Here is a 54,544-nt window from a genome sequence, read left to right on the forward strand (position 1 = left end):
GATGCGGGGAATGACAATGTTCAAGGGGGTGCCGGCGATGATATCATCCTTCTTGGCGCTGGGGATGACACCGGGCTTGGTCAGATCGGAGATGATACAATCTATGGCGACGCCGGAAACGACACGATCAACGGCGGGGCCGGAAAAGACACGCTTTTGGGCGGCTACGGCGATGATACGCTCGAAGGGGGCCAGGATGATGACGAACTGACCGGAGGCTTTGGTGCAGATCACTTTGTCTTCAATACCAGCACGGCCCTGGGGGACGATACGATCACCGATTTTTCCGACGGTCAGGACCTTCTGATGTTCCAGGGCGTCACATACAGTGATCTGACTATCCAAACCCATGGTCACGACACCATAGTTTCGTGGGCAGGCGGTTCAGTGACTCTGGTAGATATTTTGCCAGCCGACATTACGGTGGATGATTTCGTGTTTATTTGATCCAAGCTGACAGGTGTGCCGAACCGCACGACGGTTCGGCCATGCACTCCTGCCAATCGAAAAGGCGACTTGTTGTGTTCGCATCTAATGTGATCCGAAGCAGACGATTGCGATCCCGCCGCAAGTATTCTGATCTCATTCGCAATTAATGTGAGTTTGAAACCCCAGATAGTCGCAATTAATTCGAGCGAGAATCCGGGACGTTTGCAATCCGAGCACCGGATAAATGCAATCCGGTACAGCTATCACACGAGCCATGAAGGCTTTCCCCACTTCCTTTATGATGGTTGGCCGCAATTGAACCATCTGCCAACAAGCCCGCAGATCCGCTTGCGTTTCGAAGTGGCACGGCCCGCCCGGCTGCGCGGTCAAGGTGTTAGCCTACCTGAACCGAACTATCTTGAGGTGTATCAAAACCTGCTGGGTGATCCTTGGCAATGCAGCCTTCATCCGGAAGGGCCTGAACTGGTGTTTGTCAACTCAAGCCCAGATTGGCGGGTGCTGAAATCTCGTATCCCGGCCTGGATGACTATAGGCGGATGGTCGGAAACCAGTAGAGATTTGAGACGGCTGGTAAGTCAACTTCGACAATCCGAGAATGAAAATCGAAAAATCAGACCGGCGCTGGTTTGATATGAAAAAGGGCCACCCGAAGGTGGCCTTTTTTTGATGGAGATTCGATGCCGTCAGTTCTTGCCAGAAGCTCGACGCATCCGACGGATGCACCGATTCATGATTGTGGTGCGTTCGGCTCGTAGCTCCTTCAGAGCTTGCTCTTTCCGCTCGATCCGGACGTGCAGTTTCGCAAGACGGACGATTTCCCTCTTTTCTGCGAACCGGAGCCACGCAGCCCGAAGCCCGAAAACACTGTCGGGCGGCGGCTTGATGACCTTCTCAGGCGGCGGGTTATTGTGCCCCATCATCGGCGCAACCTGTGCAGTTGAATGCACTGCACAATGGTTTTGGTTTGTCGCCAACATCATTCGCCTCCGTGGTTAAAGACTATGACCATCATCTTCATGGACGTGGGCGTCCTGTTCGCGGGTATGGGCAATCTCTTGCACCACGGCGGCGATCTTGCTGGATGAAACCTGGTGCAGCTCACCGACAACGGCCTCGGCGCGCTCGTAGCTGTCCGGAACGCCTTGGCTGTTGAAATGGGCAGCAGCGGTGGAAATGTCCGCGTCTTTCCAGGTCGCCGTTGTGCCGACTGAAACGCTGTCATGATCGTTGTATCGGGCCAGGAACTTGTTTCCATCGAGTCCGAAGCTGTTGGCGGTTGCAACAATGTCGTCACGAACTGCCAGCCACTTTTCGGCCTCGGACGGGTCCAGGTTGTCCAACTCGGCCGCACTCATGGATGTGGTGTAACTGTCGTCGGCAACAGAGTACGCCTGCAGGTCGGTGTCGTATGGGCGTAGTTCGGCAACATCGCCCTTCAACTCTCCGATCTGCACGTCCATTGCGGCGCGCAAGTGCGGGTCTTCGACCTCGCGGGCAAGAGCCTCCATGTTCTCGATGGAGTTTACGATGTCCTTGGTCTGTTGCTCGTATTTCTCAAAACCGGCCTGCCCCAAAGCTGATTGCATGTATTGCACATAGCGATCACCGGGCGACTGGTAGTCGTCGGAATCCTGAAAACCTTTGTCGTCGGTCAGATCTGCAAGAGACGAATAGTAGGGGTGATACAGATCGTATTCCTGAGCATCGTGCATGTGCTGAGAAACCAATGCCCGCATATCGTTCAGATCTACCGGCTCCCCTGACCTCTCCGCAGCCTCCAACTCGATTTTCAGCTCTTCGACCAGATCTTGTTGCGCCGTATGTTCGTCAACACGGCGGTTGGCCTGGTCCTCGATGTCGAAGCTCTTTGAAGCGATGGCTGCACGATCATAGCCCATCGCCTGCTGCTCTTTCATGATGATGTCGATCTGCTCTGAAACGCGATCTTCACGCGGGGCGGATTGATCAAATTTGGAATAGGGTGCGAAGTGTTCGACTTCGTTCAAAAGATAGTCTGTACGGGAAACCATAGTTTTTCCTTTGCGAGTTGATGGATAACTCTGTGATGGATCTGTCTGTGGCGTTGGCGCGCGCATCAGGCAGACCGGGTGTAGTCCTTATAAGCTGTGTCCGTCATCGTCCTCCAAGCTGTGCCCGGTATCTTCACCGCGCCCTTGCAAGAGCGGATGCGTTGCATGGGCGTGAACCTCTGAGAGTTCTTCTGAGATTGCGATGATCTTGGTAGACGCAAGCTGGTGCAGCTCGTCAACAACGGCCTCAGCGCGCTCAAAGCTGTCCGACAACCCCTGTGCCTGGAAATGGGCCGCTGCGGTCGCAATATCGTCGCTGCGCCATCCCATTGTAGTGCCCAAAGTGACGTTCTCATGATCCCCAAACCGGGCAAGGAATTTCTCGCCATCGAGGCCATAGCTCTCGGCGGCGTCAGAAACCTCCTTACGGATCGCGGCCCACTTGTCGGCTTCTGGATAGTCCAGGACATCCATTTCAGCGGTGCCCATCCCCATCATCGTTGAATAGCGACGGTCCTCCATGATGAAGGCTTGCAGGTCGGGATCGTTGGGCCGCATATTGGCTACGTCGCCCTTCAGCTCACCTATCTGAATATCCATTGAGACGCGCAGGTGTGGATCTTCGACCTCGCGCGCCAGCCCTTCCATTTTTTCGATGGACTGCAGGATGTCAGCAGACTTCTTTGTCCAATCGTCACTGGCATCCTCGCCCAGAGTATCGCGCATGTAGGCGTCATAGCGTACTGCTGGCGGCGCGTAGTTTTCGGACGCTTGGTAGTCTTTGTGATCAACAATATCAGCCATGGCCGAGAGGGTTCCGCCGCCCTGCTCGATGTGCTGATGCGCATCAATATGCTGGATTACACGGGCTTTTAGATCAGGGCTGATTGTTTCCTCATCACCACCTAATTCAATATGCTGACGCAGCTCGCGCATCAGCTCAGGCGACTTGTATTCGGGGTCTCCCGGCTCTCCGTAATCATCAAAATGATGGGCTTGGTCTAGTAGATGTTCCATTCTCGATACCATAGGTTCCTCTCCTTCAACGAGTTGGATGGCAAACTCTTCGATCCGGTCTTTGACAGCGTTGGCGCGCTCATCAAACAGATCCGACATTCTTGCGATGGAGAGGGTCATCACATCGGCGGCCATGTCGCGGGCCGTAACTTCGACTTCCGGAGTGCTTTCAACAACCGACATTCCGGCCTGAACTTTCCACGTATCGGTCTCGACTTCCTGTCGCAATCCGCGCTCAAGGCGGGTCGTGGCGGTCAGCTCAATTCCGTATTCCTCAGCAACCTCGACCTGGATAGAGCGCTGAACGTCGATGTTCATTTCGCTGCTCATACCCATAGCCAACCACTGCCTATGTTCGACGCCTCGGTTGTTCACAACGATGTGGACATGGGGGTTGTCAGTGTCGTTATGGAACACTGTCAGGTAGTCCCAAGTATCGCCAAAATCACCGCTGCCAAATAGCCGATCTGCGAACTCTAAACCGGCCTCATGAGCGGCATCCGGATAGGTGCCTTCGGGAAAAGAAACGATCATGTGACGGGTGTAACCGTAGTTGGTTTTCCCGTTGAAATCCTCCGCCCAGGTCTCGATCAGATCACTGACCTGATCCTTATCGAGCGGGGTCACGCCATTGTCTCGGATGTCCAACACACCCTCTGCTCGGACGGTCAGATAGTTGATCTGGCGGCGCAGCTCATGCGCGTTTTTCACCCCACCTTTGCGGACGTGTTTCACAACTGCCTCGGGCTTTCCGACCACGGCACCAAGCCGCGCCTTGATGGATGACGCCCGCGAGATCAAGAACTTCATGCGCTTGGCGGTCTGCAGCTGCTGAGTGATCTTCTTGGTACGATCGACACCTTTCTGAGCCTCGCGGAACGCAAGCTCCAGCAAGTCTCCTGCTGTCAGATCACGGGCAGCTGCGTTCATCCTTCTGGTGTCCAATCGTCGTCGCGCAAGATCCGGCGAATGGCGGATTCAGGCTCACGGTTTCGGCGCGCGGCAGTGATCATCGCTTTCAAGTCTTGCCGGTGCTGGATGATCGCGCGATGTAGATTTTCGACGTCGCGCCGGTCGTCATCCGTCCAGATCACCGAGCCGCGCTTGGCAGATTTCGCAAGCTGGTTGAGGTTGGTGTACCCACCCTGAACCTGCCGCAAGTGCTTCTGCCAGAGATCCACAACAGCGAGGTCAGGATCGAGATAACCGATCAGGCGATAGATCAGTCGTTGGATGATCTGGTTGCGGCTTTTGGCTCCCAGCACCGTCACAGCCGCCTCAAGACGCTCCAGCGCATCCACTGGCAAACGTACGGAAAAGACGGTGGTGTCAGAAGTTTTACTCTCGGCCAAATCGCAATCAATCTTTAGTTGTATTTGTGATTTGTAACACAACTACCTTATCCTGTCATACACTCCAAGTGAAAACCGGGGGTGATTTTAGAAATCCGTATTTCCTCAAATTGCCCTCGGAACAGTTTTGCACTTGGAGGCAATTTCCACGCCGGGAAAAGGGTTCCGCCCCTTTTCCAGCCAGCAGGCGTGGGTGCCGGTGGACTGGCGCAGGGCAATCATGCACCGCATGGGCTGCCCGAACGGCGCCCGCCACATGCCGGCACGTTCAAGTTCAGTATGGCATTTTCCGCGCGCCTCAGCGCGCTCATTTTCCCGCCGACTACGCGGCGGGTGTGGCAGGGCTGAAGGATGCCGCGTTGCGGTGGGACGGTGTCCCTGCCCGGTATTCAGACCCCGCGCCACGCGTGGCGCATATGTGGTCCGGGTTTTGGCCGGAGTAGAAGAAAGGGCGGCTTTCGCCGCCCTGCCCTCTCGTCATTCGGTGACGGGATCGTCATCGTTCCGCTTTGGGAAGGCCACCATCTCAACGCCGGGGAACATGTTGTGCTTGACCTGGATCGAGATGATATTGCCGGTCTCATCGGTGTTGACGAAGAGAACCCCGCAGCGATCCCAGAAAGTCTTGCCTTCTTTTTCACCGGTCTTGACGTTCAGTTTCAGAGTTTGAGTTGCCATTGTTTGATCCTCGCTATGGCGTGTTTCGATGAACATGGGAAAAGCGGGCATCAAGGGGATGTCAGCAGGGAATTTGATCCGCGCGGAATGCGCCGCAGGCGCAGCGGAAATTCCTTGTTGAAGCGCGGCGCCCCGTCGGGCACCGCGCGTCTTCCCCGAATGCCCGCTTATGTTCATCCCTTCAGAAACACCGCAGCCGAGGATCATCTCCGGCAACGAGGTTGAAACTGTCAGACCAAGTGAACAGGCAAGGCTTTCTGGGATCGTTGCGCGCGGACCATCTGTACATTGCGATGCGGCATGTGACGGCAACATCATTTCGCTCCATCACAGGCGCTGTGCACTTTTCCGAGTGCGGTTGGCCTTTCCGGATCGGTATGACCTCCATGGCAAAGAATGAAGGATCGCTGGCGGCGCAAGTCGCCATTTTCAAATGGCGGAGGCCAAAGACCGGACGGTCCGGCCCTGGTCCGCGCATGTGCGGAGCAGGTGATCAGCCGGACTCAATTTAAAATGGCGGAATCTGACCAAATAACCGCCGCTGAATCTCTAAGTTGAATGTTACTGCCCGAGCCATACCACTGGTCGGCAAATTGGACGCAATGGTTGTTCACTCAACCAAGCTCACAATCCGTCCGAATTTCGAACCCCCGCTCCAATCAGAACAGGCATGACCTGCTCATCAGATTTGAACTCGAATATCCGTTCGACCCGAATTGAACCAAGCGGTGCAGCCTCCAGCGCGGCCTTCATTTGCTTCAGCGTCAATCCGAAACCGTCATCGCCTGACGCTTGCCAATCCCATTGCACGAAATGCCCTCCCTTGTTGAGCAAACCCGCCAGCACTGCCACTGCGCCACTGTAATCTGGAAGAAAGGCGCAAACGGAAGACGCGCAGATCAAATCGAAACCTGAAAACCCGTTCTCCAACTCCGGAACATCTCCAGCCAGAATATCTCCGTGAACCGCCCTAACATTGCTCAGATTCTTTTTCTGCAGGACCGCAACCATATTCTCCGAGGTATCGACGGCGACAACTTCCTCCACATACGGCGCAATTTTCTCCGCCAGCAATCCGGTGCCGCATCCAAAATCGAGCACGCGCTTTGATCGCCAATTCTTCCCGCAAATATCCAGGTGCTCGTCCAGCGTGGTGAAAGCGCGACTCGCATAGTGTCTGACGTCGTCATTGTCGTCCCAACCATCGGCATAGTCGTTCCAATCATCAGTCATGTTGCTTGCGTTTCCTTGTGGGTATGCATCGACCCTAACACATCTGCGCTGAGGCAGACGCATCGATACGGACGCGCGACATTGGCGAGGTTGGCAACAACAGTCAACAAGGGTTTGGAACGGCATATGGAGGGAATAGAGGCGACCTCGGCAAGCCTCTGCCGACGTCTAGCACACAAGAAAGAGGCCCACCGAATCGGGCCACATTTTAACCTTGGGGAAATTCTGGAGGAATTGAACACACGCTAACGCTTGCGCGCGCGATCGACAACACCATCGGCTGTGATCGTGGCAATGCGATCCTCTGTGCGGCGGGTCATTTCCACCCCGTCCCCCGTCATATGCGCCTCGGCAAATTCGGTGAACTTGAAGATGCTGCCATCTGCTTCCACATGGGTTTCATCTTCCGCCGAGCGCCGCTTCACCGAGCCGTCATGGCGGATTTCGATGATCGTGTTGTCGGCCATTCGGACTGTCACGGAATGCTCATCCACGGCGACACCCTGCCACCACATATCTGCATCGCGGCGCACAACAATCCGGTTTGGATGCAGCTTGATCTGCACGTCCTGTGCCGTCTCCGGATCAGCAGCCTTCACGACAACAATCGCTTCCTGTGCGCTGGGATCACCATGGATTGACGCGCTCCCGTTCTTTGGCGGCCAGAGCTTAGGCTGTTCGCGCGGCTTGCCTTTCTGATCCGTGTGAAACCCGACAAACATCTGCGCGGATTTCCAGACGCGGCGGGCGGCTTTCTCGAGCTTGTTTGATGAGGTGTCCATGGGTCTACCTAAATCCAGTTTTGCGAAGTGGTTGCTTTCAAAAATAAGCCGGGTGACCGGCCTCTGACAGCTATGCGCGACGGGGTGTTTGCGCAATGTCACTTTGAGTTTTCATCATTGAGGCTGACACAGCCAGAGATTGATAGGCAGGGCACTATGCGCCCTGCCCTGTTAGGTTCAGAAGCAATCCGGCACCCAAGCGTCGATCTTCGCTTTCTGAGCCTCGTTCACACCCAGTGCCGCCTGATGTTCTGCATCGTTGAACAGCTTGTGCATCGCCTCGTTCTTCGCGCCTTTCTTGGATTTCGCGAAGGCTTTGAACGTGTCGGTGTCATCCTGCAGGTCCAGCAGGTGTTTGTAGAGATCATCCAGCTGCCAGCCTTTCAACCGCTTGAAGCAGTTTTCAGCCGACGGGGTCCAGATCGCGCGCATGTCAGCGCCAATCTCAGCCTCGATCTCCGCCATGAACTCCGGGCGTTGAGTCAGGAACCGCCGGGCCAGAAAGCTCGTGATCTCACCGTTGCGGGTCTTCTTGCCCAGCTCGCGAAACGCTTTGAACGCCTCCACGCTGCCTTGTGCGGCCATCTCCTGGAATTGGTCATAAGTCGCTTCTGCCGCGGCATCCCGCTCCCCGCCAAGGCGCGGGTCAAGGATGAACTGGTCATTTATCTCCGGCGTGTTTCGCTCAGCACCACCATAGCCAAACCCAAACAGTTTGCAGGTCAGACCGGAGGCCGGGGTGGCGTAGAAGGCAAACAGGCTTAGCACATAATCGGGCTTGTCCAGCAGAGCCGTTTGAACTGCTGCCAGCCGGATCGCCACCATGTCGTCGATGAACTTCTGTGAATAGGCCGGTTTTGGTGTCTCATTAATCTCGGGCTCTTTGACCGGAGCCAGAACACCGGCCTCAATAGCGGCCTGCACATGTTCCGCCGCGACATAGGCCGACGATGTTTTGATTTCGCCACTGTTGCCGACATAGACAAACACACCGGACAGCTTACGCTGATCGTCGGAATAATACGGCGCGGCATAGTCCTCGAGCGCGGCCAGCTCCTTTTCGCCATCCGCGTCCAGAGCTTCACCCTCATAGAGCTCGGCAAGTGCGTCATACCGCTCGGCCTGTTCTTCGGTGAACTCCCGGCTCACCATGTCCAGACGGTGCATGCCTTCACTTCCCGAAAACCCGTAGGGAATGTAGCTTTCATCATGTGTGTCCACCCAGTCCCAGCCTTCCGTATCGCGTAGCTTTGCTGCTTCTGCCGCCAGTTTCTCGGCAAAAAGACGATCCAGCAGCGCGCCTTCATTGAACAGGGTTTCATCTGCAAAGAGATCAGCGGTGACAGTACCACCGGCTTCAACATACGTTTCCTGCCCCACAAACACAGCCTTGCGGTTGGTGCTGCTGACAGCTTCCGACGTCAGGGCCTGTTTGACATCATGCTCACTGAACCACCGGCACTCCTTGGCCTGTTCCAGTACCTCCAGAATTTTCTCTTCCTCGGTGCTGACGGTCATGGCCTTGGCCAGCCCCATGCTGATTTCACCCGCCTTGAGCGCATCCAGAACGGCGGCAGGCAGACCGGCCAGTACGAGGCGGCGGCGCACATGCGCCTCGGTCACACCAAAGGCATTGCTGATCTTGGCAACAGACAGGGATTTCTCCGCCATCTTGCCATAGGCGCGGACTTCGTCCACTGGGTCCAGTTCCTCGCGGGCTGTGTTTTCCGCATTGGCCCATTGTTCGGCCACAAACGGGTTATCCGTGACCTTCACGGGGACCTGTGCCAGATCGGCGCGTTCGGTCACGGCGATGTTCAAAGCCCGCAGGCGACGACCACCGGCGACGATGGCGACCTTTCCATCTGCATCGCGCAGACCGCTGAGGTTTTGGATCAGGCCGCACATGACCAGACTGTCGGCCAGAAGGGCGATGCCCTCCTCGGCAACGTCCTGTCGTGGGTTCAGATCGGACAGGTAAAGATCGGAGAGCGAGATGGTTTCGATGGCTTCCGGTGCGGTGAATGTTTCGACTTTGCTCATGGGGCAAATCCTTGTTTGAGTGTTTCGCTTCGTGTTAAGGGTGCCCTACCCTTTCCGGGGTAGAGCGGGGCCGCTTACGCGGCTGCGTGTTGTTTCAAGAAGGCGAGGCCGATCTTGGCGGAGAGACCTCCCTTCTTGACCAGCTCAACGGCTTCGCGCCGTCGTTGCTGCAAGGTTTCCTGACTTATTTTCATCACCCCCTTTCCGATGTTCGCGGGCATGAATTCACCCAACGCCCGGCAGGGCATGCTCGCATGTCCCGAGAGGGATCTTTCCTGCGTGGGTTGCGCATGCAGACCCTGCCCTTTGGGACAGAGCTGGTCTCAGTATTCGCTGGGGCACATGATGGTCAGCACACGGCGCGTCGCTGCGGGATCAAACGGGCGGTCGGACCCGTATGTGTAATCCGCGTCATATAGGTCGATCTTCCAGAACAGCTTTTGGCCGCTGATTGTCACCGTCCCGAACGTGTGATCGCCATAGGGGTCATTGCCCTCATCGAACTGGTCATCCGACGCCACTGCAGCCAAAGCAGCGGTTTGGAACTCCACCCCTTCGCCGGACACGCCCGGCGTCACGAACACCTGCCCCCGAATACCCGTGGAGTGCATCTCAATCGCTGCAGTCGGATCGATCAGGGCTTTCCGAAACAGGTCATTCTGAATTGCAATCTCTGCCGCCTGCAGGCTGGTGTCAGTCTCGATGTCTTTTGTCGTCTCAAGATTCAAAACCATCTCTCCTTTGTGGTGCGACCTCTGGGGTTGATCCCCTTTTGGTGCTGGTTTTGAGCCGAGCCCTGAAAGGGCGTCGTCTCTAAAACCTGCCCCGTGGCGAACGCGGAGAGGGGCGAGACAGGACAAATCGACAAGAGTGGTGCGGCCCGCAGCGCAACGCGCGAGGACACGGTCTTGTCTATTTGTCTTGTCCGAGGGGGGAGGCCGCGCCTTCCCCCTGACGTCGGGGGGCGTTTGGTTTGTCCAAATCCCGCCTGACCAACAAATGAGGCCAAAGGATCTTCGATTCTGCGGGAGCGCAAAAGGGATCGAAACCCGATCGGGCAGATCACCACGGCATGGACCGACCATGACCCAAAGCTCCTGCCCCGGCTCGCAAGAGACGGTTCAGGGGCTATTGCGTCAGGGAGATCATGCTGGGGTGTTCTGGGTGCAAGCCGATACGTCGGCTGGAACCTAGGGCCCGGTCACGTGCCGACAGGCTCGGGATTTGCTACGAAAACAGATTGCAACCCGAATTCACTCACCGACCGGGACATACCCTCGGCGGCGCTTTTGCTTTTCGAGTTTTTGGAGTGCATCAGTGGCCTGGGCTTCGCCTTCGTAAGTCACCATCATGGCTTGCCCATTTGTGCCTATACGTCCCCAGGTACGAAGAACAGAAACTTCGCCAAACAACGTCGGCTGCAACTCTATTCCATAGAACCGCGCCATGTTAACGTCGGGGTCCACCTGGATCAGGTGGACAGGTGTGGTTGCCGTCAGTTCCATGACGCGATTGTCGGCAAACTCAGCCCGTCTGCCCAATGACTTTGCAAGATCCATTCGTCGGAATGGATTCTGATCCTCAATGGGACGGACCTACATTTACTGAGTGGACATCCGCACAGTTTTCTCTCTTTAATGACCGTACTCACGCAGAAGAGAATTTTTCACGGCCGGAAACTGCCGCATTTAGTCAGATGATGAAACTCCGCGTGAGATAGCCAGAAGTAATGTGGAAATGTTGCCGCCTCAGATTAGGGCGCATACGATGTTCACTACTCTTCCCAGTGGACATAGAGGGATGAACGAACATGGCGCAATCATTGGAAGGTGGGTGCTTTTGTGGTGAAGTGCGCTACCGGATCACCGGTGAAACGGTACTGCAACTCATGTGTTTTTGCAGAGATTGCCTATCGATGACCGGTACAGATGGCTACGCCGGGTACATGATAAAGTCAGAAAATCTACAGCTACTGAAAGGCAAACCACGGACCTTTGAGAAGACCTCAAAGGAAGGCCGACCTGTTATCAAGCATTTCTGCGGTACCTGCGGGTCAGGCTTGTGGGGTGTGACAGCCTTCGGATTGACGAGCATTGCAGCTGGGACACTGGATGAACCAAACAACTTCAGCCCATCGAAAAAGGTTTTTGCGAAAGATGCCCCCAACTGGGCCAGAGTTCCCCACCACTTGGAAGATATGTAGGGGTTTAGGCTTTGGTATCACGTACATTTCTTTCTGGGAGTTGTTCCTTCTGGTGACCCGAATTGCTACGATTGTAGTTGAGGCAACAAGCAGGACATCAAGATGCGCAATGCAATCTTCTCACCCTTAGCGGCTTTGTTCCTAGGGGTCGTCATGGGCGTTGAGCCGGCTGCGGCGGCGTCACTGGGATCATATGAGGTTTTTGGAGTCGAAGACGGTGACATGCTAAAAATGCGCAGCGGACCTGGAACAGGGTTCAATGTGATCGTTGGTCTTCCAAATGGAACCGCACTACGAGTTCACAGCTGCGAGCAGACCGGTGGCACACGTTGGTGCCGCGTTTCATTGGAGCGTGCTCGTAGACTAAAGGGGTATGTCTCTTGGGCATACTTGCGGAAAATCTAATACGACGATGATCAGCGATGCCATCTTACTGCTATAATAGAATGCTGGCAGAAAAGGCCGCAGTGAAGCTTTCTTGTTGCCGGTGATGGGATCAAGCGGGAAACCACGATCGTGTTTCCGGCCCAATGCCGACATTCGGTATCTCTCAGAGTTCACCTATCGGCTTCCCGAAAGCTGCCGTTCGTTCAAAACGCAGAAATTTCAATGAGCGGATGGCCGTGAGACGAACAAACCTGCCATCGTTTAGAAGCGCTGTTAAGCAAACTTGATTGCTTTCAGAGACCCAACTAACGTTTCTGTAACCATATTTTTCGTGATTTTTAGGACATGTAGATATAGATGACACCTGATGTGCAAACCGCCCACCGCATAGCTCAAGACCATTGCGCTGCTTGGACAAACCGGGCACCTGGCGATGTCGCCGGAAGATATGCTGAACATACAATCATGATAATGAACGGTGGCGACCCAATGGAGAGCCAGGCGGAGATTGGCGACATGGCGGCGGGATTTATGGCTGACTTCCCTGACCTCGTTCTTAGCCTCGACGCGGTCCTCGTCGCCGATCACCATATGGTCTATGCGTGGACTTTCGAAGGCCATCATAAAGAGACTGGCAACCATGTTCGTTTCTCGGGCTGGGAAGAATGGGACTTAGACGACAACCTGAACGTCACCAAATCGCTCGGTTGGTATGATGGTGTGGATTATGAACGCCAAGTTGCGGGAACATGACCATATCCGGCGCCAGTTCGCGCACTGTACGCACAGTCATATACGGCAAGTCAGACCCAATTTGACGCTAGTCGGTTCTCTTTACTGCCTACAGCAAGTGAGAGGGCGTCCATCGGAAAAGGCTTTTCTCATATTCGGTAATTGATTTCGAGAGCCACTGCATGAACAGATTTGCCGCTGGTCGAACCGGGCCCGGCAAAGTGACAAGGTAGTAGCCGATCTGAGGTATTGGATCGTCGAACAGCGCCACGAGTTGTCCCGACTTCAGCTCGTCAGAAACAAAAGCCGGTACCGTCGCCCCGATACCATCACCGCGACGGATGCCATCCAGCAGCATATTGCCCGGTACGCGGACAACTCTCCGGTCCGCGTCGGTCGGAACTCCGACCTTTTCCAACCACAGATCAAACTCGACTGACGCTTGTTCCTGAAGAAGCGTGAAATCAAGCAATTCTGTAGGATTCGTGAGCACCCGGTTTCCGACTAGTTCGCGGGACGCGACGACCGTCAGACAGCCTGGCAGCAGCATCTGCGAGACAAGCCCTTGCCAGTGACCCGTTCCGTATCGGATGGCCATATCGATTCCGCCCGGCTTGAGGTCGACAGCCTGGATCGTTGAATCGATCCTCAGTTCGATATTGGGGAATTCGTCAATAAACGTCGACAGACGCGGCATGAGGAACGCGCTTGAAAACATCGGAGTCGCGCTAACCACCAACGGTCGAACCGCCTCTGCACTCGATACGCTCTCGGTCACGGAGGCCATTTCAGCGAAGGCTTCAAGCAGGCCAGCTGACAGGAATTCGCCTTGCGATGTCAGAGAAATGCCATGTCGGGTACGAGTGATAAGCCGAGTGTCGAGATGTTGTTCGAGCCCGCGGATTTGCTGACTGACTGCGGAATGGGTCACGTTCAGTGCCTCTGCTGCCCGGGTCAGATTTCGAAACTCGGCAGCGGCGGCGAAGGCTCTGAGAGATGTCAATGAGGGAAGCGTGCGCCAATCCATAAGTAAGATCATCTAACAATATAGAAAAATTTACAACTATGTGATCCCCCGAAGTCGGCGCATGCTGGTGCAGTAATTCATCGGCGACCACCGGAGGCAAACATCATGAAAATTGCGGTTTTGGGACTGGGCAATATGGGCTCAGCGCTGGCGCATTGCTTGCTCAAGGCAGGCCACGAAGTCAGCGTTTGGAACCGCACGTCGGAAAAGGCAGAGGTTTTTGCTGGGGCTGGAGCCACGATCTGCTCTTCACCGAATGATGCCATTGCGACGTCTGACTTTGTCATCATCTGTATCAAGAGCCACAGGGAAACTATTGAACTGGTCAACGGGCTGAGCGTCTCGCTAAAGGGTAAGACCATCTGTGACATGAGCACGGGCGATACCTCGGATGCTGATAGACTGGTCGCCATCCTTGAGGGACAGGGGGCTGGCTACATGCTGGGCATGATCAATGCCTACCCTTCCGGCATTGGTGGTGACGAAACCACAATCCTCACGGTGGGCAGTGCCGGAACCTGGGACCGCTATGGCAGTATCATCAGAGAATTGGGTGGAAAGTCCGCCCATGTTGGAGAGAAACCAACGGCACTTGCCGCGCTCTTTGCCGGCCTCTTCACGGTTCGGCAGGGGTTCATGTTCGGAATGGTCTACGGTGCACTTGTCTGCCAGAAAGCGGGCATCCCGATGCAGGTATTTGCCGACCAACTCCCTGCCACGATCAAATTGGTCAATGACTATTATGATCTTTTTGCCAGAACTGTTCCGTTTGAGGATTACGACAGCGCGGAAGCCTCCCTGAAGGTTTACGCGATGGCGCAAGAGGATGCGTTGAAGACCTATCTCTCACTTAATGCGCCCGCTGATTTCATCCAGTTGATGCATGACCGCACCAAAGCGGCTTGGGACGATGGCCACGGCGACAGACAGCTGACCTCGCTGGTTCAGCATATGACGGATGCCTGATGCAAAAAAGGCTCCGGCCCTTTCCGGCCCTTGGTTCCTTCATCGCGATGCCGCGTTGCGGCCCGTCATTCCGGATGGGGTTGATGGCTCCTGCTCCACCGGCGTCGCAATGCGCCATAATGCAGTTGTCTATCACTGCTATGCAGGAGACATCCACACAAGACATTCGCCGGCGGCGCAAAGCCAAGGACTCGTCGAACTCATAGATTGCGCAATTAAGTTTGAGTTCACTACTGGTTCAGTACCGATTTGAACGATTGAATGAAAACCATCGGAGGGGCCTGTCTGCAAGACCAGATTCACAGCTGCGACGATCGGGATGGCCTTCGTCGAAACGCGGTTCGGGTTTGCGAATATCTTTTCTTGGCCAGAACCAGGGAAACAGAAGTTCTGTTGCACCTGGAAGTGAGGAGATACGTCGAGACATTGGCAGGGTTCCATTTGTAATTGAGATGGATCGACCCTGCTCACTTCATCTCTAGCCAACCACCGACATGATCCGGACTACCCGTAAGTCATCCGTAAGTCCCTTGGCACAATAGACTTCAACAGGCATGCTACATCACGATGTCCTCTTACTCTTGTGGGTCTGTATGCCAGTTCACCCTTCTCTGTTTGCTGAAAAGCTGCGCCGCTGGCGTTTCGACAACGGCACCCACGGTCGCGTCACGCAAGAGGCATTGGCAGTGTTGTTAGATGTAAGTGTAGACGCAATCGGCAAATACGAACGCTCGCTGTCGTTCATTCGAGGCGACTTGGAGAGCAGATTGTCGGAAAGGCTGGGGTGGAGCATCGACGAAGTACTAGCTTGTCGGCTGGATTGGGAAGAACGACAGGGTAACTTTGTCGATTCAAAGTACCAATTGCTGGACGATGCACTGGTGGCCAGGCATTTTGATGGCTCTTACCGGAAGGCGATCTGCCACATGATCTCGACCGCAGACACGGAATTGGGTCGATTACCCGATGAGTTGGCCGCTGATAAGAGAGTTTTCCTGCCGATCTATCAAACCTACGGCGATCATTGGCAAATGGTTATCAGGGATGGTCGGATGGTCGCAAAATGGGCTCTGTTATTGCTTTTCCCAGAAGATGAAGCCGAATTTCGCGCGTGTAGGCTGCGTGAATCAAATCTATCCGTCGAACGTGTACGACAACCTATCCTGCCGGGTAAATACTTCGGCTATTGCCCAGCCTTGATTGTTAGCCGCGGCCACGAAAGTGCAGCGCCTTTGTTGTTGTCGTCCTTTGTAACATACCTAGAGCAATTGGCTCGTCGCGATATTGTTCTGCATGGGCTGGGCTCAATTAGTTGTTCGCCAGGCGGGGCTCAGGTGTGTCAGGACCTGGGAATGACCCGTCTTGGCGACTACTGGCTTGGACCGGATTATGGAGTATGGGAATTACCTGGCTCGGCGGTGTCTGCTTCGCTTTTCGGCCGGCGCAGTCCAATGCTGCGCCAAGCCTACACCCAAGCTTTTCCAAGTTAAATGCGGATCAGAGCCGCAAATACATCGTCAAACATAGCAACGCTATCTCGGTGGTTCCCCGAGTTTGCGAAATCGTCGAACGGCCCATTGCTGACATCCGCCACGGGGTCACGCGCCGCGGCGCAGCTTCACCAGACCGACCATTCGCCGCGTAAACAAAATTCAGCAGACGGATGAAGGATCGACACGCGGACAAAACTGCCTATCAGGGCGACTATCGGAATGTCCGATCAGCCCTCTGACAGGCATGTGCATCGACGGATGGAAAAGCTAGACCACGATCCCGGTGCAAGCTAGCGTATCCTGAACAAAAACTTGATCGGGAATGCCCATATGTCGAACGATGAGCGACTGTCTCTGACTGAGGACGACCGCGAAGCGATGTTGACCGCGGCGCATGAGGCGGTGGAATATCGGGCCGTCCTTGGCACATCTGCGGTCAAGCCAACCCTGCGGCCTTCAGACTTGGCGTTGCAATTTGACGGAACACTTCCCACCCGAGGGGACACTGCTTCATCCGTGATCGACGACTTAATTGCCTTTGTTGGTAAGGGAATCCACGGCCACGCGTCTCCTCGGTTTTTTGGGTATGTTTGTGGTGGGTCAATGCCAGTCGGTGCTGCCGCTGATTTCCTTGTGACTTCATGGGGGCAGAATTCGGCGTCTTCATGGGAAAGCCCGTCTGTTGCGCTGATCGAACAAACTGTTTGCCAGTGGTGCCTTGAGCTTTTGGCATTGCCCATAGACAGCGGTGTCGGGATCGTGACGGGTGCGACTGTTGCAAACACCCAAGGTATCATCGCGGCGCGTGACTCACTGTTGGCTCGACAAGGGTGGGACTTCAATGAGAAAGGGCTGTTTGGTGCGCCTAACATTCCGGTGTTGATTGGCGATGCTGCGCATTCTGCCCCGATGGCAGGGATCCGCTATGCAGGTCTGGGGCTTGGTAACGCAATACATCTTAAAACGGACGATCAAGGCCGCATTCTCGTTAGTGCGCTTCGGGAGGCTCTCGCTGACTGCAAGCAACCTCCGCTTGTTATTCTTCAGGCGGGTCAAATCAACACGGGTGGATTTGATCCCTTTGCCGAAGTAATTCCGTTGGTCCACGCCGCAGGGGGCTGGGTGCATGTGGACGGGGCTTTCGGTCTTTGGGCTCATGCCGTGCCTGAATTGCGCGAGCGGCTCGCAGGCGTGGATGGCGCTGACAGTTGGGCTGTCGATTTACACAAATGGCTCAATGCGCCTTACGATGCTGGCCTTTGCATCGTGCGTGACCGCGCGGCACTGGTATCCGCAATGAGCGCACGAGGAGCGTATCTTCCAGAACTTGGCGAAACATGGGAGCCCAGCGATTCAACTCTAGAGCTGAGCCGCCGCGCGCGTGGTATACCGAGTTATGCGATCATCAAGCATTTGGGATCACAGGGCGTGAGAAAGATGATCGCGCGCCATTGTGCCTTGGCGATATATCTCGCGGAGCGATTGGCCACTGAGCCGGGCATCACGATCATGAATGACGTTGTTCTGAATCAGGTTGCCATTGCCTGTGAGACTGATGATCTAACAACGAGGGTCCTTGCACGCATTCAAGAGAGGGCTCGGGTTTACCCCAGCCATGGCGTTTGGCGGAACCGGCAGATCATTCGCGTCTCAATAATCAACCATGCAACCACTAACGCTGATATTGACCTTCTCATAGGCGAAATTGTGGACGCGCACAGAGCTGAAAGATGATCGCTCAGGCCCGCTGTGTAGTCTTCCTACAGCGCGATACCATACCAATTTTTCAAACACTTCTGGTAGTGATCAGCTGATACGAAACCTCCGAGAGCAGACCTTGAGCATTGCAGTCAATTTCTGTGTCTGCGCCCGCATTTTGGGCCCGAAACGGATAATCGAAAGTTCAAAATAGGGAGCCGGTTGATGCAAGTAGATATAGACAAAAAGGTGCATGAAGCCTCGGCTTTCTTGAAGGCGATCTCCCATGAGGGCGCTCGCTCATTCTCTGCTATCTGACCACTGGCAAGAAATCCGTAAGTGACAGTCAGGAAATGTTATCTGTTCGACAGGCAGCAGTTTCACAGCAACTCACTCATTTGCGTTTATATGAGCATTGACCCAGATTTGCGGATCGATCTCTTTGGCCCTGCAGCGGGCGTCGGATCAGGCTTTCACTTCGACAGCAAGGACGGCACAGGCAGTCAGACCGTTTCTAACGTGACCGCGGAACAAGTAACCTACGCCGTCGATCTCGGCCCTTTGGGCCAACCCACGCAATCGATCAGCGCCGTGCCCGCTGACGATGGAACCAAGGTGGTCTGGCGCGTCGATGCAGATATGGGCTTTAACCCCGTGTTTCGCATCATGGGCCTCTTCATGGACGGCATGATGGGTCCAACCTTCGAGCTTGGCCTTGAAAACCTGCGCCAAGCTGTCGCTTAATCTCAACTATCAATCTAATGGAACCAACCCAATGCGTTATACTTTTTTGCTTTACTCCAACCCGGTTGACTTTGCCGACATGACACCCGAAGACTGGGCCAAGGAAAAGGAAGTCTACGGCGCTTATATCGGCACACTGCAAGAGGCTGGCGTGTTCGTCGACACCGATTGGCTGCATCCGGCTGACACCGCAACAACCATCACGCTGAAAGATGGTGAAAAGCGCGTGCAAGACGGGCCGTTTGCAGAGACGAAGGAAACGCTTGGCGGGTTCTTCGCAATTGATGTGCCTGACCTTGATGCGGCACTGGCCTGGGCTGAGAAATGCCCGGCGGCCAAGCATGGCAAGATTGAAATTCGCTCATCGGCCATGGGCGACTATTGACTTATCACGATGCAAAGGCGCGGGCCGAGGATGTCGCCCGCGCCGCCTATGGCAAATTGATCGCGATGCTGGTCAGTCGGTCTGGTGACATCATCGCCGCAGAAGATGCCTTGTCGGATGCCTTTGTGGCCGCTCTCAAGACCTGGCCAGTACGTGGCATCCCCGAACGGCCCGAAGCTTGGCTGCTGACAGTGGCCAAAAACAGACGCACCGATCAGGCGCGTAAAGATGCTCGTCTGGTCATCACGGATGAGGTTCCCGAGATGGAAGACGCACCAGCAATCGAAAATGACAACAATCTGGACGAACGGCTGAAGCTGCTTTTTGTGTGTGCTCATCCGGCCATTGATGCAGGCATCCGTACACCGCTGATGCGGTTCTGTCGCAAACTTATTAGATGGCAAAGCATCAGTGGATTTGGTGAGCAGTTTATTCTGCCAGTTGGATGAACTGCTGAAACGGACGGAGTCCGGGCGTGAATTGACCTTTCCGGATCATGTTGACCAGTTCTATGCCTGCCAGGGCAGATGCGGCTGAAGCGAAAGATTTGAATCCCAGCATGGGTCTGATCCTTCGCTTGATGAAACGGTGATCCTGCTCAATGATGTTATTGAGGTATTTCCGTCTGACCATGTCGATCGGGATCGGGCAGCCAAAGCCCTTCAGCATCTTGTTGATGGCTTTGATGCCGGCTGTGTTGGCACCACTTTTGTCTATGACGATCTTGCGTGGCAATCCGTTTACCTTTAGAGCGCGGGCGAAGAACCTCGTCGCAGCGGCCTTGTTTCGGCGCTCGGACAACATGAAATCAAGGGTCTTGCCGTGTTTGTCGATCGCTCGGTAAAGGTAAACCAATTCGCCCTTCACTTTCACATAGGTTTCATCCATGCGCCACGAACGGTCTGTGGGACGCTTTCTATACCGCGCTGCTTCAGAAATGAGGCCTGCATATCGACTGACCCAGCGGTTCAGCGTTGCGTGATCCAGATCAACACCACGTTCTGCCATGATTTCTTCCAAATCCCGGTAGGAGACACCGTACCGCAGGTAGAAGAAAACCGCGTGCAAGATCACGTCTTTCGGAAAATGCGCGCCCTAAAATGAGATCGTCACGGCCTGCTCCTGTCATGTTCTAGTGCGCGCTACCAGAAATGCTTTCGAACTGACAGGTAGGGGCGAAGTTTGCGACAGAACCTTCGACCACGGTTGGCGGGATCTGGATTGGCTCTTTGTCGATCCAGCATTCGTGTCCTTGTCATCGGATCGCCGGTTCACACGGATGCGCGACAGCCTCAAAGCGGCTTGAGACACGTTTCAGAACTCCTTCAGATTTCTTTCAGGTATCGATGCGGCGCCGCGTTTAGGTGACCGGTACCGGCCCGCTTCGTCGGGCAAATACTGACAAGAGATTAAGGAAGGAAGAAAGATGCCTCTGGCAATCAACAGCGAAGCGCCGAATTTCCTGGCCAATTCAACCGAAGGCATGATCCATTTCCACAATTGGATCGGAGACAGCTGGTGCGTTCTGTTCTCGCACCCAAAGGACTTTACTCCGGTTTGCACAACCGAGCTGGGCGTCATGGCGCGCATGAAAGCTGATTTCGAACGCCGCGGGGTCAAGATTATTGGCCTGTCGATAGACCCGGTCAAAGAACACGAACGCTGGGCTGAGGACATCTGCTCGGCAACGGGACAAGCGCCGAACTACCCTTTGGTTGGCGACAGCGATCTGAAGATTGCCAAGCTGTACGGCATGCTGCCTGCGGACGCGGGCGGGTCGGCCGAGGCCAGAACTGCGATGGACAACGCAACGGCGCGTACTTTGTTCATCATTGGCCCCGACAAGAAAATCAAACTGACGATCTCATACCCGATGACGACCGGGCGCGATTTCAACGAAGTGCTGCGTGTCATCGACAGCCTGCAACTGACCGCACGTCAGCAGCTGGCGACACCCGCAAACTGGAAGCAGGGTGAAGATGTCGTGATCGTCCCATCTGTTTCGGATGAGGAAGCACGCAAGCGGTACCCAGATGGCTGGAAGGCACCTGTGCCGTATCTCCGTCTTGTAGAAATGCCCTATTAACGAAAGACTTTGGAGAAGACTTATGGAACCGAAACTGAGCCGCAGAGCCTTCGGTGCTCTTGCTCTGAGCACGACAGTCCTGACCATCCCAAAACTCGGCCTTGCAATGACGCAAGAGTATGCAAACCCGAGTCTTTTGGCTGAACCGGAAGACCTGGCCAAAACCCCGTCATCCACGCCAGATGTAGACTTTGTGTTGGTCGACGTGCGCTCCCGCGAAGAATACGACGCCGGCCACGTTCCAGGTGCGCGGCATCTTGATCCAAACGCCGTCGTGGCAAAACAAAGTCCCGTTCCCGGAGCGTTGCAGAGTTTTGCCGATATCGAAGCGCTGCTGGGCAATATAGGCATATCTGCCGACCGCAGGATTGTCTTTTACGACGATCGGGGCGGCTTCCACGCCGCGCGGATGCTGTGGTTGATGGAGTATATGGGTCATCGCGACGTCGCTGTGCTGAACGGTGGTTGGTCGTCGTGGCTGGAGGTCGGGGGAACGGCATCCACCGATCCCGAGCCGCATGACACCGCGGTTTATCAAGCAGCGGTTAGCCCGCGACGCAATGCATCGGCTGCGGATGTTCTGAACCACCGCAATGCCTCAGACGCGGTGTTGATCGACGTTCGTCCCACCAAGATGTTTGACGAAGGCCATGTACCTTGGGCGGTCAACATCCCGTGGGCCAAAAACCTTAGGGAAAACGGGCGTTTTCGACCAACGGAAGAACTGTTGGCGCATTTTGAAGCCAATGGTGTGACTTCTGAGAACGACGTCATCATGCACTGTCAAAATGGGCTCGCATCGGCGCACAGCTACGTTGCCCTGCGCCTTTTGGGGCTCCCGCGTGTGCGGGTGTATCATAGGTCGTGGGCAGAATGGGGCAGTGATCCTACGCTTCCCAAGGTCACATCCTGACAACGCGGTGCGCGCTTCACAAAGGCGCGCACCAAGCACAATTTGAACCGGACCAAGCAGAACCGATGTTACCTGTTCTTAGATTCCACCGTGGCTGGTTGCGGCCAGTGAGCAGGGCTGATGCCGGCTTTTTGCGGGGACTTCTAAATCTGCCAGATGTGCGCAGGTATCTTTGCGACGACAAGGTTCTTACTGAGCATGAAGTTGCTGCTTGGTTGTCCGAACACGAACCGTTTGGAGCCGATGGACTGGGTCTTTGGGTGATCGAGACAGATACCCTTGGCGCGGTTGGACTGGCAGGTCTTACACCGGTCACCGGCCCACATCAAAGCGATCCTGAGATGGCTGGTAGGATTGAGCCAACTATCGCGCTTGAGCCAAGGGTTTGGGGTCAGGGACTGGCGCGGGAGGCTTTGACCATGCTGATCCACTATGCACGCGATGGCCTGAAGCTGACCGGGCTCGTAGCCGCCGCGGATGCTCCGAACGCAGATTCACATCGAATGCTCACGGCCTGTGGCTTTGAACGCTTTGGCGAGACCTCGGGCGTTTTGCACAAACTTATCCTCTACCGGCAGAGGTTTGTCCGATCTACCCATAGGACGGATACAGAATGATGCCCAGGCGCACAAATCGCTTCTTTACGCTGGTGTTCGCGCTTTCTGTTCCGTTTTGGGTCCTTGGCAGTATTTCGAAAGATCCGATCCTCCCTGGTCTGCCTTCAAGCGCCTTGATGGTGTTGGCACCTGCTGTGGCCGCACTCCTGCTCGTTTACAAAGAGGATCGGCCTCGGGCGGTACGCCGGTTTCTCATGCGATTGATCGACTGCAATAAGATGACGCTTCGGGCCTGGGGTGTGTCTCTGGGGACTATGCCTGCGGTTATGATAGGATCGGGTGTTTGGCTTAATCTTGGCGGGCAAGACTTACCTGCACAACAAATAGACCCATCCCAAGTCTTGCTTCTTTTTGGGGTGTTCCTGATTGCCGCCATGGCTGAAGAATTGGGGTGGACCGCCTTTGCTACGCGGTCTTTGTGCACCCACCATGGGTGGGTTTTGGCGGGATCAATACTCGGGGTTGTTACAGTCCTCTGGCACATCATCCCCCTGATCCAAGTTGGACGGACATGGGATTGGATCTGGTGGTGGGCCTTGGGCTCGTTCGCGCGCCGAATTCTCATCTTATGGCTCTATGTCCGCGGTGGTTACAGCGTATTCTCGGCGTCGCTCTTTCACGCTATGAGCAATGTCAGTTGGATGATGTTCCCCGTTCAGGGATCGCATTTTAACCCACCAAGTGTTGCAATTATCTTGTGCGCGATTGTGTTGGCGGTTCTTACCGTAGAGGCACGATCGTTGCGATCCAGATAGTCTACGACGCGATTTACGGAACAAATGATGCTTTCATGACCCAGATCCAAATAGTTCCATCTGACGCCTGTTACAGGAGCCAAGTGGTTCATCTCGCGCTGCGGGCTTGGACCGGTGTATTGGACAGGACTGCCGAGGAAGTACCGGATTTCGTTTTCGACGCATTCTACCCCGATGGATGGCGGGTCAGACAACGATACGATGTCGGCGACTTGCTGGACACTGAACCCCACAATGTCTGGGTCGCGCAGGCTGATCGGGTTGTCGTCGGCTTCATCGGGCTGCGTGTTCGTCCAGAGGATCGGATGGGAGAGATCGCGATCATCGCTGTCGACCCTGATCACCAAAGACGTGGTATTGCCAAGCGCATGATGCTTTTTGCAGAGAAGCACTTCTCAGCATTGGGCCTGTCGATGGTTATGGTCGAGACGATTGGCGGCAGCGCTCATCTACCTGCACGTCGTATCTATGAAACGTTTGGGTTCGAACAATGGCCGGTTGCGCGTTACTTCAAGAAACTCTGAACAGGTCGAATGAGCATCCTGAAGTTTGATTTGGGTCGAGTTTCAGAAGTTATTCAGCACAGTTTCAGGTCTTATTGGCACCTACCAAGCACCTTCTATGGGTAACTCGAAGAAAACCCGAAGGAGCTCATTAGATGGATAATGCAAGACCCCAAGCAGGGCGATCGGCTCAACACAGATCAAGTTTTCTTCGGCGCTTTCGCCATGCGCTTAAGGTGCGTCGACAGCGAAACGCGCTGAAGAACCTTGATGATCACGCGCTACGCGACATCGGTCTATCCAAAGGCCAGGCCCGAAGAGAAGCAAAGCGCAAAAATGTGGGATTTCTAATAATAGCAAATCTGAAACAAGTGCACTTGCTGGACAGTATCACAGGTTCGTTCGGCGGAAGTTCATAGGTAAGCTCAGATGGCTTGCAATAGCTCCCAGGACGAATCCTTCTGCAGAAGCGTACGCTGTTTTAGGCCGCAGCAATCGGAGCCGCGAGGCGTTGAAACCTTCGGTTGGTCCGCAACCCAGTAACCATGGGCTCTTGTTGCAGCCAGCGGCCATGCCGAAATCCCTCATCAAGGGCGTTTTCGAGCGCATCCAATGCACGCGTCTCATCTTGCAAAAGTGCATAGCCAAAGAAGTCGTGAATCAAGCAAATTGACTGAGTGAAGCGTGGCTTTGAAAGGAGGCTCCACGCTCGTTCTGGTTCCCCCGCAAGCGCGAGTGCCGGGCCAAGTGTATATCGTGATCGCGGCTCGTCGGAATCCTCAGAAAGCCGTCTCTCCAAAGCCCTAACGCAACGCTTCGCGATTGCCGATGCCTGAGCGACATCGAGAAAAAAGGCGGCGCGCGCCGCCAGAAAAAGCGGTCTAGACGGATCCGGGACAAGTTCAGAAGATCGAAGGGCCAAGTTTGCGGCATTGCGGTAGTCGCCTGCCACAAATGCGACCCGTGCAGCAAGGTAATGGGCTTCACCACTTTTGTCTGAATGCGCCAGGCCCTTTGCCAAAGTTGTGTATGCGCCGGAACCACCTTCGAATGCACCCATCGTAAACCCATGGGCAGCATGCGCCAGAGAATTTTGAGGGGACAGCGCAACTGCTCTTTCAGCGTGTTCACTGGCAGTCTGCATGTTTTCCGGATTGGCCGCTGAATAAAGAACCGCATGCACTAACATGACCGCGCAGGTTGCGTGCGCCCAAGATGAATCCGGTGCGAGACCAACAGCTTCCTTTGCGCACTCGTACGCAATGATTGGTGCGTCGGCGTCACCTCTGACGAGCGTTGTTTGCGCCTCAAGCAATACGCAATACGCGTCAAGTGGTAGGGTTAGTTCATCCAAGTTGGGGGATGGAGAAACATCTTTGTCGAATATCGGTTGATCGCGCAACCGATACCCTGACTTGGGTATCGTCTCGATCAATGACCGATCAGCGCCAATATTCGTAAGTCCACGCCTGATTTCGGTAATTGCTTGTGTTAGGCTTTCATCAGTGACTATCACATCTGGCCAAACGGTCTCTAAAAGAGTGGCACGAGAGACGACCTGCTTATTCGCTTGGGCAAGAACCTTAAAAACGCTCATTGCGCGTGGCGACAAGGTGACCTCAGTCGCGTTTGCAATGAGGCGGCGTGATGATGTGACTACACGCAGATCAGCAATTTGGAACTCAGATGCTAACATGTTCTTGGCTTGAAAGTGAAAGATCTTGAAGCGGCATCATAATAGCGCGCAGAAGATGAGGATGCGACCGATATTCCAATCTTAAACCTAACACCAAGAACTAATCGGTTATAGGAACGTCAGCCTCCCCAACCAAATCGGTCCGGATTGATTGAGTATCTTTGGCCCTTGCCCCTAAAGCGGACCTGCATCCATATCCCAATAAGGAACGTCGTGCCCGATGCGTTCTACGACGAAATCCAAAAACGCGCGAACTTTCGCTGGCATGTGCTTTCGTTCAGGGAAGACTGCGTACAGCGCCTGTTCAGGCAGGCGATACTCGGGCAACACCCTGACCAGACGGCCACTGGTCAAGTGGGCTCCGGCAATAAAGGTCGGCAGGCGGCCGATACCAAGACCGTCAAGCAGCACGGTGCACAGGGCTTCACTGTTGTTCACGCGCAGAACACCAGATGTCTGAACGCGCATGTCACCCGCGGGCCCGGCTAAGCGCCATTCCGAAGGGTCGCGCGAATAGGCGTAGTGAAGGCAGGAATGCGCCAGAAGATCCTCAGGTGTTTCTGGCGTTCCGGACTGCGCAAGATAGTCCGGCGCAGCGACAAGCACGCTGTGGATCGGGGCGAGTTTGCGTGCGATCAGGGCCGAGTTCGGCAACGTTCCGGCGCGTAAGGCCACGTCGATGCCCCCTTCGACGAGATCGACAAATTTGTCATCCATCGTCAGGTCAATTCTGATCCCCGGATATTGCCTGAGGAATGCAGCAATCATAGGCGCAACATGCAGTTGTCCAAAGGACATGGGTGTACTGAGCCTTAGTAATCCAACCGGTTGCCCCTGCAACGCCGCAACTGCGTCTTCGGCGTCCTGCGCTGCGTCAAGCGCCTGCGCCGCGTGGGCCAGATAGATTTCGCCCGCCTCGGTAAGGGAAATGGACCGTGTCGACCGATGAAAGAGCTGCGTTCCCAGATGGGCCTCCAGCACGCCGATCCGCTTGCTGACCGCTGATTTTGTAAGACCCAGATGCCGGGCGGCGGCTGCGAAACCGCCATGGTCCGCCACGGCCACAAACACAGGGATAGCGCCAATTTCAGTCATGTTTTGCGATCCTTTGGGCGAATTATTCTCACCTATAAGTTTCAAATTCACACGATTATCATCAAATAGAAAGCCTAATAGGTATCTGCATGTCCTGTTAACGCCGGAGGCTGCCATGCCCAAGATGCTTATCAACGGAGTTCTGCGTGACAGACCGCTCGCCTCGGACGGTCGTTTTCACCGCCTGCAAAGCCCATTCACGAGCCACATCAGCGTGCAACCAGGCGCCCCGTTTCCGAACACGCCCGGCCGATACCACCTTTACCTGTCCAAAGCCTGCCCCTGGTGTCATGGCGTCGATCTGATTCTAACTTTGAAAGGCTTACGCAATGCGTTCAGCATCACATGGATGGACCCGGTCATGTCGGAAAACGGCTGGGTCATCGACCAGACGCTGTTCAACGATCAAAGCGGTGTAGAACGCACCCGCTTCCTTTACGAAGTCTATCAGCACGCCAAGCCGGATTACACGGGTCCGATCAGCGTGCCTGTGCTACTGGACACGGATACAGGCCGGATCGTCAGCACCGAATCGGCCGAGATCATGCGCATGCTTCAGACGGCGTTTCCCGATACCGCGGGACCCGATCTTCGCCCGTCCCATCTTTGCGACGAAATCGACCGGATCGCCGAACAAATTCAGTCACCGATCCGCGAAGGCGTCTATCGCGCCGGGTTTGCAACCAGCCAGATCGCGTATGGCGAGGCCGTAACGGCGCTCTTTGCCTGCCTCGACGCGATTGAAGAAACGCTTGGCCAACGCCGGTTCCTAGCCGGAGACGTGCTGACAGAGGTTGACCTGAAGCTGTTTCCGACACTTCTGCGGTTTGACCCGGTCTATGTGACCCACTTCAAGACCGACTACAAACGCATCAGCGACTATGTTGCCCTGTCCCGCTATCTGGCCGACATCATGCGGTTGCCGGGCGTGGCTGACACTGTGGACATGGCCCATATCCGTCAGCACTACTTCCTCAGCCATCGGCACATCAACCCCAGCGGAATTATCCCGATCGGCCCGGCTTCTCTGCGCTTAACCGATGTGCCGGAAATGGGGGCCGCGTGATGCCTGATATTGTCAGAAGATCCCCTGTATCCGCGCTGATCATGGCCATCGGTGTCCTGGTGGGGGTCAGTTTCACTTTGTCCAAATTCGTCTCGATGGCAGGAATATCAGCTCTGACCGCTTTGTTCTGGCAGGTTTTGCTGGCCAGCATCGCGCTGTTGGCGTTGTGTTTGCTGTCGCAGAAGCGCGTGGCGCTCAACGCGCGGCACATTCCCTATTATGTCGGCGCCGGAGTTTTCGGTGTCAGCGGCCCCGCTGTGATCGGGTTTCTGGTGCTGGAGCATGTGAGCCTTGGGTTCTATTCCGCCCTCGTCACGCTGTCACCGCTGTTTACCTTTGCGATAACGGCACTGATCGCGCGGAGGATGCTGCCGTTGCACCGCCTGGTTGGTATTCTGATCGGCCTTGCCGGGGTCAGCCTTGCCACCATGGGTGGGTTTGACCTGTCGGGAGTCGAGCCGGCGTGGATTGCCCTGTCGCTTTTGGGGCCCTTGTTTCTGGCCTACGGCAACGTCTTTCGCAGCTATGCCTACCCGCCCGGCGGCGATCCGTTGGGGCTGGCGACCGGAACGCTTCTGTCACAGCTGTTGCTGATTTCCGCCCTGATACTGGGACGCGGCACCACAATCAGCGACGTCTCGGTGCCCCCTGCCCTGCTTGGCGCAATCTTCGGCATCGGATCCATCACTGCGCTCAGCTATGCGCTGACCTTCGAAGTACAGCGGCGCACGGATGGCGTTGGGTTCGCCCAGGTCGGCTATTTTGCCACGCTTTCCGGCATCGCAATCGGGGCAATTGTCTTTCGGGAACCTCTTGGCCTTGGGCTGCTGGGGTCCCTCGCAATCCTGTTCCTTGGGCTAGCCGTCACCAACGGTCACCTGAAACTCCCGCCGGTCCTGCACCGACGGTCACAGGCCAACCAGACTTAGACCCACCGATAACTTTCAAACAGAAAAGGAAACCAAAACATGCAAATCACTGCCCCCACCACAGCGGCCCACGCGCCCCGGATCGCATCCCTTTACACCGCTGTTGACGCGCTGGACGAAGCCGGCGTTGTCGAGCATGTCACCGAAGACGTGCAGTTCCAGCTTGGCAATTTCGAACAGATTGACGGGCGCACAGCCGTGCAAGCCGCGAACGCAGGGTTCTTTGCCACGATCCAGGGTATGCAACATACCATCACCGGCATCTGGTCCAGCGGCGATACTGCGTTCTGCGACGGCACCGTTCACTATACGCGCAAGGACCAAAGCACGCACGACGTGCGCTTTGCTGCACGGTTCAACTTTCGCGAGGACAGGATCGCGGATTACCGGGTGTATGTGGATATCTCCGGTCTTTGATGCCTTTGGCCAGGGCTGCGCGCGTTGCCTGCCGCTCTGGCAGACACGGGCAGAAACGGCCATAATTGCGATCCAGCTTCGGAAGAGGGTTCGATGACCGATCGCAGCATTCTGGAACAGCTCATGACGATGTCCGACGACGTCTGGGACCGGCACACCAACCCGTGGAGCGGCTGGAGCCGCCTGAGCATCCCGCCCCTGTTCGTTCTGGCCGTCTGGAGCCGGGTTTGGCTGGGCTGGTGGTGCCTTGTTCCGGTCGTTGTTGTTGTATTCTGGACATGGTGGAACCCCCGCGCCTTCCGCAAAACGGGCAATCCGGAAAACTGGATGTCCAAAGGTGTACTTGGGGAACGGATCTGGCTTGCGCGCGCGAAATCGCCGATCCCTGCAAGGCACCGCCGGATGCCTCTTATTCTGGCCGCAGTCAGCGCGGTCGGAATCGGCCCCTTGGTCTGGGGGCTTTGGCAGCTTCAATTCTGGCCGACGCTTCTGGGGTTGCTGCTGGTTATGGGTGGGAAGCTGTGGTTTCTGGACCGCATGGTCTGGCTGTTTGAAGACACTCGGGCAGCAAGCACCTGGCAAGGAAAATAGCGGCGCTGTGAAAACGGAAAGCAGGAGCATCAGATGCCCCTGCCATTCCGGGTCTGCCAGGACACGCTTAAGCTTGTGGACCCCCATGCGCCGAGGGCCGCTGCGACAGCCCCAAAGACATCAGGGACACACCGGCGAAAATCAGGTTCAGGCCGGCAAGAACCCCCAGCAGAACAAGGGACGAGCCATTGACGATACCGGTCAGGATCAGGCCGCCAAGCAGGATGGCCATCGCGCCGGACGCAATCATCAGCGCCATGGGCCGCTCCTGACGCGACCGAATGGCAATTACGATCCGCAACACACCTTCGGCCAGAAAAACCGCGCCAAGCGCAAGGGTCAGTGCCAGAACGCCGCCGAACGGATCAAGCAACAGAACAAGCCCCGCAAGCGCGTTCAGAACACCGATGGCCAACAGCCAGAAGAACCCTTTCAACGCCTTTTCCGCAAATGCCTGAATCGCTGTGACGATGCCTCCGCCCAGCAGGGCCACGCCGACAAAGGCTTCGACAGCGAGCGTGGACATCAGCGGGAAGGCTACGGCGCACAGCCCTACACAGAGCATGGCGACGCCGAGCACAATCAGCCAGACCGGTCGAGGCTGCCAACCGGCGACCTCTTCCATGAGCGCGGGTTTCGGCACGGTTTCATTAACTGAATCAGTCATGTCGACCTCCAGGATCAGGGTCAGGCGACCGACTTGTCGAGATGATCGCGATAGGCGGCAACGGCGGCGTGCAAGGCTTCCCAATGGTTCTTCGCCTGATCATGCGCGTCCGTCACAGCGTCTTCGCCTTCTTTCTGGATGCGATCGGCAAGGTCAGTGACCTTGTCTTTTGCTTCCTGCAGATCGGATTGCAGCTTTGTCACCTGCTCCTGGGTCCACTTGTCGGTCGCGTCGCCCGCGTCCTTGACCTTCTGTTCGAACGATTTCAGCTCGTCCTCGACACGGGTATAGTCGTCTTTGGCTTTCTGTACGAATTCGGAAAATGTTGTCATGGTTCAGTCCTTTCATGGGTCATATGTTTGCTGGGCTCTTTTGAGCGCCATGGCCCAGACCCTCGCAGATCCACGGCCCGCATCCGAGTGAGTCACGGTTAAACCGTCGCGCTGTCTTGTGGCGCTGCTCGTCATCGGACAAAGTTGAGCGACGGAGGGAAACATGCTTGCCGAAGTAAGCTCTGCCATCGATCCAAGCGCTATTCAGGAACAGTTGAAGCGCGTCCTCGTCAGTCCGCATTTCGCGGATACCACGCGCCTGAACCGCTTTCTGTCGCATATTGTCGGCGAAGCGCTGGCGGGTCGGTCCGAGACGCTGAAAGGCTATGCAATCGGCATTGACGTTTTCGACAAGCCCGAGGATTTCGACCCCACCATCGACACGATCGTTCGGGTTCAGGCCAATAAAATGCGCAGCCGGCTGGATCTCTATTACGCTCAGGAAGGGCGCGAGGACCCGGTTCGAATACATATTCCCAAGGGGTCCTACGCCCCGGTTTTTGAGATCGCGTTTGACCCCGAACGCCGGACCGATGCCGAAACGCCCCCGGCGCCAACCGGACGGGTCGCGGTGGCCGTGATGCCCTTTGACAACTTGAGCGGAGACCCGTCGCAGGAATACCTGGCCGATGGGTTTACCGAGGAAATCATCTCGGCCATCGCCCGGTTTCGCGAGGTGAGCGTGCTGTCCCGGCACGTCACCTTTCGCTTTCGCGGCCGCGGCCGCGATCCGCGCGCGGTCGGAAGCGAACTCGACGTCCAATATCTGGTCGAAGGCAGCGTGCGACATTGGGACAACAAGCTGCGCGTCACCGCCCAGCTTATTGACGCGGAAACCGGCCAACAGGTTTCCGCGGACACTTATGACCGCGACCTGAGCGCGGACAGCCTATTTGAAATTCAGGACGATATCGCCGCCCGGATCGCCACGGAAATCGCGGAACCCCACGGAGTGATCCATCGAACAGGTGCAGTGCAGCGCAGGGCACAGACGCACACGCTGGATGCCTATCAGTGCAGGTTGCTGGCCACCGAATACTGGCGTGAACCCACGGTTAAAAAACACAAGAAGGTCCGCGACCTGCTGGAGCGCGCCGTTGAGATTGATCCCGAATATGCCGGCGCCTGGGGGATGCTCGCGATTGTCTACGGCGACGAACTGCGCGGCGGGTTCAATTTTCGCAAGTCCCCCCCGCCCTTTGATCGCGCGCTGGAGGCCGCACAGCGGTCGGTCGCTCTGGATCCGCTGAACGCAACCGGCCAGCACGCATTGTTTTTGACCCATTTTCATCGTGGAGAGTTCGAAAGCTTTGAAGACGCGGCTGATAAAGCATTGCGGGCCAATCCGAATTATCCAGACATGTTGGCCGATCTGGCGGCCTGCTTTGCGTTGCGCGGCGATCTTGAACAGGCCGCGAGACTGAGCGCCCGCGCGATCGAGCTGAGCCCCAACCCGCCCGGCTGGTACCACGCAAGCACGTTCCTGATCTGTTTCATGAAAGATGATTACAGCGGCGCGCGTTCAGCGGCGCGCAAAGTCGGTGGTGGCATGTGGAATGGTTCTGAAGTGCTTGAGCTTATGTGCATTCCATACACGGAACCGGACGCCGACCTGGATTCAACCCTGTTGGCCCTGAAGACCAACATTCCCGATGTTGACCGTTTTATCCAGACGCTCTACGCGATCTGGCATGTGCCATCTGACATCTCACAGAAAATGACCGAAGCGCTGCGCACAACCGGGGCGTTGGACTGAGGTTCGGCCGTCAGGGATTTAACGGTGACTCACTCTGCCCTTTCCACCTCTGCGCGTAGGTTGGTCCTGACATCACAACCAGACCCGGAAACGACCAATGCAAACTTTGCCACAGCGCCTTGATCTGATGAAACTCGCAACGGACATCGCCAAGACCAAAGCCGGTTGGTCGGAAGAAAAGCCGGCCAAACTGGAAGAAGACATCCTGTCCATTTATGAGAGGCTCAGGCCAAGTGTCGAAAGCGGCAGCGCCTTTGAGAACACCAGCATGTCTGATGTGAAAACCGCCGTTGACGTCGCCTCGACCATCGACGGATTTCTGGAATAGCCGGTCCTTGTTTTCAAGGCCAAACAATGCCGTTTCGCATCAGGATGTTGCGTGCTCACAATTCTAACAACTATCAAGTGCAATCGCCCCGACCCGAACCTCAAGTATGGTTCTCGCACACTTCGCTAGCAGCGCGCTTTCCTGCCTTCGCTGCGATTGTGAAAACTGGCGCTAAATGTATTATCTCTAACGGGGCAAAGTGGAATTGCGTTACGCTTGTACTATAGTCAGATTTGAGATTTTTGACCCACTTGAGGATGCCGTTATAAACAATAGACTGCGAACCTTGCGACCGAGCATCAATTCTGGACGACACAGCACAATGCCCCAGTTGCATCGCATACCAGACCATTCTCAAAAGTGTTTTTATTATTCTGATGACGAGCAAGCACGGAACCTGGGCCTGAGTTGATCTTGCTCAGCGCGTTTTCGAGAAAGTCGACGCGAACACTCGGCACCCACGCCACGTTATTGTTGGGAACTGCAGGTTCCGCTGCACATATCGCCAACACTTCGTCTTTTAGACTAATTGGTCTCTGTGACGAAGGTACGTTTCTAGCAGGTGAGAGATTCCATCCGCACATTTGGTGGTAGAAGTTGTCCGGGAATACGCCGCTACGGGATAGGTATAGTTCATGCGTAAACTGACGAGCGGGGGCAGGGTATTCGTGCCGCGAAACTGATACACCGAAGAATGCGCCAAGCGGATCACGTAAGAGGCAGTTCCGACCAACCCCAGGAACTTCAAAGGGAGGTTTCACTACTGATCCTTCAAGCTTGACGGCGAGTTTGGCGGCCTGATCTACGTCTTCGACTTCAACATAAGGGATCCACCCTTCAAAGAGCACCAGATTTTGAGAAACAATCCCGGCCCCTGCCTCTTCATCGAGAGTGGCGAGGACAAAATCTCTATGGCCGCCGCCCCATGCGAAATCTGTGGCGTGTTCGACAATATAGCTCCAACCTGCCACGCTTTCGTAAAATGACCTGGAAGTTTCCACATCAGGCGTGAAAAGATCGTGCCAGACAATTCGGCCAACTTTTTCTTTTGTCACCGCGACTTCATCCAAACTGCTTCGGTTCGCCATAACTCTCGTTTGCGGTCCAAATATTGATGCAGATCAATTTGCGCGGTTCTGGTCCGTGAAGTCAATTAATTCAGTGGCTCCGTTGGCGGTCAGCCATTCTGCAAATTTACCCATATCATCCGTTGCGGGGCGATCCGAAGGCTAGGCGAAGCAATATTTACCAGCGTTAACGGCTTCACTGAAGGGTTGTATCAGGCGACCGTGTTCGATGTAGCGTTCGAACATGGGCACAGGTAACAAGGCCGCCCCAGTACCAAAGGTGGCCAGCTCGGCGAGGGCCACTGATCTGTCCAGAATTGGTCCCTTTACACGCGGGCAAATCGTTCCAACTGCTTCGAACTAACCTGGCCACCCGGCACCCTGAGTTACGACGGCACCGCGTCGGCCGCATATTGAGACAGGAATTCCTCTGAGGGCGGGATCTGAGTGATAACATCAATCAGTACCCCGTTTGGATCGCGATAAATCGCATGGCGTTGACCAAACGGCTCGCTCACAAGTGACTTTGCCACCGGAACTCCTTCCGACCGAAGTCGTTCATCCACTTTGTCGACATCCTCGACTTCAAAGTTGAGGATCATACCCTTAGACGCACCGCGGGAAACCTCTGGGATCGTCTCGTGGTTTGACTGGACGACCGCGAGATTGACCGACGAATCCACTTCACTTTGTAGATGCACATACCAATCCGCCTCGAATGCTGCGCGGAAGCCAAAGTGACGTTTGTAGAACTCTGCCGTTTCAGAAACCGTTTCAGACTGAATGACCGGGTAATATTGAGTGACACGCATTTCTTTATCTCCCTAACTTACATGCAATGTGTATGTATCATAGATTTGCAAATACATGCAAGATGTATGTAAGGTGCTTGTAGTGATATTCGGAGCCGTCAATCTTGCCCCCAGAAAAACCCGCCCGACGCAGCCAGGCAGACCGGCGCGCAGAAACGCGTGCCAAACTCCTGGTGGCCGCCCGAGAACTGTTTGTGAATTCGGGATTTGCCGATACTGCAACCCCAGACATCGTACGTAAGGCCAGCGTAACCCGCGGCGCGCTGTATCATCATTTCAAGGACAAGGCTGACCTTTTCCGCGCCGTCGCAGAAGAGGAGGCCAAAGCAATCTCACACCATATTGACCAGGAAACGCGCAATGTGGCCGATCCCGAACAGGCCATGGTGACAGGATCGAATGCCTTTTTTGATGCGATGTTGGTTCCAGGTCGGGTGCGCCTCCTGATGGAAGAGGCCCCAGCGGTATTAGGGCACAGCACCGCTGTCGTGTTGACCCGGGCCAATGGAACAGCAGAACTTCGTGAAGGGCTTTCGCGGGCTCTTCCTAAGCATTCACCAAAACAGATCGATGCTTTGACTAATTTGTTGTCGGCCGCGTTTGATCGCGCCGCTCTTGAGATCGCCTATGGGGGCGATCCGGAGGTCTACAAGGAGGTTATGAACCATTTGATTGGTGAAGTACTCAAGGGCAACTAGCAGACCTCGGAAGCCCCGCAGTATGGGTCCCTACCCTTTCTTCCGTGAGTTACTCGGCCCATTCCTGCCATTTGCCGACTGGTCGAGATGCTGCGGTCGCAGCCCGCATTCCGGACATTCGCTGCAAGCACGAACTCAGTGCTTCGTCGATATCACACCATGCGGACCGAGACGCCATTTGGCCAAGATGTTGAAGGTCAGATTTGTCCGGTAAGGTCGGCTTCTGCCAAGTTACCAAAAGTAAACTCGGCGCGGGTGAGAAAAGGCGCGTTTTCTGCAAGTTTTCTCAATTCTTCAAGTGATAAATACAACGGCGTTGACGGATCAAGTCTTGCTTGAGCACGGCTTCTGAAGAATTTCCCGTACTCTTCCACATAGACACGGTCCTTTGGCGGCATGTCAGCGAGATGGTTGGTCAGGAAGTTGTCGTAGTGGTGAACCGCTTCCGCAAACCTGTCCTGCCGATGCCGCGCCATTGCACGAAAAAGTTCCGCCTTGGCCAAGAAATATGGTTGCGCTTGGAACCCGTCCAGGCGGTCAAGAACGCCCTGATAGTCACCTGCTTGCATTGACTTCACTGCCCTATGAAAAATCCCAGCAGCCCTGATATCGCGGATGAGTTTCATAGGTCCGCCCCATCAACTGCGTCGCTGGCGTCTCCGAAAGGCATTATTCCCCAAGCTCCCTGATTTCCCGCTGAATCGACCATTCGATCAGTTCGGCCCAAAGCCTGCGTGCGAGGTCCGGGTCCAACCCCTGTTCCAACGCGGTTGTGCTGACCTTGTCCAGCACCTCGGCCACTCGGTCCGTTGTACGCGCCGGCAGGCCTTCGAATTTCTTGAGGTCTACAGCCCGGTCGATATAGTGGCTCCGCTTGACCAGCAGGCCTATCAGGTTCGTATCGATCGCGTCGATTTGCGAGCGGAGATCGGCCATGGTCTGGCAGGCATTCGGCTCGAGAAGGGTCGTCATGTTTCGATTTCCTTTTGTTAGCTTTGGGTCTAGCCGAGAAGGGCAAGGAGGAGCCTGACAGCCCGCGCGGACCGTTCTTGGCAAAAGGTCTCCGATGGCTGAGGAAGGCGACCTATGACGCGCCTGATCTGCTGATCGCCAATCAACAGGTCGAGATAGAGCGCCACAGCCTCTCCGGTATGTTCGAAGTTGAGCACGCCCTCGTCCCGGGCACGCAGCAACACCCGTTCGAGCAGTGGAAACACTGCCTCCCGCCCCGCCTTTGAAAGCGTCGCGCCGAGTTCGCCACTGCTATCGGCAGCTGCGGCTCGATTGAGGGCAACAGCGCGATCACCGGTCAGCAAAAGCAGAAGCTTCGGGCCTAGCGTTCCCAGAATTGAAAGCGCTTCATGGTCGGTTTGCAGTTCGGATTCCAGATGCGCTTTAACTTCTTCAGCGTTCTTTGTGACAAGTGCGCGGAACAACCCCTGTTTGTCCCCGTACCAGTTGTACAACGTCTCATTCGAGGCGCGCGCATGTTTGGCAATGCCCTGCATGGACGTGCCTCCGTACCCTTTGGCCTCCAACACTTCGTATGCGGCCGCCTCGATCTGTTGCTGACGCAGGGATCGCTTCTCTTCACGCAAAATCATTCTCCAGCATGTTGACAGAAACCGTAACGATAATTACGGATACATGCAACCGTAATCACAGTTACGCTTTGGAGAAGCAAATGGAACAATCTAATCGTCACGTCATCGCCGCGCTGGCGACACTCATCCTTCTGCAGGGAATCATGCTGTCCGCCTTATATGCCGGGATTAGGCCCCACCCGCCCATCGCCACGCCTTTGTTCGGCATTGCTCCGTTTCTCGGGGCCGCGATGTCTGTCGCTTTGGGGGCTATCATCGTGCAGCCGCTGGAAAGTCGGGCAGGACGCATCATGAGCGTTCTCGCAGCGCTCATGGCCCTGGTTTCCTTCGGGCCGCAGAAATACTTCGATGCTCAATTTGGCCTGATCTACCCGGCGGTACTGCTCGGTCAATTCGCTGCTCTGGTCATCGTTGCCTTGGTCGCGTCAGCGGCGCGCCAACACCGGGAACTCGAGGCGGAGCGGGTTTAATGGCTCGGTTGCTTTTGCCGATGTCGATGCTTTCACTCCTAAGCATCGGTGCCATCTTCGGGTTTTTCTACGCCTGGGTCTGTTCGACAGTGTGGGGCTTGGACGCGACAGACCCGCGAACAGCCATCGCCGCAATGCAGGCAATGAACGCCTCGGTCCGGAACGGAGTGTTCTTCCCGGCTTTCTTTTTGACCCCGATCATTCTGGGAGTAACGGCCTACATCGCCGCTTGGCAGCTCAGGAAGAGGTCAGCCATGTTATTTTGTCTGGCCGCCATTCTTTACATCGTCGGTGCCTTCCTCATCACAGCAGCGGTGAATGTCCCCATGAACGAAGCCCTGGCGGAAGTTGCCGTACCAATTGACATCGGATCAGCCCGTGAAATTTGGCAAGATTACTCAGCCTCCTGGCAGGTCTGGAACGTGCTTAGGACTATTGTGAGTGGGGTTTGCCTGATCCTGACCGGCCTTGCCATCTACTTTCTGAATTTGGAATCCGCATGATGGAAATTTCTCTTTTGACATTCGCCTTTCTGGCGCTGGTTGTTGTTTTGACGCCAGGACCAACCGTTCTCCTCGCCCTGTCCAATGGATCACGGTTCGGCATCGCTACCGCAGGGTACGGCATCGCAGGAGCCGCAATCTCTGATGCCGTTCTGATCACAGCTGCCGGTCTGGGGCTCGGTGCACTTCTGGCCGCATCAGTTTTTTGGTTCAATGTCGTCAAATGGATCGGTGTCGGCTACCTCGTCTGGTTGGGCGTACAAATGATGCGATCTACCGGCCAGTTGGAACCGGTCGCGAACCCATCCGAAGACAACAGATCGGGAACGCTTCAAAACAGAGTTGCAGTCTTTAGAACGAGCTTTCTTGTCGCTGTCACTAACCCCAAAGGCTACCTGTTCTTCACAGCTTTCCTTCCGCAGTTCCTCACACCGAATGAGGCGATGTTTCAACAGTATGCAACACTGGCTGTTGTCTTTATCGCAGTCGATGTCGCGGTTATGGCCACCTATGCAGGGCTGGGCGCAAAGGCAATGCACCTTCTAAGTGACCGAGGAGCGCTCTGGATCGACAGGACCTGTGGCGGATTGCTCATCACCCTTGGCTGCGCCTTGGCATTTGTCCGACGCAGCGATGCGTAATTCAGCTTTCGTTCAACGCATTGCTGACATTCGGGCCAAGTGATGCATCCAGTTTCTTGAGGCTCGCTGCCGACCTGGGAGGCGGTGCAGCATTGACCTCAGTGGGGCACAACAGCCCGGCCACGGACGGTCGCTTTGCGGCCATTCACCCACTGGTCAGAATGCTGCGGTCGCAGCCCGCATTGCCGCCGTTCGCTGCGACTGCGAAATCTGGTCGTCGACGAACTCACAGTCCGCGGACTATTTCTGCCGCTCGTTGCAAGAGAATTAACGTCAGCTTTGAACAACGTCGCTGTACCAACCCGACGTTCCTAAACCGCTTTCGCCGCGGTTACCACCGCAGGTATTGGCACTTCCCATTCGGGACCTGAACCATGTCTTTCTAAGACTTGGGATACAACCGCCTTTCTGATCGCTGCCGCATTGTCCGGCGGCTGAGGGCGCAATAATGCGCCGCCCCGTGCCGTGCCCTCCAAGAAGAAATCAAACGGTGCGCCGGGGTCACTAACCACCCACTCCGAAGCGACTTTAGATTGGTGAAAATTGGCGAATCCTGCTTTCAGAAGTGCTGGAAAGGCGTTTTCCGGATCAGCATAATCATTAGCTCCGGGTCCTGGCGGCAATACAATGTCCGGGGCTCCGTATTTGCCGATTGCACCGAAGACATATCCAAGTGCCGTATCCACTTCCGGACCACACCAAACCGAAAACGCAAGGCGTCCTCCTGGACGAAGCACGCGGCGGGCTTCAGTAAATACTCTCCGCGGATCAGGGACATGCGGTATTCCAAACCCAATTGTCACGATGTCAAAAGTGCCATCGTCGAAGTCCAACGCCATCGCGTCTCCTTCAACGAATTTGGCCTCCGGAACTGACGACCGGGCCATCTCCAGCATAGAAGACGAGAAATCCAGTCCCGTTACACTGGCACCAGCTTTGATGAGACCTTCGGTTACATTCCCGTGACCACAGCACAGATCGAGTGCTTCGGTACCTGAACGGGCTTCAACCGCTTTTACCAAGGTGGGCACCACCATATCTGCAGCTTTCGCAAATACTTGCGCATAGGATTTCGCCACGTTTGTTTTAGCCCACTCGCGTTTCTCCAACGCAGCGAAGGTGTCGGATTGTTCAGATTCTCGCATCCCACTCTCCTGCAAATCTTTGACGTAGTGAACACTCTGAGTAGACTGATCGTCAACGAGTGTTCCCTGAAGACGACATTCGCCGCCACGCAGCATTCGTCAAACGGGCTCATACCTGACCTCGGAGGCAGCGCAGCATCCTGTGATAGGATGTTTCGGTCAACGTCGGGTTGTCGTATTGGGAGGGATTGGCGGATCGGAGGATCAGTCATGGAAGCACTAAACTTACCAGCCATTCGCGCACTTCGCCCAGCATGGAATAAGGGTCGCATCGTCGGTCAGAAGCGACCATTGAAGCCAAAACACGTTTGGGCCATCCGAGTGCGACTGGAATTGGCTGAGAACCATCGCGATCTCGCATTGTTCAACATGGCGATCGACAGCAAGCTGCGCGGTTGTGACCTCGTCAAGATGAAAGTTGTCGATGTGATGGCGTCTGGTCAGATCAATGGAACGCGCATCGGTCTTGCAGAGCAAGACACAGAAACCTGTACGCTTCGAGATATCGGAAGGGACTCGCGCGTCGGTCGAGAAGTGGATGGAAGACGAGCTCATGGTCGGCTCAGAATATCTTTGGCCGGGTCGGTTTCATGAACGGCTGCACATTTCGACCCGGCAGTATGCCCGGATCGTGCGTGATTGGATCACATCGATCGGTCTCGAGGCGAGCGCTTACGGCACCCATTCGATGCGCCGAACCAAGGTCACCCAGATCTACAAGAAGACCGGCAACCTTCGAGCTGTTCAGCTTCTTCTCGGTCACACCAAGATGGACAGCACGGTCCGGTACCTGGGCGTTGAACTCGAGGATGCGTTGGCCATCGCCGAAGCCATTGAAATCTAGGGTATTTGGGTCGCCTTCACTGGCGGCCCTGAGCTGCCGTTGGCCTACATGTTTCAATGCTGCGGTCGCAGCCCGCTTTGCAGCCATTCGCTGTAGTTGCGAAAGCCAGCCGAGGTGAATTCTCACTCTGCGGTTGAAAGTGGCATCGCGACTTAGACTTGCTTCATTCATCGCTTGATTTCTAGAGTGAGAACAAATTCCAACCAGCTATCGATGCTGGGGTTCAAGAACTGGTGCCAGACACGAAGACAAATCTGAGGACACAGCGAATATGATTCTCTAGAACTTTCTGCAGTCTACTCGCGCCAATCAAACGATGTTCGTAACATCACAACCCAGTCTCGAGTTCACCAATAAAGAATTCTAGAAACGATAAGTCGCGCCTAACACTGGCCCTGACTGATCAAATGTAAAATCGCTACCGTCGATCTCATGGTCAAACGAGATATAGCGATAGCCGCCGCGGATCAGCCATCTGTTGTTGATGGCATATTCGGCGGTCAACAGAACCTGCCATGTTTCACTGCCGCTGCGGAAACCTCCGTAGTCGACGAAACCGGTGCCGGACCATTTGTCCGAGAACCGGACGCGTGCTCTGGCGGCGATGACAGGGTCGGTCCAGCTGTCGTCGGCGGTTGTTGTCCTCCCCGGTGCCGCGCCAGGGAGAAGGGTGAACTCTGTATCAGTGCTGAACCACCGGAACCCTCCGGCGACATCCACCGAGATAGTTGGTGCTTCATACACTCGGTAGCCGACATAACCGCTTAGGTATTGCGTGGTAAATGATGTCTCGAGGCCCGAACTGGCGGGGCCGGGAGTGCTGTTGCTGAACGACAAATCTGTGTAGTTGTAATCTGCAAGTATAAGCCATCGTCCGTCGGTGGCCGAGAACGCTCCCATAAAGGCGAAATCTAGGTTTTCCAATGCATCAGAAAAACTGAGTGTACCGTCCAGTGTCCCCATGGGGGTGCTTAAGGATGTTTCTGTTTCCGGCATGAACAGATAAATCGTGGCCTCGTAGGACCAATCGGATTGTTGTGCCGCAGCCGTTGTGGCTGCCGATGCCGATAGCGTTGCCGCGCATAAGCAACTTTTCACCCATAGTGACGAAAACATTCTGTTCCTCCCGACAAACATACAAGTTTCAATAAATTGTCGTTGGTTTGAAATTGTGTGGTCCTGATTTTCATTCCGCAGCTTCTTCCGTCGCCATCGAACTGTTGCCGACGCGATTGATATCTGTGTTCGGGAAAAACTCGGACCAAACGTGCCAGAATACGCCTGCGCGCAGGGTTTCTACACGTTTTAGCTGACCCTGATCCGAGTGACCCCAGAAATCGCATTTGGCCACCGGTTGACCCGAGTCGTTATACCAAACGCCCAGGCTTTCATATTTCGGATCCAGGCTGACCACGACATCCCGTCCTCCGACTTTGGCGGTCACGATCCAGTTGTTCTCGATGATGAAATCGTCGGTCCAGCAAGCGACATCTTGACCAATCGTAATTCCCCAGACGTAGGTTTTGTTCGGCAACCGGTGGTCTGAACGATCCATGTTGTCCATCACAGGAGCGTCTTCCTGATGTTGGCGTCCGATGCCCCAGCCAAAGGTGATCTCGGTCATCATGTCCAGCAGACGCAGCAAAGGGTTCGTGGATGGTTTGTTCAGAAACACCTCACCTTCTGGATAGGCTTTCTGAAACCCGCGGAATGTCATTCGAAAGGTGGGCCAAGGCCTCATTTGCGCTTCGGGCCGGAGAGGGCAAGCAGGACCCTCGGAGTTGGGGTCGCGATCCGCCTCGCGAAAACCGTAGATATGCTGGATCGGATCGCCCGTGTCGTTGTCACGCAGTATCAAGTTGTTGCCATGCTGGGCCAGAACCTCAAGGTTCAGGCGCCGTCCTTCTATTCGCGGTGTGTACCCCTGACCCAGATTGGCCATCGCGCAGTAAGTCATGACCACATCCTCGCCCCCCAGCCCATCTACATCGCCCGCCAAATGAGGGCGCATGATCTGCGCATCCGGGTGCGCGCGCGCGTGACCATTGTGTTCGATGACGATGACTGGCGCTGTTGGACCGACATATTTTCGCGCTTCCTCGATAGAAAAATACTGGGCGTCGTTGAGCTGGTTTCTCAGGCCCAAATGCACCCACACATAGGGAAACCCATAAAGAAGCAAGGTCAGCGCAGCCGTTACAAGCCAAAGCCAGAAAGGGCCGCCCCCCAAAAGGAAATGTGCAAGGGTTGCCACTACAAATCCGCCCAGGCCAATGCCAATCAGGCGGTATTCATGCCGGATAAAGCGCACCATATTCTCGCGCTTTACTTTCAGCAGCATTTGCGAGACATCGCCAAGGTCGCGGAAATAGACAAACCCGATTCCGAGTGACACGATCAATCCCAGTGCGAAAATTATGCTACCAACCATGCTGAGATCCTCGATTTTGGTGATTACAGTCCTTCGCGGTTCATTACGAAAGAACAGGCCTACTTCTGGGGCGACGCGCGCTTGATCATGAAAGCTTCAACGGCTTGCTGTGTCTCGGGACGAATGTTCTCAATCCCCTCATAAGGCATGCCGTAGGCGGGCGGAGTATCGGGGTATTTCTCTTTCCGCGCCTTGTGGCGGCCCAGTATACGTACGAATTCCTGCCCACCCCAAGACCCGACTTCGGTTGAGACCGAGTATTCTTCGCGGGTGTCGCGGTAAAGATCGAAGAATTTTGCTAAAATTGCGCTCTCGCCGGGTCCCGGCAGTTTGAGCTTAAGCTGATCCTTAACGATCGCCTCGGGTTTCGCGACCGAATAGATGATCACGTGATCGCGTCGCGCTTTCGATTCATCCGCGAACAGTAGCGCCGCCGACTGATCGACACCATCGACCAGACGATCCCTTGGGATGAATCCATCCGCCCCGGCAAAGCGCGAGATCGTGGTATAGAGGTCCGAAACATGAATGATGCTGTTTAACAACCCGTCAGCTTCAATCATGCCCGGCCAGCGGATGAAGGCGTCCACGCGCACGCCACCTTCAGTCGTGTCGCCTTTACCGCCCGCGTAAATCAGTGGGGTAAACCCGGATTGCGGCGCGTATTTGGTAAAATGCCCATTGTCGCCCATAACCACAACGATGGTGTTTTCGCTGAGCCCTAGATCATCCATGCGCGCGAACAGATCACCCAGCCACTGATCCAGTAGCTGCATCTTGTCGACATACAAGCCGCCATTCGCGCTTTCCGGCCCGTCACGGCCGGCGCGGGTATTGTCCAGCGGGATCATCGGCCAATATTGCAGGAAGAAGGGCGCGTCCCCAGTTGCAAGGCGTTCCAGTTCCTGAAGTGTTTTATCCTGAAACGCCTGGTTCATTTCGTCGTATTTTTCGGCGTTCCAGCGTTCTCCGGCTTCCATGCGGATTTCGCGAATGGCGCCGCCGGTCTCGCCCTCGATGACGGTCATCATCGCCGAGGCATCCGGTCGGAACCAGCCGTCCAGTGTGTATTTATCCTCATAGTCCCGGATCGCGACCGAGACCTGTTCTTTGATCGCATCATCATTAAAGATTGTCAGCTGGCCCTGCTGGTGGATGGCGTGCTGGGCATAGTCAAAACCCTGATTCATCGCCCAGCTTTCGGCAATATCGCCCATATGCCACTTGCCGACGTGGCTGGTTGCATATCCTGCCTGTTTCAAGACTTCGGCCAGCGTCACTTCATTATCGGGCAATCCAAAGCCAGCGATATCGACGGTCGTATCACCCATTCCCATACGCACGGGCAAGCGGCCGGTCATTTGTGCCACGCGAGTCGGGGTGCAGGACGGTTCAGTATACATCCGCACCATACGCAACGCTTCGTCCGAAAAGTCGTTGATGTTCGGAGTGTCGTACCCACGGACAGCGTTGAGCTCGGGTATACCCATATCGCCAAAGCCCATATCGTCAATCAGAACGCTGACGATATTTGGGGGTTGCCCATTGTTGCCGTCACGAAAAGCGGCCAAAGCCTGATCAACGGCAGCGTCATCCTGCACCCATTGTTCCGCGCGTTGGGCTTGCAGAATATAAAACTCAGCATCGTGTTGAATAGGGTCGTCCTGAGCCTGCAAAGGTGGGGCGGCAATGCCTGCACACAAAACCAGAAGCCATTGTAGTTTCATTCCGTCTCCCCCTTGGTTGAAGCAGAGCTTCGGTGTTTGAACTTTGATGTGCTGGCAATTTGTAACATCATTATATTCAAATAATTGTTTTTTGCGAATTCACTGCCAGCTCATGAATGTATTGCGGGTCAGTTCGGTTTCCGGACGCAGGTTTTCGATGCCCTCATAAGGAATACCTTTGCCAATCTCTGAATGCGGGTACTTGGCGATCATCTTCTGGTGGCGCTTGATCATATCCTGAAAAGATGCGCCGGCCCAAAGCGAGTAGCCCACCAACGGGTGTTCCTCGCGCGGGTCCCGATAGATATTATAAGTCGGGGCACCCGCGCCGGGCTGGCCAGGGGCAGGAAGATGCATCTTGAATTCCTGTTTGACGATCGAGCGTAAAACAGGCCCTTCGTAAACATAGACATAGTCGCGCCGACCATTCCCCTCGCCATTCAACAGCAAGGCGGTCTGGTCAATACCGTCGATGATACGGTCCCGCGGTATAAAGCCGGTTGCTCCGGCAATTCGCGCCATTGTGGTGAAGATATCCGATACATGAAAGATGTCTCCAGCGGCGCTGTTGGGTTCGATCACACCGGGCCAGCGAATGAATGCGTCGGTTCGTACGCCACCTTCAAGGTGCTGGGTTTTGCCTCCGCGATAGATCAGCTGGCTCAGGCCGGATGTGCCTTCATAGTGATACATCAAACCATTATCCGCCATCAGAACAACAATCGTGTTGTCTCCCTTGCCGGTTTCTTCGAGCTTGGCCAGAAGATCTCCGATCCAACCATCAAGCAGTTGCAGCTTGTCGGCGTGAAATCCGCCATTTCGTGAAATTGCCTGATCCGGGTAAACGAAGTTCAGCGGATAAAGCGGCCAATATTGCAAGAAGAACGGTGCATCCTCGGAAGCTACGCGTTCAAGTTGCTCGAGCGCCTGCCGTTGATATCGCTCGTTCATCTCTTCATATTTGGCCTGCGTCCACACCTCACCGGCCGACATGTCTACTTCCAGGGCGGGACCACCGGCTTCGGCTTCGACACCTGTGACAAGACCATATGGCTTGAACCGTTCATCCAGTTGGAACTGATTATTCTGCCCCTCGGGCACATAGCCGAGCATAGTGTTGGACCGCATTGCCTCGGGGGTCATGAGGCTCAGCTGTACTTGCTGGTGTAGTGGAAATGCGGCCCAGTCGAACCCCTGATTGTGGGGGTACGATTGTTCGATGTCGCCTTGGTGCCATTTGCCGACATGCGCCGTATTATAGCCGACCTGTTTCAGAATCTCCGGCAGTGTCACTTCACTGGCCGGAAGGCCCTCGCCAACCAAAGCCACCTTGACCTCTTCCACACCTGCGCGAATTGGGTGGCGCCCTGTCAACATGGCTGTGCGGGTCGGAGTGCAGGAGGGTTCGGTATACATGCGCATCAGCGACATACCTTCGGTGGCCAAATGATTGATGCTGGGTGTCTCAATCCCCATGACGTAGTTCATCTTGCGGTCGCCCATCTGACCGAAGCTGACGTCGTCGATTAGGACGTAGAGAAAATTCGGAGGCTTGCCACCATTGGTCGCACGAATTTCGGCCAGCTTGGCGTTGATTTCAACGTCTTGCGCATCCCATGCCTCACCAAACTGCGCGCGGAGGAATTCAAACTCACCGTCATGAACAATGGGGGTTTCCTGTGCAAGCACGGAGCCGACACCAATCAACGACGCCGGCAAGATGTATCTAAGTCTCATGTCAAACCTCCAAATCTTTATCCCGTACCGATTCCGCACCCGCGCCTTGAGCCTGCAGCTGTCCTTCTATACTGCCGCGCAGGTCCGAAATGCTTTCTGCCAGATCGGCAAGGTATCGCAACTGCAGAACTGACTCCGAATTTGGCGGCATCGCCAATTCCGCGAAAACCTCTTTGTAGTCGCGACACATCCGATCAAACTCTTGGTCTTTTTTTCGTAGGTCCCGTAGCAGACGACCCGCTTCGGGAAATTGGGATTCAAAGAATTCATCATCCGTCATTGGCAGCGCCCTATAGGCATTCATTCTCTATGCATGCACCCAACAGAATATGTATTGCACGTTTCAAGTCGCATGCTACGGTAACATCATGACGTCAAACCCTTATTGTGAAAGGATAGTTTTTGAACGTCAGCGTGGGAAATCAGGATCAGACTGGTACTCAACACTTCTCGAGCGAGCAGGTGCGTGTCGCTTTAAATAAGGTTCTGGGGTCGGATGAATTTAAAGGATCCGCCCGCATGCGATCATTCCTGTCTTACGTTGTGACAGAAACACTGGAGGGTCGTTCCGACGAGATACGCGCTAAGACCATTGCAATGGATATTTATGGCTACGAGGCGGATGAGCTATTGAAACGCGAAGGTGTCGTGCGTGTGGATGCCGGACGTGTTCGGCGAAAGCTCCAAGCTTATTATGAAAGTAAAGGGGCCGCTGACGAACTGGTAATCTCATTGCCTGTCGGAAGTTACGCACCACAATTTTTGTCGGGCTCCGATCGAAGCAGACAAAGCTTACGCGTAAGGCAACGGGTTACCTTGGTCGTTATCTCGCTTTCAATTCTAGTAGCCGGTATTCTAACCGGCGTTCTGATCGGCCGCAGTTTGCAATCTGTTGCTCCAAAAACTGGCAAAACTGCGATCTACGACGTGTCTCCAGCCCGCGTCGAAGCAATGAACCTAAGCAACGCAGGCCGGGATCTAATTTTCCCGGTTACAGATTTGGCACGCCTTCAACCTGCGTTGTTGATATTTCAAACAGCAATTGAACGAGACCCGTTGTTCTACGGGGGGTACGCAGGCGCTTCTCAGGTCGAAACCATGTTCGCCATCATGAAATCCGGCAGTCCAAGTTCAAATGAGTTTTTGCGCGCGGCCGACAAGAATAGTGCTTATGCTTTGGAAATGGCTCCGGATGCAGCATGGTCGCTTTCAGCTCGGGCCTGGTTTGAATTTGGGGTGGGCAATTATGAAAGCGCGGTTGGATTATCCCAAAGGGCCGTAGACTTGGCACCCGATGATTCACATGTTGCTGAATTCGACGCCCTGATCTCCCTTTACACGTCCGATTTTGATCGGGTTCTGTCGCAATCAGTGAGATATAGAGCACTGGCCCAAAACGGTGGAGGGCTAGTTTTTGACAACGCATTGGGTGCGGCTCAGTTCCACACGGGAGACTATGCTGCCGCAATCCGAACGTTTGATAAAACAATATCTCGCGGTGGGCCGTTCGGACCAATTTCCGCAGCTTACCTTATGGCAGCCCACTGGAGGAACGGAGAACAAGCTGAGGCACAGCGGCTTGCAAGAGTATTTTCGGACACTTGGCCAAGCTTCCCCCTCGAAAAACTAAAGGCTCGGGTGTTTGTAGACCCACAGCCAGTTCAAGAGCTGATCAGTGCAATGATAGCTGCAGGTTGGTCAGGACCCGCCAAGCCCTGACGATTTTCTATAGGGTTTGTAATAATTCGTTCAGAGGCATGCGCTTCCAAGGAGGAGGTGCGTTGGTTGTGAAGTGGACGAACCTCCAGACGAGATCAAAACAAAGTTCATCGATACCGAATGGGTGTGTGATGGACAGACAAAGGTCTGCTCTTGGCTCCCGATGAGATAATCTTTGCACTCGCAGCGAACTTCTGCTTCCCGCCCTCAGTGCAGAAGTAAGCGGTCGAACAACAAAACAGGTTCGGTTGCTTGCCCCCCTACCCTGCCCGCCTGATGCCAGCAAATTGAACTCCTGGTTTCAGTAATCCGCGCCCTGCCGGGTATCCCAGAGACGCAGAATTTCTATTTGAGTGGGCATTACACGATAGATTAGCGTGAATGGGGTTCGCGGCACTGAAAGCTCACGTACGTCTTGGCGTGTGTCACTTGGGTGACCTGCATAAGGGTTGGCTGCAAGAGTAAGCTGAATGGCTTTGAGTTGAGTTCGTGCCCTTTCGCTGCCTTCAGGAAAAACTGACGTGTAGTAGTAACGGAACCATTGAATGTCCCGGGCCGTATCTTCGAGAAATACAATTTTCATTGGCTATTGGATTGCCCGCTTGCGACCGGAGCAGAAAGCTCATTCTCGGTATCCCAGCTGTCTATCCAGGCATTCATTTCGTCTGCCGTGATGAACTTACCTAGATCTGCTTTTTCGACAGCTGCATCAATGGCTGCTCGCTTTGCGGCCTTGGATTCCAACATCATTCTAATTGCTCGTACAGCGAGCTGCGCAGGCGGCCGATCTTCTATCGCAGCTTCTCGTTCCAGAGACTTTCTCAAGTCTTCATCAAGACGGATTGAATATGGGCTGGTTCTCATCGCAATCACCTGATTCCGCTGTGTAGTACAATGTAATACATTCGCATTCTATTCACAATAGAACGATGGGATGAACTTCATCTGTTGCTCTGAACTCATAAGCGAGATGTGAATTCATAAGTACGGCCTGTTCGTCCGCGGTTATTTTGAGTTTTGCGCCAACAATGCGGTTGGCTGCATGTCTCCCCGATCGATCTTTGACGTCAGAGAAATCAAATAGGCCTGGTGAGATTTTATGTTCTCCGCTCGTTGGAAAATATATCCCAAAACTATGAAACGGAGAGCTGGGCCATGTGTCGATTTCATAGCATACCAGGTCTGACCAAATCGTAAGTACTCGGCGATATTGTCCATAAGCCGGTCACAATGTGACTGATCCCGGGCAAAGCGAAGTTCCGAGCACAAACGTGGAAAGCTGCGCTCCATTTGATCTGGAGAAACTTGAACCTGAGAATGTTTTTCTTTCTTAACTATCGGATTCAAAGAGTCCTCTTTGTGCCCCTCAATTTTATGGTCATAGGCCCTCATTTTTTCGGTATGAGCCGGTGTTATCTCTGAGATTTCCACAGAGATTTCAGCCAGAAGTTTCCGGAGGACATGCGCATCCGGCTTACGGCGCAGCGCATTGCGCACGGAGGTCATCAAATCTGTGATAGAACCACCGTCTGCTACAAGCTCTTTCAGACGAGCCAGAGCGGCCGATACCTTGTCGCGGAGTAACGTGAATTCGAGAACGCGGTCAGCATGCTTCTGGGCTTCCTGGAGGAACTCAGCATGCCTTTCAGACAATGGCATCAGGGAAAGACCGGTCGCTGTGACCACCCTGCCCTGTCGGTCTCGGCGTGCCCAACGTTTACCATTTGAGCTCATTACGCGTCGGACAATCCCAAGCTTGGCCAGAGTCGAGATATGACGTTCAACAGTTGGAACGCTGACATGGGCTCGTTTGGCAATCGCGGCGTTGGATGCGAAGCAGATATGCTCATCATCCTGATCGACTGAAATCTGATCTCCTTGCAAAAAGGAAATCATTGCTCTTAGGACGTTGAGAGAAGTGGACTTCAGCCCAAGCGGCTCTCTCGCCTCTTCAACGGCTCGAAGAAGAATCCATTTCTTGGGCGTATAAGTCCCCTGCCCTGTCGCGCTCGACAAGGTTGCTCCTGACGGAGCCATTGCTGTCACTGTTTTCATGAGTTTATGTCAGCAGACAAAAAATACCCGTTCGCTCAGGAGCGTTTTTTCTTGTATGGCGATTCGGGGACTGCTAGATTCTAGGTGTCTAATCTAAGAATTGCGCTTAGCGCAGCAGCCCTCGAAGCTCCGGTTTCGGGGGTTTTTCTTTGCTTGCCTTCCTCCTTTCTGCTCGTCCTCAGTTATTTTGCTTGTTGTTTACAGCTGTAAACTCGGCGTGTGATCTCTTGATGATTTTCGTCAGATTTTTGTCCAACCACTCAGCAAAATCCGCGTTCGAACCTGTCTTTCTAACTGACAATGTAAGAGACCCGCTGCCGGACTTGATAGTCACGCCATCAATGGGGCTGGTTTCACCAACGCCGTCCTTTTGTCGGGCACCACGTTTTGCGGCCGCTTTAAGTAGGGTTTCCAGCCGGTCATCTGAGGAAACCGATGGCTCGACGGCTTGAAGCAAGTCCGTTGCGTCTTCAATTGTCAGCTTGCCTGCCAAGAAGTGCTCAGCAAGTGCAGTCCACTTCGGGCGGCCTGACTTTGGAGCGGCGCCGATCATTTCTCCGACCTCAAAAGGAACGTTTTGCGTGACCTTAGTAAGGTGGGACAATCCTGATGCTGACAGGTTCAGAACTCGTTTCACCGTGGCTGTATCATGCCCAGCGGTCTGAATTGCTTCCGCAAAGCGAGCTTTTTCGTAGAAGGACAGGTTGCGCCTCGCTGCGTTTTCAAGGCCTTTGGCAAGGAGCGCCGACGCATCGTCGATATCTTGAACATTGGCGCGAACTTTGATTTTGAGCTCACGACATGCTTTGAGCCTTCTCCTCCCATAAATCGCCTCGTAACGACCTTCGGTTTTCGACTTCCGAACGAGGATGGGCACTTGTTGACCGCCGTCTTGGATGCTCGATTTCAAACTCTCAAAGCTATCGTCATCTTCATCAGGGTTTACAGCTGTAAACTCACCAAGCCGATCAATCGGTCCCCAATCGTCTATGAGAGATGGGTCAATTTCCCTAATTGCGGCAAGGGATCCTTGAAGCGCACCGAGAGCAGGGGCGTTGGCTCTTACCGGTCTGTCTGCGGTCTTAGATCCGGAACGTGCAATCGTGCTCGCTATACCCGACATTTCTTGAAGAGATTTTCTAGCCATTAGCTACGTCCCCATGCTTGGTGGATCATTTGCTCTACCTCAGAGCCGATCGCATCCATTGAGTTCTTTGCCCGGTCATAGGTTGCGCGTGTCATTTCCGAACGCACAACCTCGTAGATCGACTGCTTGAGCATTGTTGCGTCACTGATCGCAGTGCTCTTCAGAGCCGTTGCTGACATAACGCGGTCCTGAAACAGTGCTCGCATGAACGAAGCCAGCTGTTGAGATGGAACGTCTGTTGGCTCGTCACGTGTTATAAGGAACTTGAAGCTGTCGTATTCGAGAGTGGCGCCGGCGTCTTCAATGACAGCCATATAAGCACCAGCAAGTTCGAGAAATTGAGCTGTCGAAGACACGTCCAACATAGAAGGTGTTAAGGGCACGAGCAAAGAACTGGCGGCAGCCATCCCCGCGATGGTTAGGAACCCGAGTTGTGGTGGACTATCAATAAGAACAAGGTCAAAATCGTCTTCCACTTGGGCCAGAGCATTCCGTATTCTCGTAAAAAACGGATGGTCAGGGTTAGAGTGGACGGCGGATTCCGTCTCAAATTCAGAAAGAACAAGCCGTGACGGTGCCACAGACAATCCGGGGAAATATGTCGGAAGCACGACATCTGCCATATTAACCGGGTCTTCATAGCGAATGGCATCGTATATCGTTAGCCCATCGAACTCGATTTCAGGGCTGATGCCGCACATGGATGTAAGCGAGCCTTGGGGGTCTAGGTCAACGGCCAGCACACGGTATCCGCGAAGCGCGAAAAAATGAGCCAGATGAATTGTTGTAGTGCTTTTGCTGCTACCGCCTTTGAAGTTCATCAACTGCCAGACTTGAAGTTTCTCTCCTTCCGTCCGGCGAGGGATGTAGCGTCCTTGTTTGCGCGAGGTCTTCTCAAGCGTTTCACGTGCTTCCCAAAGCTCTTGCGCAGTATAGTAACGTCGACCGCTTCGCACGTCTTTTGGTTCAGGAATTGTACCTTCTGAGTGGACCTTGCGCATGAATTGACCCGAGACGCCCAAAAGTTCGGCCGCTTCTGGTGCTGCGAATGTGCGTAGTGATTTTGTGTTGTCAGGTGCAAAGGCAGCAAGAAGATGCTCTCGTATAGCCGAGTTCAATCTCTCGGAAATTTCCGTGGCGAGTGCCGATGGTCGATCTGCCGTAAGTGGTGTCACGGGAATCATGTAGTTGCCTCAAATTAAAGAATGTGGTCATTTTCGCGCCACTTGAGACAAACAGCCGTGATTCACTACCCTAAGTCAAGAATTTTCGCCTATATTGTGGGCTGCGCTGACCGGCAGACTACATGCGCTTTGTATCAGAGCAGGGTGGTTTACAGTTGTAAACCCGGTAGAAGAGAATTGTGGGCCCTCAAATCAGAGGTGGATCTTCCGCAGATCAAGCAGGCATGCGCGTGAAACTTCTCTAAATGCTCCGCTTTGAGTGGAGCATGTCCTGCCGAAGGCTGTGTCATGAATGAGCGAGGTGCGTTGTAAGAAGGGTATCAGGGAAGGGTAGGGGGTTAGTTGAGCTGATTGGTTGAATCACACCCCAACAAATCCGCAGCCGGGTTCTGGGCGATATCGACGCCGTCATAGCATTTCTGAGCCAGTGCGATAGGCGCAAACCGGTCTTGAGCGGTGCGCCGTCCTGCGCGGCTTGGGTCAGGAAGCCCGAGCGCAGCCAATGCGATGAGGCATAATCCTTCGTAGTCCTGTCACCTTCAGTCGGTGTTTGACGATCTGGGCGATGGCGTCCAGGTTAAGGGGGCGTTTCCGCATCCAGCCAGATTTCGAGACCGAGTGAAACAGGGGGTTGTCCTCGATCTGACCCACTTTGCTCCAATGCACCAACGGCTTCGCTGCGTGGCCCTTGCGCACCAACCGTGGAGTCTTGTCTTTTTGGGTGGTCTCAACTACCAGCAGCGACAACTAAATCATGTAATTCTCGTTGAATTCCTTCAGCGACACATCCCCCAAAAAGATCCCGCCGATCACCGAACGCTGCCATCTACCCGAGGTCAGCCCAGTAACAGGATGATCCGGTCACGGCTGTCCCGGCACGAACCTTGAATGGTGACCATCTGCTGTTCGAGAATATCACCGGTAATCGGATGGGCGGTGTTCGGGGCAAGGAGGTCGGCCCTGTGTTTGGAATTTGCGAAAGCGTAGGGGCGATGGTTAACCCTGCCACGGCGGTGAGCACTTATTTGCTCTGTCAGGCCGGCAATAAGAACGGCTTGATTAAACTACCGGGTGTGGAAACTTCAATTGTTGAACAAGTACCTTCGTTGGCATATATTGCCAATCAGGAGGCTTAAGCCATGGTAACCCGCAATGTCGTACTTACAGAAACGCAGGATCAACTGGTGCAGGACCTGGTTGCGTCCGGTCGCTATCAGAACGCCAGTGAAGCGTTGCGCGCTGGTCTTCGTCTTCTGGAGCGGGAAGAGGCGGGACTGGTGTCTCTCAGGCAAGGCCTGCAGGAGGGCGTAGCCCAGGCTCAGGCAGGAGATCTGGCAGAAGGTGGCGGTACGGATGCGATCCGTCGTGCCTTTGTAAGGGCACGAACCAAAGCGTGATCAAACCCTTTCGACTGACACGCCGTGCTGAAGCCAGCCTGGTGGAAATTGCCCGATGGACCATCGACAAGTTTGGACGGCATCAAGCCGATCTTTATGAACAAGAACTGATAGCGCGCTGTCTGGCCATCACGGAGGGCAGGGCGGCCAGCCGCAGCTGTTCTATATTGGTAGAGGAGGCAGCTGATCTCAGATATGTACGGGCGGGAGAGCACTTCCTAGTTTACCTGGATCAGCCGGACGCGGTGATCATTGTTGATATCCTGCATTCCCGCTGCGACCTGCCGCGACATGTTTCCGCGCTGGCCACGTTAACGGATGCGACAGGAAACAAGACATAGGCACAGCAGCCGGAGTTTCCCTCAAGCTGGGAATTCTTTAAGTAGTCAGTA

At 54.8% G+C, this 54,544-nt stretch carries 62 protein-coding genes and 3 pseudogenes (1 of these 65 running past the window's edge); 33 read left to right on the top strand and 32 right to left on the bottom strand.

Annotated elements, in window-relative coordinates; genetic code table 11:
• A protein-coding gene (locus ACR0DJ_RS18785; RefSeq protein ID WP_480685994.1) for an FG-GAP-like repeat-containing protein crosses the window boundary here: on the top strand, window positions 1–447 show its end. Its footprint begins 7,707 nt before the window's first position; 447 of the gene's 8,154 nt are visible here — the last part of the coding sequence; its start codon lies beyond the left edge, outside the window; the stop codon is at window positions 445–447.
• A 156-nt stretch (window positions 448–603) separates the two neighbouring features.
• On the top strand, window positions 604–1,080 hold the full coding sequence (locus ACR0DJ_RS18790; RefSeq protein WP_480686312.1) for a hypothetical protein: 477 nt from the start codon (window positions 604–606) through the stop codon (window positions 1,078–1,080).
• Between the two features lie 362 nt (window positions 1,081–1,442).
• Here ACR0DJ_RS18790 and ACR0DJ_RS18795 read toward each other — a convergent pair whose 3' ends face one another.
• From ACR0DJ_RS18795 to ACR0DJ_RS18840, 10 genes are all read right to left on the bottom strand, one after another.
• On the bottom strand, window positions 1,443–2,480 hold the full coding sequence (locus ACR0DJ_RS18795; RefSeq protein WP_480685992.1) for a hypothetical protein: 1,038 nt from the start codon (window positions 2,478–2,480) through the stop codon (window positions 1,443–1,445).
• A gap of 87 nt (window positions 2,481–2,567) precedes the next feature.
• Window positions 2,568–4,427 (bottom strand): relaxase/mobilization nuclease domain-containing protein, encoded by a 1,860-nt coding sequence (locus ACR0DJ_RS18800; protein ID WP_480685991.1) that lies wholly within the window; start codon window positions 4,425–4,427, stop codon window positions 2,568–2,570.
• The gene (locus tag ACR0DJ_RS18805; protein WP_480685990.1) at window positions 4,424–4,849 is read right to left on the bottom strand and encodes a hypothetical protein; all 426 of its coding nucleotides are present in this window, start codon (window positions 4,847–4,849) and stop codon (window positions 4,424–4,426) included. The genes ACR0DJ_RS18800 and ACR0DJ_RS18805 overlap by 4 nt, the downstream gene beginning before the upstream one ends.
• A 477-nt stretch (window positions 4,850–5,326) precedes the next feature.
• On the bottom strand, window positions 5,327–5,527 hold the full coding sequence (locus ACR0DJ_RS18810; RefSeq protein ID WP_480685989.1) for a hypothetical protein: 201 nt from the start codon (window positions 5,525–5,527) through the stop codon (window positions 5,327–5,329).
• 624 nt (window positions 5,528–6,151) lie between these two features.
• Entirely contained in the window at window positions 6,152–6,760 is a 609-nt protein-coding gene (locus ACR0DJ_RS18815) for a class I SAM-dependent DNA methyltransferase (RefSeq protein ID WP_480685988.1), read from the bottom strand.
• Between the two features lie 245 nt (window positions 6,761–7,005).
• Complete coding sequence (locus ACR0DJ_RS18820; RefSeq protein ID WP_480685987.1) at window positions 7,006–7,542, bottom strand: hypothetical protein; 537 nt, start codon at window positions 7,540–7,542, stop codon at window positions 7,006–7,008.
• 177 nt (window positions 7,543–7,719) lie between these two features.
• Window positions 7,720–9,585: a ParB/RepB/Spo0J family partition protein gene (locus ACR0DJ_RS18825; RefSeq protein WP_480685986.1), complete on the bottom strand. Its 1,866-nt coding sequence runs from the start codon at window positions 9,583–9,585 to the stop codon at window positions 7,720–7,722.
• A gap of 74 nt (window positions 9,586–9,659) precedes the next feature.
• Entirely contained in the window at window positions 9,660–9,806 is a 147-nt protein-coding gene (locus ACR0DJ_RS18830) for a hypothetical protein (RefSeq protein WP_480685985.1), read from the bottom strand.
• Between the two features lie 102 nt (window positions 9,807–9,908).
• Entirely contained in the window at window positions 9,909–10,319 is a 411-nt protein-coding gene (locus ACR0DJ_RS18835) for a DUF3768 domain-containing protein (protein ID WP_480685984.1), read from the bottom strand.
• Window positions 10,320–10,838: 519 nt separating this feature from the next.
• Window positions 10,839–11,090, bottom strand: a complete 252-nt coding sequence (locus ACR0DJ_RS18840; RefSeq protein ID WP_480686313.1) for a WGR domain-containing protein — start codon at window positions 11,088–11,090, stop codon at window positions 10,839–10,841.
• A 305-nt stretch (window positions 11,091–11,395) separates the two neighbouring features.
• Between ACR0DJ_RS18840 and ACR0DJ_RS18845 the strand changes: the two genes are divergently transcribed.
• The 3 genes from ACR0DJ_RS18845 to ACR0DJ_RS18855 all read left to right on the top strand — a co-directional run bounded on the left by ACR0DJ_RS18845 (window position 11,396) and on the right by ACR0DJ_RS18855 (window position 12,928).
• Entirely contained in the window at window positions 11,396–11,788 is a 393-nt protein-coding gene (locus ACR0DJ_RS18845) for a GFA family protein (protein ID WP_480685982.1), read from the top strand.
• 102 nt (window positions 11,789–11,890) lie between these two features.
• Complete coding sequence (locus ACR0DJ_RS18850; protein WP_480478566.1) at window positions 11,891–12,193, top strand: SH3 domain-containing protein; 303 nt, start codon at window positions 11,891–11,893, stop codon at window positions 12,191–12,193.
• Window positions 12,194–12,532: 339 nt separating this feature from the next.
• Complete coding sequence (locus ACR0DJ_RS18855; protein WP_170337324.1) at window positions 12,533–12,928, top strand: nuclear transport factor 2 family protein; 396 nt, start codon at window positions 12,533–12,535, stop codon at window positions 12,926–12,928.
• An 88-nt stretch (window positions 12,929–13,016) separates the two neighbouring features.
• Here the strand turns inward: ACR0DJ_RS18855 and ACR0DJ_RS18860 are convergent, their stop codons facing one another.
• Window positions 13,017–13,934 (bottom strand): LysR family transcriptional regulator, encoded by a 918-nt coding sequence (locus ACR0DJ_RS18860; protein WP_480685981.1) that lies wholly within the window; start codon window positions 13,932–13,934, stop codon window positions 13,017–13,019.
• Window positions 13,935–14,039: 105 nt separating this feature from the next.
• On the opposite strand from ACR0DJ_RS18860, the gene ACR0DJ_RS18865 reads away from it, so the two are divergent.
• From ACR0DJ_RS18865 to ACR0DJ_RS18895, 7 genes and pseudogenes are all read left to right on the top strand, one after another.
• Window positions 14,040–14,900, top strand: coding sequence for an NAD(P)-dependent oxidoreductase (locus tag ACR0DJ_RS18865; RefSeq protein WP_480685980.1), 861 nt, complete (start codon window positions 14,040–14,042; stop codon window positions 14,898–14,900).
• A gap of 554 nt (window positions 14,901–15,454) precedes the next feature.
• Window positions 15,455–16,390 (top strand): helix-turn-helix domain-containing protein, encoded by a 936-nt coding sequence (locus ACR0DJ_RS18870; RefSeq protein ID WP_480686314.1) that lies wholly within the window; start codon window positions 15,455–15,457, stop codon window positions 16,388–16,390.
• 333 nt (window positions 16,391–16,723) lie between these two features.
• Window positions 16,724–18,127, top strand: a complete 1,404-nt coding sequence (locus ACR0DJ_RS18875; protein WP_480685977.1) for a pyridoxal phosphate-dependent decarboxylase family protein — start codon at window positions 16,724–16,726, stop codon at window positions 18,125–18,127.
• Window positions 18,128–18,316: 189 nt separating this feature from the next.
• A pseudogene (locus tag ACR0DJ_RS18880) lies at window positions 18,317–18,498 on the top strand (ArsR/SmtB family transcription factor); the annotation flags it as partial.
• Between the two features lies 1 nt (window position 18,499).
• Complete coding sequence (locus ACR0DJ_RS18885) at window positions 18,500–18,835, top strand: SRPBCC family protein (RefSeq protein WP_480685976.1); 336 nt, start codon at window positions 18,500–18,502, stop codon at window positions 18,833–18,835.
• 31 nt (window positions 18,836–18,866) lie between these two features.
• On the top strand, window positions 18,867–19,220 hold the full coding sequence (locus tag ACR0DJ_RS18890) for a YciI family protein (protein ID WP_480685975.1): 354 nt from the start codon (window positions 18,867–18,869) through the stop codon (window positions 19,218–19,220).
• The gene (locus ACR0DJ_RS18895) at window positions 19,217–19,669 is read left to right on the top strand and encodes a sigma factor (protein ID WP_480685974.1); all 453 of its coding nucleotides are present in this window, start codon (window positions 19,217–19,219) and stop codon (window positions 19,667–19,669) included. The genes ACR0DJ_RS18890 and ACR0DJ_RS18895 overlap by 4 nt, the downstream gene beginning before the upstream one ends.
• Here ACR0DJ_RS18895 and ACR0DJ_RS18900 read toward each other — a convergent pair.
• Window positions 19,650–20,333: pseudogene (locus ACR0DJ_RS18900) on the bottom strand (IS6 family transposase). The gene ACR0DJ_RS18895 and the pseudogene ACR0DJ_RS18900 overlap by 20 nt on opposite strands.
• A gap of 313 nt (window positions 20,334–20,646) precedes the next feature.
• On the opposite strand from ACR0DJ_RS18900, the gene ACR0DJ_RS18905 reads away from it, so the two are divergent.
• From ACR0DJ_RS18905 to ACR0DJ_RS18930, 6 genes are all read left to right on the top strand, one after another.
• A complete protein-coding gene (locus ACR0DJ_RS18905; protein ID WP_480685973.1) occupies window positions 20,647–21,306 on the top strand; it encodes a peroxiredoxin in 660 nt (219 codons plus the stop codon).
• Between the two features lie 22 nt (window positions 21,307–21,328).
• Entirely contained in the window at window positions 21,329–22,219 is an 891-nt protein-coding gene (locus ACR0DJ_RS18910; RefSeq protein ID WP_480685972.1) for a sulfurtransferase, read from the top strand.
• Between the two features lie 65 nt (window positions 22,220–22,284).
• The gene (locus ACR0DJ_RS18915; RefSeq protein ID WP_425078700.1) at window positions 22,285–22,836 is read left to right on the top strand and encodes a GNAT family N-acetyltransferase; all 552 of its coding nucleotides are present in this window, start codon (window positions 22,285–22,287) and stop codon (window positions 22,834–22,836) included.
• A gap of 266 nt (window positions 22,837–23,102) precedes the next feature.
• Window positions 23,103–23,591, top strand: a complete 489-nt coding sequence (locus tag ACR0DJ_RS18920) for a CPBP family glutamic-type intramembrane protease (protein ID WP_425079049.1) — start codon at window positions 23,103–23,105, stop codon at window positions 23,589–23,591.
• A gap of 35 nt (window positions 23,592–23,626) precedes the next feature.
• Window positions 23,627–24,115 (top strand): GNAT family N-acetyltransferase, encoded by a 489-nt coding sequence (locus ACR0DJ_RS18925; RefSeq protein ID WP_480685970.1) that lies wholly within the window; start codon window positions 23,627–23,629, stop codon window positions 24,113–24,115.
• 134 nt (window positions 24,116–24,249) lie between these two features.
• The gene (locus ACR0DJ_RS18930) at window positions 24,250–24,513 is read left to right on the top strand and encodes a DUF1127 domain-containing protein (protein ID WP_425078701.1); all 264 of its coding nucleotides are present in this window, start codon (window positions 24,250–24,252) and stop codon (window positions 24,511–24,513) included.
• A 62-nt stretch (window positions 24,514–24,575) separates the two neighbouring features.
• On the opposite strand, the gene ACR0DJ_RS18935 is transcribed toward ACR0DJ_RS18930, so the two are convergent.
• On the bottom strand, window positions 24,576–25,790 hold the full coding sequence (locus ACR0DJ_RS18935; RefSeq protein ID WP_425078702.1) for a winged helix-turn-helix domain-containing protein: 1,215 nt from the start codon (window positions 25,788–25,790) through the stop codon (window positions 24,576–24,578).
• Between the two features lie 174 nt (window positions 25,791–25,964).
• Window positions 25,965–26,885, bottom strand: coding sequence for a LysR family transcriptional regulator (locus ACR0DJ_RS18940; RefSeq protein WP_480685969.1), 921 nt, complete (start codon window positions 26,883–26,885; stop codon window positions 25,965–25,967).
• 115 nt (window positions 26,886–27,000) lie between these two features.
• Here ACR0DJ_RS18940 and ACR0DJ_RS18945 point away from each other — a divergent pair, with 115 nt between their 5' ends.
• From ACR0DJ_RS18945 to ACR0DJ_RS18960, 4 genes are all read left to right on the top strand, one after another.
• A complete protein-coding gene (locus tag ACR0DJ_RS18945) occupies window positions 27,001–27,951 on the top strand; it encodes a glutathione S-transferase family protein (RefSeq protein WP_170683961.1) in 951 nt (316 codons plus the stop codon).
• Window positions 27,951–28,880 carry a DMT family transporter gene (locus ACR0DJ_RS18950; RefSeq protein ID WP_425078703.1) on the top strand — a complete coding sequence of 310 codons (930 nt, stop codon included), beginning with the start codon at window positions 27,951–27,953 and terminating at the stop codon, window positions 28,878–28,880. Before ACR0DJ_RS18945 ends, ACR0DJ_RS18950 begins: the two co-directional genes overlap by 1 nt.
• A gap of 39 nt (window positions 28,881–28,919) precedes the next feature.
• A complete protein-coding gene (locus ACR0DJ_RS18955) occupies window positions 28,920–29,297 on the top strand; it encodes a nuclear transport factor 2 family protein (protein WP_170511100.1) in 378 nt (125 codons plus the stop codon).
• A 93-nt stretch (window positions 29,298–29,390) separates the two neighbouring features.
• Window positions 29,391–29,888, top strand: a complete 498-nt coding sequence (locus ACR0DJ_RS18960) for a DUF6653 family protein (protein ID WP_170683958.1) — start codon at window positions 29,391–29,393, stop codon at window positions 29,886–29,888.
• 67 nt (window positions 29,889–29,955) lie between these two features.
• Here the strand turns inward: ACR0DJ_RS18960 and ACR0DJ_RS18965 are convergent, their stop codons facing one another.
• Complete coding sequence (locus ACR0DJ_RS18965) at window positions 29,956–30,555, bottom strand: HdeD family acid-resistance protein (RefSeq protein WP_480685968.1); 600 nt, start codon at window positions 30,553–30,555, stop codon at window positions 29,956–29,958.
• A gap of 20 nt (window positions 30,556–30,575) precedes the next feature.
• Window positions 30,576–30,887, bottom strand: a complete 312-nt coding sequence (locus ACR0DJ_RS18970; protein ID WP_170451072.1) for a hypothetical protein — start codon at window positions 30,885–30,887, stop codon at window positions 30,576–30,578.
• Window positions 30,888–31,050: 163 nt separating this feature from the next.
• Here ACR0DJ_RS18970 and ACR0DJ_RS18975 point away from each other — a divergent pair, with 163 nt between their 5' ends.
• Both ACR0DJ_RS18975 and ACR0DJ_RS18980 read left to right on the top strand, forming a co-directional pair.
• Window positions 31,051–32,643: a tetratricopeptide repeat protein gene (locus tag ACR0DJ_RS18975; protein WP_170451074.1), complete on the top strand. Its 1,593-nt coding sequence runs from the start codon at window positions 31,051–31,053 to the stop codon at window positions 32,641–32,643.
• A gap of 127 nt (window positions 32,644–32,770) precedes the next feature.
• A complete protein-coding gene (locus ACR0DJ_RS18980; RefSeq protein ID WP_170451076.1) occupies window positions 32,771–32,971 on the top strand; it encodes a hypothetical protein in 201 nt (66 codons plus the stop codon).
• 299 nt (window positions 32,972–33,270) lie between these two features.
• Here the strand turns inward: ACR0DJ_RS18980 and ACR0DJ_RS18985 are convergent, their stop codons facing one another.
• Together ACR0DJ_RS18985 and ACR0DJ_RS18990 are read right to left on the bottom strand one after the other, a co-directional pair.
• The gene (locus tag ACR0DJ_RS18985; RefSeq protein ID WP_480686315.1) at window positions 33,271–34,041 is read right to left on the bottom strand and encodes a VOC family protein; all 771 of its coding nucleotides are present in this window, start codon (window positions 34,039–34,041) and stop codon (window positions 33,271–33,273) included.
• A 383-nt stretch (window positions 34,042–34,424) separates the two neighbouring features.
• The gene (locus tag ACR0DJ_RS18990; protein ID WP_425078705.1) at window positions 34,425–34,850 is read right to left on the bottom strand and encodes a VOC family protein; all 426 of its coding nucleotides are present in this window, start codon (window positions 34,848–34,850) and stop codon (window positions 34,425–34,427) included.
• A 104-nt stretch (window positions 34,851–34,954) separates the two neighbouring features.
• On the opposite strand from ACR0DJ_RS18990, the gene ACR0DJ_RS18995 reads away from it, so the two are divergent.
• Window positions 34,955–35,548: a TetR/AcrR family transcriptional regulator gene (locus tag ACR0DJ_RS18995; protein ID WP_170451082.1), complete on the top strand. Its 594-nt coding sequence runs from the start codon at window positions 34,955–34,957 to the stop codon at window positions 35,546–35,548.
• Window positions 35,549–35,745: 197 nt separating this feature from the next.
• Here the strand turns inward: ACR0DJ_RS18995 and ACR0DJ_RS19000 are convergent, their stop codons facing one another.
• Genes ACR0DJ_RS19000 through ACR0DJ_RS19010 form a run of 3 tightly spaced genes read right to left on the bottom strand, consistent with a single transcriptional unit; the run spans window position 35,746 to window position 37,152 of the window.
• Window positions 35,746–36,174: an outer membrane protein assembly factor BamD gene (locus ACR0DJ_RS19000; RefSeq protein ID WP_425079696.1), complete on the bottom strand. Its 429-nt coding sequence runs from the start codon at window positions 36,172–36,174 to the stop codon at window positions 35,746–35,748.
• Between the two features lie 43 nt (window positions 36,175–36,217).
• On the bottom strand, window positions 36,218–36,520 hold the full coding sequence (locus ACR0DJ_RS19005; protein WP_425079695.1) for a chorismate mutase: 303 nt from the start codon (window positions 36,518–36,520) through the stop codon (window positions 36,218–36,220).
• Window positions 36,521–36,549: 29 nt separating this feature from the next.
• Window positions 36,550–37,152: a TetR/AcrR family transcriptional regulator gene (locus ACR0DJ_RS19010; protein ID WP_425079694.1), complete on the bottom strand. Its 603-nt coding sequence runs from the start codon at window positions 37,150–37,152 to the stop codon at window positions 36,550–36,552.
• Between the two features lie 80 nt (window positions 37,153–37,232).
• On the opposite strand from ACR0DJ_RS19010, the gene ACR0DJ_RS19015 reads away from it, so the two are divergent.
• The 3 genes from ACR0DJ_RS19015 to ACR0DJ_RS19025 are packed head-to-tail and all read left to right on the top strand — an operon-like array spanning window position 37,233 to window position 38,766.
• Window positions 37,233–37,622, top strand: coding sequence for a hypothetical protein (locus ACR0DJ_RS19015; RefSeq protein WP_425079693.1), 390 nt, complete (start codon window positions 37,233–37,235; stop codon window positions 37,620–37,622).
• Complete coding sequence (locus ACR0DJ_RS19020) at window positions 37,622–38,125, top strand: anthrone oxygenase family protein (protein ID WP_425079692.1); 504 nt, start codon at window positions 37,622–37,624, stop codon at window positions 38,123–38,125. Before ACR0DJ_RS19015 ends, ACR0DJ_RS19020 begins: the two co-directional genes overlap by 1 nt.
• A complete protein-coding gene (locus tag ACR0DJ_RS19025; protein WP_480685966.1) occupies window positions 38,071–38,766 on the top strand; it encodes a LysE family translocator in 696 nt (231 codons plus the stop codon). Before ACR0DJ_RS19020 ends, ACR0DJ_RS19025 begins: the two co-directional genes overlap by 55 nt.
• A gap of 311 nt (window positions 38,767–39,077) precedes the next feature.
• Here ACR0DJ_RS19025 and ACR0DJ_RS19030 read toward each other — a convergent pair whose 3' ends face one another.
• Complete coding sequence (locus ACR0DJ_RS19030; RefSeq protein WP_425079690.1) at window positions 39,078–39,911, bottom strand: methyltransferase domain-containing protein; 834 nt, start codon at window positions 39,909–39,911, stop codon at window positions 39,078–39,080.
• Window positions 39,912–40,121: 210 nt separating this feature from the next.
• On the opposite strand from ACR0DJ_RS19030, the pseudogene ACR0DJ_RS19035 reads away from it, so the two are divergent.
• Window positions 40,122–40,755: pseudogene (locus ACR0DJ_RS19035) on the top strand (tyrosine-type recombinase/integrase).
• A 363-nt stretch (window positions 40,756–41,118) separates the two neighbouring features.
• Here the strand turns inward: ACR0DJ_RS19035 and ACR0DJ_RS19040 are convergent.
• The 5 genes from ACR0DJ_RS19040 to ACR0DJ_RS19060 form a co-directional block, all read right to left on the bottom strand.
• Window positions 41,119–41,871, bottom strand: coding sequence for an outer membrane protein (locus tag ACR0DJ_RS19040; protein WP_171724058.1), 753 nt, complete (start codon window positions 41,869–41,871; stop codon window positions 41,119–41,121).
• A 70-nt stretch (window positions 41,872–41,941) separates the two neighbouring features.
• Complete coding sequence (locus ACR0DJ_RS19045; protein ID WP_171724059.1) at window positions 41,942–43,186, bottom strand: DUF3179 domain-containing (seleno)protein; 1,245 nt, start codon at window positions 43,184–43,186, stop codon at window positions 41,942–41,944.
• Window positions 43,187–43,245: 59 nt separating this feature from the next.
• Entirely contained in the window at window positions 43,246–44,913 is a 1,668-nt protein-coding gene (locus ACR0DJ_RS19050) for a sulfatase-like hydrolase/transferase (protein WP_480685965.1), read from the bottom strand.
• A 99-nt stretch (window positions 44,914–45,012) separates the two neighbouring features.
• The gene (locus ACR0DJ_RS19055) at window positions 45,013–46,650 is read right to left on the bottom strand and encodes a sulfatase-like hydrolase/transferase (RefSeq protein ID WP_480685964.1); all 1,638 of its coding nucleotides are present in this window, start codon (window positions 46,648–46,650) and stop codon (window positions 45,013–45,015) included.
• A gap of 1 nt (window position 46,651) precedes the next feature.
• On the bottom strand, window positions 46,652–46,930 hold the full coding sequence (locus ACR0DJ_RS19060) for a hypothetical protein (RefSeq protein ID WP_480685963.1): 279 nt from the start codon (window positions 46,928–46,930) through the stop codon (window positions 46,652–46,654).
• A 122-nt stretch (window positions 46,931–47,052) separates the two neighbouring features.
• Here ACR0DJ_RS19060 and ACR0DJ_RS19065 point away from each other — a divergent pair, with 122 nt between their 5' ends.
• Window positions 47,053–48,369, top strand: coding sequence for a tetratricopeptide repeat protein (locus ACR0DJ_RS19065; RefSeq protein WP_480473220.1), 1,317 nt, complete (start codon window positions 47,053–47,055; stop codon window positions 48,367–48,369).
• A gap of 301 nt (window positions 48,370–48,670) precedes the next feature.
• Here ACR0DJ_RS19065 and ACR0DJ_RS19070 read toward each other — a convergent pair whose 3' ends face one another.
• The 5 genes from ACR0DJ_RS19070 to repA all read right to left on the bottom strand — a co-directional run bounded on the left by ACR0DJ_RS19070 (window position 48,671) and on the right by repA (window position 52,755).
• Complete coding sequence (locus ACR0DJ_RS19070; protein WP_480685962.1) at window positions 48,671–48,952, bottom strand: type II toxin-antitoxin system RelE/ParE family toxin; 282 nt, start codon at window positions 48,950–48,952, stop codon at window positions 48,671–48,673.
• Window positions 48,949–49,233: a CopG family ribbon-helix-helix protein gene (locus ACR0DJ_RS19075; RefSeq protein WP_480472954.1), complete on the bottom strand. Its 285-nt coding sequence runs from the start codon at window positions 49,231–49,233 to the stop codon at window positions 48,949–48,951. The genes ACR0DJ_RS19070 and ACR0DJ_RS19075 overlap by 4 nt, the downstream gene beginning before the upstream one ends.
• Before the next feature lie 141 nt (window positions 49,234–49,374).
• Complete coding sequence (locus tag ACR0DJ_RS19080) at window positions 49,375–50,424, bottom strand: helix-turn-helix domain-containing protein (protein ID WP_480685961.1); 1,050 nt, start codon at window positions 50,422–50,424, stop codon at window positions 49,375–49,377.
• A gap of 178 nt (window positions 50,425–50,602) precedes the next feature.
• Window positions 50,603–51,571, bottom strand: coding sequence for a plasmid partitioning protein RepB (gene repB, locus ACR0DJ_RS19085; RefSeq protein ID WP_298855832.1), 969 nt, complete (start codon window positions 51,569–51,571; stop codon window positions 50,603–50,605).
• Window positions 51,571–52,755 (bottom strand): plasmid partitioning protein RepA, encoded by a 1,185-nt coding sequence (gene repA, locus ACR0DJ_RS19090; protein ID WP_037317392.1) that lies wholly within the window; start codon window positions 52,753–52,755, stop codon window positions 51,571–51,573. The genes repB and repA overlap by 1 nt, the downstream gene beginning before the upstream one ends.
• 884 nt (window positions 52,756–53,639) lie before the next feature.
• Here repA and ACR0DJ_RS19095 point away from each other — a divergent pair.
• Genes ACR0DJ_RS19095 through ACR0DJ_RS19105 form a run of 3 tightly spaced genes read left to right on the top strand, consistent with a single transcriptional unit; the run spans window position 53,640 to window position 54,493 of the window.
• Window positions 53,640–53,891, top strand: a complete 252-nt coding sequence (locus ACR0DJ_RS19095) for a hypothetical protein (RefSeq protein WP_480685960.1) — start codon at window positions 53,640–53,642, stop codon at window positions 53,889–53,891.
• Window positions 53,892–53,894: 3 nt separating this feature from the next.
• Window positions 53,895–54,152, top strand: coding sequence for a type II toxin-antitoxin system ParD family antitoxin (locus tag ACR0DJ_RS19100; protein WP_108862330.1), 258 nt, complete (start codon window positions 53,895–53,897; stop codon window positions 54,150–54,152).
• Entirely contained in the window at window positions 54,149–54,493 is a 345-nt protein-coding gene (locus ACR0DJ_RS19105) for a type II toxin-antitoxin system RelE/ParE family toxin (protein WP_480685959.1), read from the top strand. The genes ACR0DJ_RS19100 and ACR0DJ_RS19105 overlap by 4 nt, the downstream gene beginning before the upstream one ends.
• Window positions 54,494–54,544: the final 51 nt, after the last annotated feature.

Source organism: Ruegeria sp. BF10 (genome assembly GCF_056538725.1).

Bases quoted from the DNA above. Each gene is read 5' to 3' on its own strand.
- ACR0DJ_RS18820 (WP_480685987.1), bottom strand. From the start codon at position 7,542: ATGGACACCTCATCAAACAAGCTCGAGAAAGCCGCCCGCCGCGTCTGG.
- ACR0DJ_RS18935 (WP_425078702.1), bottom strand. From the start codon at position 25,790: ATGTTAGCATCTGAGTTCCAAATTGCTGATCTGCGTGTAGTCACATCA.
- ACR0DJ_RS18950 (WP_425078703.1), top strand. From the start codon at position 27,951: ATGCCTGATATTGTCAGAAGATCCCCTGTATCCGCGCTGATCATGGCC.
- ACR0DJ_RS18825 (WP_480685986.1), bottom strand. From the start codon at position 9,585: ATGAGCAAAGTCGAAACATTCACCGCACCGGAAGCCATCGAAACCATC.
- ACR0DJ_RS18930 (WP_425078701.1), top strand. From the start codon at position 24,250: ATGGATAATGCAAGACCCCAAGCAGGGCGATCGGCTCAACACAGATCA.
- ACR0DJ_RS19040 (WP_171724058.1), bottom strand. From the start codon at position 41,871: ATGTTTTCGTCACTATGGGTGAAAAGTTGCTTATGCGCGGCAACGCTA.
- ACR0DJ_RS19100 (WP_108862330.1), top strand. From the start codon at position 53,895: ATGGTAACCCGCAATGTCGTACTTACAGAAACGCAGGATCAACTGGTG.
- ACR0DJ_RS18945 (WP_170683961.1), top strand. From the start codon at position 27,001: ATGCCCAAGATGCTTATCAACGGAGTTCTGCGTGACAGACCGCTCGCC.
- ACR0DJ_RS18920 (WP_425079049.1), top strand. From the start codon at position 23,103: ATGATAGGATCGGGTGTTTGGCTTAATCTTGGCGGGCAAGACTTACCT.
- ACR0DJ_RS18915 (WP_425078700.1), top strand. From the start codon at position 22,285: ATGTTACCTGTTCTTAGATTCCACCGTGGCTGGTTGCGGCCAGTGAGC.
- ACR0DJ_RS19005 (WP_425079695.1), bottom strand. From the start codon at position 36,520: ATGACGACCCTTCTCGAGCCGAATGCCTGCCAGACCATGGCCGATCTC.
- ACR0DJ_RS18960 (WP_170683958.1), top strand. From the start codon at position 29,391: ATGACCGATCGCAGCATTCTGGAACAGCTCATGACGATGTCCGACGAC.
- ACR0DJ_RS18865 (WP_480685980.1), top strand. From the start codon at position 14,040: ATGAAAATTGCGGTTTTGGGACTGGGCAATATGGGCTCAGCGCTGGCG.
- ACR0DJ_RS18885 (WP_480685976.1), top strand. From the start codon at position 18,500: ATGAGCATTGACCCAGATTTGCGGATCGATCTCTTTGGCCCTGCAGCG.
- repA (WP_037317392.1), bottom strand. From the start codon at position 52,755: ATGATTCCCGTGACACCACTTACGGCAGATCGACCATCGGCACTCGCC.
- ACR0DJ_RS18810 (WP_480685989.1), bottom strand. From the start codon at position 5,527: ATGGCAACTCAAACTCTGAAACTGAACGTCAAGACCGGTGAAAAAGAA.
- ACR0DJ_RS19015 (WP_425079693.1), top strand. From the start codon at position 37,233: ATGGAACAATCTAATCGTCACGTCATCGCCGCGCTGGCGACACTCATC.
- ACR0DJ_RS18860 (WP_480685981.1), bottom strand. From the start codon at position 13,934: ATGGATTGGCGCACGCTTCCCTCATTGACATCTCTCAGAGCCTTCGCC.
- ACR0DJ_RS18830 (WP_480685985.1), bottom strand. From the start codon at position 9,806: ATGCCCGCGAACATCGGAAAGGGGGTGATGAAAATAAGTCAGGAAACC.
- ACR0DJ_RS19010 (WP_425079694.1), bottom strand. From the start codon at position 37,152: ATGATTTTGCGTGAAGAGAAGCGATCCCTGCGTCAGCAACAGATCGAG.
- ACR0DJ_RS18910 (WP_480685972.1), top strand. From the start codon at position 21,329: ATGGAACCGAAACTGAGCCGCAGAGCCTTCGGTGCTCTTGCTCTGAGC.
- ACR0DJ_RS18905 (WP_480685973.1), top strand. From the start codon at position 20,647: ATGCCTCTGGCAATCAACAGCGAAGCGCCGAATTTCCTGGCCAATTCA.
- ACR0DJ_RS18980 (WP_170451076.1), top strand. From the start codon at position 32,771: ATGAAACTCGCAACGGACATCGCCAAGACCAAAGCCGGTTGGTCGGAA.
- ACR0DJ_RS18940 (WP_480685969.1), bottom strand. From the start codon at position 26,885: ATGACTGAAATTGGCGCTATCCCTGTGTTTGTGGCCGTGGCGGACCAT.
- ACR0DJ_RS19070 (WP_480685962.1), bottom strand. From the start codon at position 48,952: ATGAAAATTGTATTTCTCGAAGATACGGCCCGGGACATTCAATGGTTC.
- ACR0DJ_RS18875 (WP_480685977.1), top strand. From the start codon at position 16,724: ATGTCGAACGATGAGCGACTGTCTCTGACTGAGGACGACCGCGAAGCG.
- ACR0DJ_RS19030 (WP_425079690.1), bottom strand. From the start codon at position 39,911: ATGCGAGAATCTGAACAATCCGACACCTTCGCTGCGTTGGAGAAACGC.
- ACR0DJ_RS19020 (WP_425079692.1), top strand. From the start codon at position 37,622: ATGGCTCGGTTGCTTTTGCCGATGTCGATGCTTTCACTCCTAAGCATC.
- ACR0DJ_RS19075 (WP_480472954.1), bottom strand. From the start codon at position 49,233: ATGAGAACCAGCCCATATTCAATCCGTCTTGATGAAGACTTGAGAAAG.
- ACR0DJ_RS19045 (WP_171724059.1), bottom strand. From the start codon at position 43,186: ATGGTTGGTAGCATAATTTTCGCACTGGGATTGATCGTGTCACTCGGA.
- ACR0DJ_RS18835 (WP_480685984.1), bottom strand. From the start codon at position 10,319: ATGGTTTTGAATCTTGAGACGACAAAAGACATCGAGACTGACACCAGC.
- ACR0DJ_RS18890 (WP_480685975.1), top strand. From the start codon at position 18,867: ATGCGTTATACTTTTTTGCTTTACTCCAACCCGGTTGACTTTGCCGAC.
- ACR0DJ_RS18870 (WP_480686314.1), top strand. From the start codon at position 15,455: ATGCTACATCACGATGTCCTCTTACTCTTGTGGGTCTGTATGCCAGTT.
- ACR0DJ_RS19000 (WP_425079696.1), bottom strand. From the start codon at position 36,174: ATGAAACTCATCCGCGATATCAGGGCTGCTGGGATTTTTCATAGGGCA.
- ACR0DJ_RS18975 (WP_170451074.1), top strand. From the start codon at position 31,051: ATGCTTGCCGAAGTAAGCTCTGCCATCGATCCAAGCGCTATTCAGGAA.
- ACR0DJ_RS18815 (WP_480685988.1), bottom strand. From the start codon at position 6,760: ATGACTGATGATTGGAACGACTATGCCGATGGTTGGGACGACAATGAC.
- ACR0DJ_RS19055 (WP_480685964.1), bottom strand. From the start codon at position 46,650: ATGAGACTTAGATACATCTTGCCGGCGTCGTTGATTGGTGTCGGCTCC.
- ACR0DJ_RS19050 (WP_480685965.1), bottom strand. From the start codon at position 44,913: ATGAAACTACAATGGCTTCTGGTTTTGTGTGCAGGCATTGCCGCCCCA.
- ACR0DJ_RS18850 (WP_480478566.1), top strand. From the start codon at position 11,891: ATGCGCAATGCAATCTTCTCACCCTTAGCGGCTTTGTTCCTAGGGGTC.
- ACR0DJ_RS18990 (WP_425078705.1), bottom strand. From the start codon at position 34,850: ATGCGTGTCACTCAATATTACCCGGTCATTCAGTCTGAAACGGTTTCT.
- ACR0DJ_RS18970 (WP_170451072.1), bottom strand. From the start codon at position 30,887: ATGACAACATTTTCCGAATTCGTACAGAAAGCCAAAGACGACTATACC.
- ACR0DJ_RS18955 (WP_170511100.1), top strand. From the start codon at position 28,920: ATGCAAATCACTGCCCCCACCACAGCGGCCCACGCGCCCCGGATCGCA.
- ACR0DJ_RS19060 (WP_480685963.1), bottom strand. From the start codon at position 46,930: ATGACGGATGATGAATTCTTTGAATCCCAATTTCCCGAAGCGGGTCGT.
- ACR0DJ_RS19080 (WP_480685961.1), bottom strand. From the start codon at position 50,424: ATGAAAACAGTGACAGCAATGGCTCCGTCAGGAGCAACCTTGTCGAGC.
- ACR0DJ_RS18800 (WP_480685991.1), bottom strand. From the start codon at position 4,427: ATGAACGCAGCTGCCCGTGATCTGACAGCAGGAGACTTGCTGGAGCTT.
- ACR0DJ_RS18840 (WP_480686313.1), bottom strand. From the start codon at position 11,090: ATGGAACTGACGGCAACCACACCTGTCCACCTGATCCAGGTGGACCCC.
- repB (WP_298855832.1), bottom strand. From the start codon at position 51,571: ATGGCTAGAAAATCTCTTCAAGAAATGTCGGGTATAGCGAGCACGATT.
- ACR0DJ_RS18925 (WP_480685970.1), top strand. From the start codon at position 23,627: ATGACCCAGATCCAAATAGTTCCATCTGACGCCTGTTACAGGAGCCAA.
- ACR0DJ_RS18845 (WP_480685982.1), top strand. From the start codon at position 11,396: ATGGCGCAATCATTGGAAGGTGGGTGCTTTTGTGGTGAAGTGCGCTAC.
- ACR0DJ_RS18965 (WP_480685968.1), bottom strand. From the start codon at position 30,555: ATGACTGATTCAGTTAATGAAACCGTGCCGAAACCCGCGCTCATGGAA.
- ACR0DJ_RS18855 (WP_170337324.1), top strand. From the start codon at position 12,533: ATGACACCTGATGTGCAAACCGCCCACCGCATAGCTCAAGACCATTGC.
- ACR0DJ_RS18795 (WP_480685992.1), bottom strand. From the start codon at position 2,480: ATGGTTTCCCGTACAGACTATCTTTTGAACGAAGTCGAACACTTCGCA.